The sequence below is a fragment of the Acidobacteriota bacterium genome (assembly GCA_028875575.1).
Lineage (GTDB): Bacteria > Acidobacteriota > Terriglobia > Versatilivoradales > Versatilivoraceae > Versatilivorator.
The window spans coordinates 1-53,549 of the sequence record JAPPDF010000082.1 but is presented as its reverse complement, the minus strand read 5'-3'; the positions used below and the strand labels follow the sequence as shown (position 1 = coordinate 53,549).

Below are 53,549 nucleotides of genomic sequence, written 5' to 3'. Positions count from 1 at the left end.
TCCCCCCTTGAGGGGGAGTCGCAGAAGCCGAGCCGAATGGCGAAGGCTGATGCGGTGGGGGGTCGACGCCGGGCTGCCAGGGCGCGGCGGGCGGTCACCTCAGGGCTCCGCAGCGCTACTGGCCGGATCGCCGAATACCCCGTCGCGAAAGAAACTCCCGATAGCCCGAGAAGGCAGCGTTGACGTCCTCTTGGGTCAGCCCGTAGTTCTTTAGATCGTAGCGATGCCGCCGCTCTTTACGGCGCCGCTCCGCCTGCCGGAACAACCAATCATCCATCGCGTGAATAGCCGACCGCTTGAGCGGCCAGTTGAATCGCTCATAGATTCTGTGGACAACCGCCAGCGGATCTTCCACCAGATCAACGTAGTTCACGTCCATCCAACGGTGCTCCTGTTCGGGGTGAGTCTCCCGGAAAGGCACGGCCTTATCCATCATGCCGCTCATGAAAGCCAGTTGCTCGGCGCCAAGTTCATGGGCCGGACGAGGCTCGGAGTCAATGGAGCGCACCCGCGCGACCAAGCTGTTCCAGGATCCCATGAACTTCTCCGGTTCGCGATGGGTCTGGATGAACAAGGCATCCGGATATGTCTCGATCAGGCTCTCCAATTCCAGAAGATGAAAGGGCATCTTGAACAGCCACTGCCCCCGGAATTCGGGTTGGCGAATACGCCGTTGCCAGGAGAAATGTCGAATGACACGACGATGGAAGGCGTAGGCATTGCCAAATCCACATCCGGCCAACCAACGTCCGAATGCCGGCACATGGAATCGAACGGTTGAGACCCATGCGGCAAAAGCCATCCTGAAGATCGGAAAATCCTCCTCGGGCTCATCGATATTGAAGTCGTGAACTCCCTCGAAGGCCTTCACGATCTCCGATGCCTTCAGCATTTCCTCGGTCCGATCCCGGCGGGGGTCGTTGAGCGTACCTGCCACGGTGGCATATTCAGGCACCGAGAGGACCGGGTCGCCCAGCTCATGGAGTCGCAGCACCCAAAACCGTTTGTCGCGGGACATGAGGCGATGCAGGTAGGTGGTGCCGGTGCGATTGATCCCGACGATAAAGACTGGAGACGTAACCGGCTCCTGTCCGATTTCCGGGTATTGACACCATTCGCGGGCCAAGTCGGCTCTGCTGCGAAGCAACCGGGAAATATCGTAGATGACGGTGCCGAGCTTGTCGTCCAACACTCTTGATTCCGGCGCCTTTATCGCCTGAACCATCTGGCGCAGACCGCTTCGTACCCATTCGGGATAAGCCTCTTCAAAGGCCACGCCCGCGCGCTCGGCGTAGGTCTCAGCCCGGCCGACCAGGCAGTCGAAGTCCAGGCGGCTTTGTGGCACAGGATGCGGCCACTGCTGCCGGTGACGCCGCGTCCAAACGCTGTAGCTCTTGGCCATGGTGATCAGTCCCGGCCATCTGACAGGTGTCGGACAGTCCTCTCGCAGGGCACGGTCGCAGACGGGCAGCGATGTTGTCGACTTGCTGTCGCTGAACCAGTAGGGCGCAAAGTGATCGACCAGGGCCCAGTGTCCCTGCAGCGGCGAGTCCTCGCCACGCCCTTGGCAGGCGCGCTTGAACGACCCGTATGAGACCTCCGGCCAATACAATCCGAAGTCGGCAGGCTCAAGTTCGTGGAGAGACAGCTGAGGGTTGCAGCAGTGGTAGATCGTGAATCGTCGCCGTGGGTTCAACGAAATGGCCGTAACGATTTCACTCAGGGTATCGACGGCCTCATTACTGTGCTGAATCGTGAATCCAGGTGGCATCATTTCGACGTCGACGACCGACGAAAAAATACGCACGGTGATGTCGTTCGCCTGGGCAAATCCCGTACTGGCCTGACCGATTCGCGGCAACCGGAAAATCGCCACCGGCAGGCCTGCACGCTGGGCATGCAGCAGGCTCTGCTCGGCCACGAGCTTGCTCCATGGATAGCCCAGCAGTCCCAACGGGAAAATCCTTTTCATGTCGGCAAGGTCCGGCTGCATCTGGTCCTCGATGCGGCTGCCGGCGAACTCTCTTGCGAAGGCACAGAAGTACTGAGGAAAGACGCCCATGGTCGAAGCGTAGAACAGGTGCTTGGTGCGTGTGCGCAGGCACAATTCCAGGACGCTGCGAACGCCGAAAGTATTGATCTTTCGGATGGCGGCGTAGGGCGAAGCCAGGGTCAGATCGGCGGCAAGATGGTAGACGGCGTCGATCCGATGACACAGGGAATCGAAACCCGCTTCGCTCAGCCCGAATCGCGCTTCTGTCATGTCGCCGATCACCACGCGGATGCGCGGCGCCAGAGACTCTTCCCAGATTTCAGCCTGCTTCAGGGCTTCCCTCAAGCGCTGGAGTCCATGTTCGATGTTGTCGGCCCGGATAAGGCAGTGCACCACCAGATCGGATTTTTGACGCAACAGCTCACGCAGGAAGAAACGGCCAATGAATCCCGTGGCACCGGTCAGCAGGACCTCTCGAAAATGAGCTGGCGAGACAGGATCGGACCGCGATCCCTGGCTGGTCGCTGTATGAACGAATCGACGCAGACCATCGAGATCTCTCTGGCATTGCGGTGGCAGCGCACCGGCCAGCGGAGCCACGGTTCCGCTGTCGGTGGATCTTTCGGGCATGATCTCGTTCCTTCGATCCTGTAGGTAGGGGGCAGTCCTTTACACCGCCGCCGAGTGGGTGAGCTGATTCGACGGGGAGTTCAACGCGATTCGGAACGACTCCAAAGCCGGCTCGATTCCATCGCCGTGATAGCGAAAGTCATCTGGAATCGATTTGCAACGGGCCTGGGCTCGCGCCAATACCTCCTGCCTCCGAGGTCCCGCTGTCTCCACTTCCTGAACCGAACGCGAAACCGTTTCCCTGAACATGTCCAATTCTGCCAACAGAAACGCCTTGAAGTCGTGTATTGCCGTCTGCTGACGGGTGATCTTTTCGAAGTGGAAGCCCAGGGCAGCCAGGCGAATCGCCTCCGGGAGCATGCGGGGATGGTTTCTGGAAACTTTGGCGATGAACTTGGTAAAGGCCGGCACCTGCTGGGAGGAGAGTTGCCGACGTACGGACATGATGGCCAGATAGAGCGTGTTGCTGCCCACCGGCTTCAGCAAGTGCGGAATGGGGCGAAGATGTTCCAGTAACGTCAAGCAGCGCTGGAAGTACTTCTCGAGGGTCGGGTCGTAGATGGTGGTGATGACGCGCCGGTACCCCTCCATCAATGTCTCGACATCCATCTCCGGCTTGAAGTTGAGGGAGACATTGACGCTGGTCAGGTTCAGGACTCCCTCGGTGCTGGTTCCAACGGAATCTTCCAGGAGCCGGTTCTCCCTTTTCAGACGTTCCCACAGATTCGTGTCTTTCAGGGCGGTAAGCAACCCGACCATGGCCATGGGAATGCCGACTTCCTGAATAAAGTCGATCTGGGCATCGAACGCGCCCTCGTCATCATCATCCAGGCCCAGGATGAATCCGCCATCGACTCGCATCCCTTTCTGTTGAATCTTGCGAACGGAACTGAAGAGGTAATTCTCTTCCCGCTTGCTGACGTTCTGGGGTTTCTTCATTTTGCGCAAAGCCTTGGGATTCGGCGTCTCAATACCCAGAAACACGGAATCGAAGCCGGCTTCAACCATGCCGTCCATCAACTCATCCATGCGGGCCAGATTGACACTGGCCTCGGTGAACAGGGAAAACGGATAGCCACGATCCCTTTGCCATGCGGCAATCTCAGGCACCAACTTCATCGCCTCTTGCTTGTTGCCGATGAAGTTGTCGTCAACCAGAAAAACATGGCTCCGCCAGCCCAGTCGATACAGCAATTCAAACTCGTCCAGCATCTGATCGGGTGCCTTGGTGCGGGGCACGCGGCCATAGAGCTTGGTGATGTCACAGAACTCACAGTCGAAGGGGCATCCCCTCGAGAACTGCACGGACATTGAGTAGTATGCGTGCAGGTTGATGAGGTCGAAGCGTGGGACCGGGGTCCGGGTCACATCCGGCTTTCGGGGCTCGCGATAGATGGCTTTGGCGGTGCCGTTTTCAAGGTCGCGCAGAAAATCGTCGAAGGTCTCTTCGACCTCATCCAGTATGAAATGGTCTACGCCTGCGATCTCTTCATGGTAGGTGGTGGGATAGGGGCCTCCGGCCACCACGGGGACACCGGCCCGGTTGCATCGCTCGATAAGGCTCTGCAGGGATTCCCGTTGTACGATCATGGTCGAGGTAAACACCAGATCCGCCCACTCCAGATCCCGCTCTTCCACGGGAGTCACGTTCATGTCCACGACACGGAGGTCGTATTTTGACGGGAACATGGCGGCTACGGTGAGCAGACCCAGCGGTGGAAAGGCCGCCTTGATGCCGAAAATCTCCAGCGCAAAATTCACTCCCCAGTAGGAGGGAGGATACTCGGGATACACCAGAAGCGCGTTCGGCATGGAACCGATCTCCTCGGACAGTGCAAATCCGGGGCGGCATTCTACATTGAGGCCGAGTGGGTGAGTTGGTCCGCCTGAGTATCCACAGCGACTCGGAAGAACTCCAAAGCAGGCTCGATTCCGTCGCCCGGGTAGCGAAAGTCTGCGGGAATCGATTGGTTGCGCGCCTGGACTCGCCCGAACAGTTCCTGCCTCCGGGTTCTGATTTCCACCGCGCCGGGAACGGAATGGGAAACCGTTTCCTTGAAGGTTGCCAACTCGCCCGTCAAATACGCCTTGAAGTCGTGGATCGCCATCTGTTGACGGGTAGCCTTTTCAAAATGGTAGCCCAGGGCGGCCAGGCGAATCGCCTCCGGGAGCATGCGGGGATGGTCCCTGGTGACGTTGGCCATAAACCGCATGTAGGCCGGGACTTGCTCGGTGGAAAGCTGCCGGCGCAAGCCCATCATGTTCGCATAAAGCGCGATCTTGCTCTGCGGTTTATGCAAGTGCGGAACGGGTGTTACCTGTTCGAACAACGTCAGGCAACGCTCGAAGTAATTCTCCAGTGTCGGGTCGTAGACAGTGGCGGTCACGCGCCGGTAACCCTCGATCAACGCCTCGGGATCCATCTCCGGCACGAAGTTGAGGGCCGTCGAAGTCGTCCCGATGGAGACGTCCAATAGCCGGTTTTCCGCCTGCAGCCGCTGATACAGATCCGTTCCCTTCAGGGCCGTCAACAGACCGATCAAGGCCATCGGGATTCCGGCCTCCTGGATGAAATCGATCTGGGCGTCGAACACGCTCTGGTCGTCCTCATCCAGGCCCAGGATGAATCCCCCCATGACCTGCATCCCCTTCTGCTGGATCTTGCGGACGGAATGGAGGAGGTAGTTCTCATCCCGCCGGTTGACGTTCTGTGGCTTCTTCATCTTGACCAGGGCCTTGGGATTAGGCGTTTCAATACCCACGAACACGGAATTGAAGCCGGCTTCGATCATGATGTCCATCAGTCGATCCATGCGGGCCAGGTTCATGCTCGCTTCGGTGAACAGGGAGAAGGGATAGCCACGGGCCTTCTGCCATTTGGCGATCACCGGCAGCAGCTCCATCGCATCTCGCTTGTTGCCGATGAAGTTGTCGTCAACCAGGAAAAGACGGCCTCGCCAGCCCAGTTGATATAACGCCTCAAACTCATCCACCATCTGATCCGGCGACTTGGTGCGGGGCACACGGCCGTAGAGCTTGGTGATGTCACAGAACTCGCAGTCGAACGGACATCCCCGCGAGAACTGGACGCACATTGAGTGGTAGCTCTTCATATCGAGAAGATCGAACCGTGGAACCGGCGTCCGAGTCACATCCGGTTTTTGCGGTTCACGATAGATTGGCTTGGCCCTGCCGTTTTCCAGGTCGCGCAGGAAATCGCCAAAGGTTTCCTCGACCTCATCCAGCACAAAATGATCTACGCCTTCTATCTCGTCGTGAAATGAGGTGGGATAGGGCCCTCCGGCCACCACGGTAATGCCGGCCCGGTTGCTCCGCTCGATGACCGTTCGCAGGGATTCTCTTTGAACAATCATGGTGGAAGTAAACACCAGGTCCGCCCACTCCAGGTCCGACTCTTCCAAGGGAGCCACATTCATATCCACGACGCGCAGTTCGTATTCCGGCGGAAACATCGAGGCGACGGTGAGCAGGCCCAGAGGCGGAAAAGCCGACTTGATGCCCAGCATATCCAGGGCATAATTCGCCCCCCAATAGGAAGGAGGGTTTTCGGGATAAACCAACAGAGCGTTAGGCATGGCGAGGTTCTCCTCTGCCACTCATCCGGCGTGCGTGTCGGCCGAGGCTCGCACAATCCCGGTTTCCAAACGGCGGCCGTTCGGAAAGTGGTCCTCGCGCGCGTTGGCAAAAGCCGACGGCGCCCGGCGAAGGTGCCGCTGGACAGTATGCGTAGCGTCCTCGGTGTCAACCCTGTCCGTTTCGGCCTGGTCCTGCTCAACATCAGCCGTCCCATGGACGATCGCCTGTGCCAGAGACAGCGAGGAAGCTGTCGTCATCAACTCGAGCGCGCTCACCTGGTAGTTGAACTGCGTCTGGATAAACGTCCCAAGTTCGGCAACCGAGATGGAGGTGAGCCCGAAGCTGGACAACGGTTCCTCGACGCCTCCCTCTTCGTGGCCGCAGAGTTCGGCGACCTTTTCGGCGATCTGCGCTACGACGCCCTCGACTGTCAACTGGCTGCTCGCTTCACCCTCGAAGGCATCCTGGTTGTTCATCAAGCGCCCGGCCCTCATATAGTCCGGAGCATTGAAAGTCCACGGCGGCCGGGTGAAGAAGATGGTCATCAGATGGTCCCGGTCGCCGGCCGAACGCAAGGCGTAATCGAGGTTGCCTATGGCGGAATCGCTGCTGACCGGTGGCGTACCGACAGCCCTCATCATTCGCAACAGGTGAAGATTGCGAGCGGCCATTCCGACCTCGGCCACGGCTGCCAGGCTGTAGGACAGACCCGGCAGGCCCTGCAGCTTCCTCCAGGCAACCAGTCCGTCCACGAACGCGTTGGCGGCGCTGTAGTTGATCTGCCCGAAGTTGCCGAAGGTGGAGGAGATCGAAGAGAAAAGGACAAAGTGATCCAGCGGATGGCCGGCGGTGGCCCGGTGCAGATGCAGCGCGCCACGAGCCTTGGGCGCGAATACTCGGGTCACGGATTCACCGGAGGTGTCGGCCAGCAGCCGGTCGTCCAGCATTCCGGCGAGATGAAAGACCCCCTTCAGGGGTTTCTGCAGTTGGGCCACACAGCGCCGAACGTCCGCTTCAACGGCCACGTCGCCCGAAACAATGTCGATTTCGACATCCTGATTCATGTTGATCAGCGTAGTCGACCTGCGAATCCACTCGACGCTCCGGCGTCGCTCAGGATCCCGGTCCATCAAAGTGAGATGGCGAGCTCCCGAGGCTACCAGGTAGGGCAACAATCGAAGCCCGAAGCCACCCAAACCCCCGGTCACCAGATAGGTGGCATCCGGGTCGAGAAACGGCCGCGCGTCGGCAATCGGGAATTCGGGTCCGGAAAGAGATCGGGGGGCCTGAAGGACCAGTTTCCCCTGGTGTTGGCCCGTCGTCATCAAACGCAGGGCCTTGGCGTAGTCCTGGTAAGGAAACACGGTCACCGGCAACGGCGACAACGCTCCTTGATCGAGCAAGTCCAGGCAAGCTTGAGAAAGATGGCGCGAAAGGTCCGGGTCGTCGATCATCATGCGGTCCACATCGATGGCCGCGAAGCGCAGGTTCTTGCGGAAGACACGAAGGCTGAGATCGCTGTCGGCATAGATATCGATCTTGCCGATCTCGCAATGCCACCCCCCCGGGCGCAGGGCCTGCAGACACAACTGAATGTGGTGGCCTGCCAGGGAATTCAGCACGACGTCGACGCCCTCACCGCCGGTCGCCGCCATCAGATCGTCGTACCAGTCGAAGCTGTGGGAGTCAAAAGCCCCTCGCACTCCCATCGCCAGCAAGCGTTCGCGTTTGCTCCGGCTGCCGGCGGTAGCATAGATTTCCGCCCCCACGTGTCTGGCCAAGGCGATCGCAGCCTGCCCGACACCCCCCATAGCCGAATGAACAAGAACGCGCTGACCCTGGCTCAGACGGGCCAGGTGAATCAGGGAATAGTAGGCGGTGACGTATACCGACAACGAGGATGCGGCTTCCTCCATGCTCAGACTGGCAGGCTTGGCGAAAACGTGGTGTTGGTTGACGATGACGCGATTGGCGATGCACCCGCCCTGTATGAACGCGACCTCATCACCCACGCGGCAATGATGCACTTCCGGTCCGACGCGGCGGACGATCCCGCTTCCCTCCATCCCGACTTCACGGCCCATCGCCGAACGCTCATAGGCCAGGGCCGGCAACAACCCCAGCGCAACCATGACGTCGCGGAAGTTGAGCCCGGTGGCCGCCACCTCGATCTCCACATCCGACGGCCCGGGCAGCGGCAACTGGTAGGTCTTCATCTGCAGACCGACAATCTGGCCGGGGTTGTCCAGGGTGAGCCGGTAGGTGGGCTGCGCGCGGCCCGGCACTCCTGAAAAACGTTCACGAATGCTGACGATCCGCGGCACCCACAGGCGGCGCTGCCGGATCGCCAACTCTCGCTCGCGCAAATCGGTCCGAGCAAGCCGGGCCAACGTCTTCAGGTCGCCGGAATCACCCAGGTCCACGAGACGAAAGTCGATTCTTGCTTCCTCACCAACCTCGGCAGCCATACTGCGAACCGCTCCCCACGGCCCACTCCCTCGCGGATCTCCAACGTCGTGCACGGCCCTGTGGGTCACGACCGTCATGCGGCAGGGGCGACTTGCGTGCTCGATCCGGTAGGAAACCAGGGCTTGCACGAACGCGATTAGCCGCCACACGACCTGCTCGCCCGTTTCGTCTTCCGAGTCCGGCTCGCAGAAGAAGTCAATGGCCTGCAGATCGGCTGCCTGCGGCCACCGGTCAAGCGTGTGGAGTCTGCTCGAGGCAAGGGATTCATCGGAGATCCGGTGAATTGGCTGGGACGAATCCAGGAGCGAGACCCACTCTGCGGCCCGGCCTTCCCGGCCTCCCACTACCCACCGTGGACTCGGCAACTCCCCGATGTCATGGCCGTCGTCGTTGGACTGGGGCGCCTGCAGCAGGGTTGTGCGTCGTCCGGAGCGCAAGGTGGCCCAACCGGCGCCAGGAGCGATGACCTCGCCCTCGCCGTGAGAGATCAGCGCCAGGCCGCCGGGCACCGCCAGACGACGGGCCAGTACCCAATTCTCCGGGCCAAGCGCCCTGCCATCCGCATGCAGGAAAAGGATCTCGGCGGCACCCGGGCGCAGCAGGCCCCTATCCAGAACCGGCTCTGAGGCGGGATCGTGATAATCGAATCGAAGGGCGGCGTCGTGGTGGTGAAATGCCTCGTAGTGGCCCCGGGCGATCTCCTCCCGGTCGCTGATGAGCCAGAACTCGGTCTGTGCGTCGCCAGCCGAAAGGTACTCGACACATTGATGGAGGATCGTCCGATCCGCTTCTCGACAACCCGCCAATTCGATCACGTGGCAGTTGTAGCGCTCGCCCCGCTCGGGCTCCTCCAGAGCGGCAATCAACCCGGCCGGCTCGATCTCGCCGTCGGGCAATCGATCTGCCAGCGGTTGTCCCGCGGGAACGAACTTCGGTTGCCAGGACAGTACGTGCTTGTTGTGCGGCAGGTCGTTCCACCTCGGATTGGAGTTGAAGGAGCAGTACTGGCCGATGTGGGCGCAAAGCAACCCGGTCTCTCCATCGTAGAAACTGATACTGCCCAGGGAAATTTCTCCCAGCGGAATCGTAAATTGACCCCTTTCGTCCGTTCCCGACAAGTCGTTGATCCCTCCCGCCACATGACAGGTGATCCGGGGGGATGTCGGGGGACGAACGAAGGTCAGATGCCGGGCTCGCTGCGGAATGGCAAACAAATCGGATTTCCGCATGAGATAGTGCAGAAAGATTTGCAGGCCGCCGTCCATCAAGGCGGGGAACAGGACGAAGCCTTCCTCCTGGCCACTGCTCCACAACTCCTCATCCACCGCCACATCGAACCGGAATACCCTGGCGGCGACGTCCGCCTCGACTCCCTGAATCGTCTGGAAGGCAGGACCATAGTGAAAGGCGTGGCCGAGGATTGCCTCAGCATGCTCGTAGAAGCTCTCCCCACTCATCAGGCGAACGAGATCGCAGTCCGACGTGTCGACATCCGAAAGACGCTCCGCCACGCCAGGCACCCCGGGGTCGCCGGTTCGGTGCACCCTGCCGCGACAGTGGAGCACGTTTTCCGCTTCGACGTCGTAAGCCCGTGAAGAAATGGTGAAAGTATATTCGCCGGGAGCATTGGCCACGGGATGGAGCGCTGTCTGCAAGCGCACAGCCGTTTTGGGAATGGGGCAGGGCTGAAGAAATTCGATCTCTTCGAAATGAGCCGGGACGCCTTTGAGCGCCTGCAGAACCAATTCAATGTAACCGGCTGCCGGCATGATCGGGGCATGATGGACGCGATGGTCCGTCAGCCAGGGGAAGTCCCTCTCTGAAAGCCGTGCTTCAAACAGCAGATGGTCGGAAGGAATCCTGTGTCCGACCAAAGGACCGTGGGAGTACTCGCCCTGCCGGACGAACATCTCGTTGTCGCACATGAGATCCATCGCCGTCTGCTCTTCTCTGGGATGACCGGGAAGCAGGTGAGCTACGGGTTTCGGGCGCGGATACTGAGCGGCGAAATCCAGGCTGACTCCAGCCTCAAAAAGGGCGCCCAGGGCTTCCAGGAAGCCTCGGCAGACATCGGAATTCCGCATGAGCGTCGGAACGCAGACCGGCGCCTGCAACTTGCCCTCCGAGCACTGCACGATGGTGGGTTGCAGGGCACTGTGCGGCGCGATTTCCAGCACTACCTGGGGTCGGAATTCTGTTTGTATGCTTTCCATCGCCGCCCTGAACAGAACCGGCTGGCGAATATTCGACCACCAGTAGGGACTGTCCAACCGATCCATCCTCCCACCTGTCACCGAAGAGACGAACGGCACCTCGGCGTCGAAGGCACACTCGTCGAGGAAGGACATGGCCGCCAGCACCTTGTCCTTGATCGGGTTCATGGCGGTGGAATGGAAGGCGATGTTGCCCGGCAGCAACCGATTCTGCAGGCGGCGGCGGTCCAACTCCTCCATAATGGGCCTCAATGCGGCCTCTTTCCCGCAGATGACCGTGCTGGCCGGAGCGTTCTCGCAGGCGATCTCCACCCGGGTCGGACCTTCTCCCTCGGCCCGAAGCGGAACAGACAAGGCTTCGAGCAGTTCTTCCAGGCCCGGCCGGTCCAGTCCCACCGCCAGCATGCGGCCGGTACCGGCTGTCGCCTGTTGCAGTGTGGCGCGATGGAAGACCAGGCGGGTTGCGTCCTCCAGCGAAAGCGCCCCGCAGGCGTAGGCAGCGGCGACCTCGCCGGAACTGTGGCCGACCACGCAGTACGGATAGACCCCCCAGGTCTTGAGCAGTTCCACCAGTGCGCACTGGATCATGAATATTACGGGCTGAGCCAGTTGGACCTCATTGAGTTCCTCTTGGGTGGCGGAGAAACAGGCCTCGCGCAACGACATGTCCGAGTGTTCCCGCCAGTGGGTGTCGATGGCGTCGATGGCCCGGCGAAAAACGGGATCGGCGTTGTAGAGGCCGCGGCCGCAACCCGCCCACTGAGTTCCCTGTCCGGAAAACACCATGGCCACACGCCGCTCCCCCTCCTCGACCATGGAAACCGATGAGGATTCCGGCGCAAAGGCGTCCAACGCCTCGACCAACTCCCGCCGGCTGCGTACTGCGAAGGCCTTGCGGGCGGCGAAATGAGTGCGGCGACGGCTGAGATTTCCAGCCAGTGTATAGAGATCGACCTCTTGCTCGGACAGCGTTTCCCGGAGCTGCTGAGCGCTCCGAGCCAGTGTGCCCGACGTCCGTGCCGAGAGCGGAATCATGAACCCGGCCTCCGGAGCCAGCGGCACCGACCACCGCCGTGACTGTTCCGGACGGTATTCACGCACGACACAATGTCCGTTGGCGCCCCCGAATCCGAATGAGTTGATTCCCACCGTGACGGGACGTTCCGGAAATGGCTCGCAGTTGGTCTGCACCTGCATGGGACAACTGTCGAAGTCGATTTCCGGATTGGGTGCGACGAAATTCTTGGAGTTGGGAGCGAAGGTGCGCCGCTGCATCATCAGGATGACCTTGAACAGGGCGCAATGGAACGCCGCTGCCTCCATATGCCCCACGTTGCTCTTGACGCTGGCGATTCGCAGCGGAACCTCTCGATCGAACCCGCGGAAGGCTTCGGTGATGGCGTTCCCTTCAATACGGTCACCCACCACCGTGCCGGTCGCATGAGCCTCGATATAGTCGACGTCTCCCATCGACCGACCCGCACGTCCAAAGGCCGTGCGCATCAATTCCACCTGTGCGTGCCGGGTGGGGGCGGTGATATAGCGCCCTTGAGCCAGTCCGTCACTTCCGTCGGCCCCGCCGGCGGCATTTAGAGCGGTCGCCTCCACCACGGCGTAAATGTGGTCGCCGTCCCTTTCGGCTGCTGCCAGGGGCTTGATGGCAAAGACGAACGCCCCTTCCGAGCGCATGTAGCCGTTGGCTTCGGCGTCGAAGGAGTGGCATTTGCCGTCCGGACTGATCACGCCCAGAGCGTTGAAGGCAATGCTTAGCCGGGCTCCGCCCAGATAGTTGACCGAGCCGACCAGGGCCTGTTCGCAATCGCCGCAGCGAATTGCGTTCAGCGCCGAGTGCAAAGCGGTCAGGCTGGCGGAACAGGCGGTGCAATAGGTGGCGGAAGGTCCCATCAAATTGAAGTGGAAGGAAATGCGGTTGGCCAGCATGGCCAGACTGATGCTCGTAACGGAAAACTCATCGACTCCGCGCATCGGTCGCCAGTTCGCCACCGACGGGACCTGCCCGCCAACGAAGACGCCGGTGGCGCTATTGCGCAATGAGTGCAAATCCCAGCCGGTCCGCTCGATGCTCTCCCAGGCGCAGGACATCAGCATCCGCAACTGCGGATCGGTTGCCATCATCTCGTTATGCGACATTCCGAAGAGGCTGCGATCGAAGAGCCTTTCCTCATCCTGGCGGATCAATCCCTCGTAGGGGCTGGCGATCCGCCCGGGGCCAGAGAATCCGCCAATCGGCCGGTAGCCTCGGCCATAACGGTCGGTAACGGGCTCCTGCACGATTTCTCGTTCACTGAGCAGACGCCAGAAATCGTCGTCGGTCCGGATCCCTCCCGGCATCCGGTAGGCATATCCGACGATGGCAACGGCGTTATCGGAATCGGCGGAATTCATGGCTGCGCACGGACCTCCATATTCCATCTCAGGTGCTGCAATCCCCTCCGGTTGATCCCGACAGGTGACAGGTAGCCACCCGCGGTCACCCTGCCCTTTCCCGTCGATACACGGTTATATTACCGCACCAATGACAGACAATCCAATCTGGACGATGGCCTGCTCCAGGGTTCTTTCCGGCGTCAATCTGCAGCTCCCATGCCGGGATTCCGGCCTATCTCTTTTCCGTCAGCCGGCCGGACAGGTACTTGTGGATGACGCTGGACAAAAGTGTCTGATAGGGGATCCCTTCTTCCCTGGCCCTTGAGTGAGCAAGGTTGAAGTCACGCTCAGTTACGCGCAAATTCACTCGCCTGGTTTTATTAAAGGTATTGCGAGCAGACCGGCGGGCTATCTCAATTTCGCGTTCAGCATCGGGAGTGGAGCGCAACTCTCCCCTTTCGAACTGATTCAGAATGTCACGTTCTTCCACACTCATTGGGTCTTTCACTTTGGTTGCCTCCTCCGATAGTCTCTCATCGCCTTCCGGCTGGGAATAATCGTCCTCAGAAAGCGAGTGCCGTCGGTCTGAATCACAAAAGGCACGAGGTAGATGTACTCGTCGATCTCCACAACGTAGATCAACTGTCCCGGGTAGCGGTCCTGGTTGGGATGCTCCACCACGTCCACCAAGCCACCCTGCTCCATGACGGATACGACGATCTCGAATGAGATTCCCCGCTGTTGGATGAGTAGCTGGTTCTTCTCTACGCTCCAGTCAAAGCCGACGTCCATACGTCATTTATTACACATTGTGTGCATTATAGCAACAGACTCCCGAGCCGCTCCAGCAGCCACGGTGTCGAGCGGATTGCCATGCCGGCCTTGAGGTGCTGAACTGATTCAAGCTACGGGGGAGAGCTGTTGCCGGTCCGCACCGCTAGCAGCGCGGTTAGTGTCAGCGCTGGGGACGTTGTTGAATTGCTGGAATAACTTGCAAGGAGCATATTAGGAGAGGTTGTTGAATCAAAGCAATTCAGTAGTGGCTGATCGAAATTATTCCAGTAATTCAACAACGTCCCCTATGCACCAGGAGCTTCTCGGCGAGCACGTTTTCGATGTGGGCTTTATTGAGGGGAATACTCACCGACTACGACCGGAGGATCTTGTCCCGGACCTAGCCCGTGATTGGATCTGAAAGAGGAGCAATCCACACCGGGCAACGCTCGAATAGACAGATAAACTCGCCGGCGATGGAGGGGTTTTGTCAGTTGCCTGCCAGAACTTGTCCCAGTGCTTTATTCACTTCTTCGCCATCCTCTTTCGACAACCTCCCGACCTTGCGAACAATCAGAGCGTCGTCGAGGGTAAAAAGCTTGAAACGGACCTTGCAGGGAACGTTGAGGCCAGCTTCCCGCCATCCCTGGATCGCCACGTCACTGGGCCAGTCGTTCCCGGTCGACGTGATCATGGCCAGGACAAACTGATCATGAGCCCGATTGAAGTTTGACGATGAGACGATCAATGCCGGCCGGCGCTTGCTGGTCCGGCGATCCGTGAATGGGAAAGGGACAACGACCACATCGAGCAAATCAAAGGTCACGCCACGCTTCCTCGTCTTCGGGCGAAATCCATTCGCTCAGAACTTCGGAGAGGCCTTGCAGATACTCGTCCTGCCCCGGCGTCACCTTGCGCACCACCAAGCGATCGCCGTCCATTTCGAAAGAGATCACGTCGCCCTCGACCAGGTTGGCAGCCTCACGGATGTTTTTGGGGATCGTCGTCTGCCCACGTGCGGTGATTTTGGCCAATTCCATATGCTTACTTCACTGAAAATCTGATCTTACAGATAGTAAGATATAACAGAGATGAACGCAATCACACTGGAATTGGCGGAGGCGGTAGGATTCGAACCCACGGTACCCGTCAAGGTACAACGGTTTTCAAGACCGCCGCAATCGACCACTCTGCCACGCCTCCGCGATAGGACACCATTTTAGCCCGCATTCTTGGGGTGGTCGCCGGAAATATCCGGAAAGAGATTGACCTTTAGGGTCTTACCGGCCCTGATTGAGGGGAGCCAAGGGGAGTTGCAGCGGATGGGCAGCGCCGCCGGCCACCAAGACTACTGGCTGTCCAGGAGCTTCTCGGCGAGCACGTTTCTGATCTGGGCGTCGTTGCGGATGACTTCCAGGTAGGCTGTCTTCAGCAGGGTTTCCTTGCGGTTGAAGATGGTCTGGCGAACATCCGCCTGGACCTGCGGTTCGCTCAGTTCATGCTGCCCGCCGCGCTCCTTGGCCAGGAGCTTGACCAGGTGGTAGCCGTAGCCGATGCGGATGGGCCGGGGAAAGACCTGTTCCACCCTGAGGCTCTGGACCGTTTTCTTGAGCTCGGGGCTGACCGTCTCCATCTGCTGCTCGGTGACGAATCCCAGGTCTCCGCCCCGAGGGGCGGACTCGGCGTCCTCGGAGTACTCCACCGCCAGGCGGGCAAAATCCTCGCCGTTCAGCAGGCGCCGCATCAGGATCTGGGCCTTTTTTTGGGCCTCGAGGGGAGTGGTGGCGTCGTCGCCGCGGGTATTGTTGATGCCGGACTCCTTGGCGTCCGTAATCAGAATATGGGCGAGACGCCAACCCTTGGGCAGGTTGTAGTTGGACTTGTTCTCTTCGAAATGCTGCTCGATCTCGGCTTCGGTCACCGAGATCTTGGAGGTGATCTCCTTGTTGTAGAGCTTCTCGATGGTGGCGCCCTTGCGCAGGGTCTGCTTGAACTCCTCCTCGGTGACCCCCTGCTCCTTGAGGAATTCCTGAAACTTTTCCTCGGTGTAGTTCTTCTTGAAGTCGGTAAACCGGGTGCTGACCTCGGCGTCGCTGGCGGTCAGATCGTCGGCGGCAGCCCGCTGCATGAGGATCTCATCGTTGATGAGCTGGCTCAGGATGTTGAGCTTGAAGGTGGGAGCCTCCTCGGGCGACGGCGCCCGGGGGCTCTGCCGGAGTTGAGCGTCGAAGCGCTTGTTGACCTCGGAGATCTTGATTTCCGCTTCGTTGACGATGGCCGCGGTGTCGGAACTCACCTTGGGTCCCGAGCTGCAGCCGCCTCCGATCAGCAATAGCGCCGCCAGAGCCGATGCACCGTTTTGCTTGAAGGCAAACATCATGGGATTTCGGATTACACGGATTGACGGGGCATCGCCGGGGCGGCTCGGCGGGGACTGCGTCATTGGAAACCAGGCACCGGCTCTTCTTGTCCGCCCATTGCCGGCGACCAGCCGCGGAATCGGGCGGCACTTCAACTAGCCTAGCACCCCCTCCAGCCAGTGACAACACTGTTCTTTACGGCTGTGCTCGGCCATAATGGATGGCTGATCCGGCAGGAAGGATCGGGCCTTGCATCTCCTTTCGATCATCCCCGGCGCCATCGGCGACTTCATCCTGACGCTTCCCGCGGTGGCCTGGCTGCAGTCCCACCTGCGCCCGGACCGGATGGAACTGTGGGTGGCCCGCGGCAATCTGCCGCTTGCCCGATCGCTCGGCTACGCCGACACCGCCGAGGCCCTGCAGGACACCGGCATCGAGAGCTATCCGCCCAGGCAGGAGTGCCTGAGGCGCATGCGGACCTTTGACAGGATCATCTCTTGGTGGGGGAGCGGCAATCCGGAATTCGTGGACCGCATCCGGGCCATCCACCCCCGGGTCGACTTTCTCGGGGCGCTGCCCCGCGAGTCCGGCCTCCACATGATCGAATTCAGGCGGGCTCAACTGGAGCGGATCTTCGGCTCCACCCCGGGGTTCTCAGCCACTCCCCGGATCCATTGGACCCGGGAGGAGGATCGATTCGCCCAGCGCTTTTGGGCCGCACGTCCCGGAAACTCCGGAGTCGCAGTCCATCCGGGCGCCAGCGGCCCAGGCAAGCGATGGCCAACCCGTCACTTCGCCGAGGTGGGGCGAAGCCTGTCCCGCGATCCGAGCTGCCGCCTTCTGTTGCTGGAAGGGCCGCTGGACGGTGAGACGGTGAAGGAAGTTCGAGCCGGCCTGGCCGAGCACTCGGCCCGCTGGGAAACGGTGAGCATCGAGAACCTGAGCCGCCTGGCCGCCGTGCTGAGCCGCTGCCGGCTCTTCATCGGCAACGACAGCGGGATCACCCACCTGGCAGCCGCCCTGGGCATCCGCACCATCGCCCTCTTTCTGGATACCGACCCCCGGATCTGGGCTCCCCGGGGCCCTCGGGTCGAGCTCCTGCGCCGGCCCGGCGTCGAGCAGGTGCTGTCGATCATCCGGCATTGAGCCCCGAGGCCCGCCGTGTCCCAACCTCCCGCATCCGGCCGTCTGCCTCCCCTGGCGGTAATTGCCGACGATCTGACCGGCTCCTGCGACACCGCCGCCCAGTTCTGCCGATACGGCATGCGGGTGGCCATGACCGGCCTCTCCGCCCCCGACCTTGGACCCGACCTCGATCTGCTGGTGGTCAATACGGCTTCGCGAGGGCTGCCGGTCGAACGGTCCCGGCAAGTGGCCGCCCGCTCGTGCAGGTCGCTGCTGAGACTCGGCTGCCGCCCGGTCTACAAGAAGATCGACTCAACCCTCAAGGGGCCCTGGTGCCAGGAAGTGGCCGCCGTCATGGCCGTGGTACGGCCCGATCTGGCCATTGTAGCTCCCGCCTTCCCGGCCTGGGGGCGGACCAGCCGCGGAGGAAGGTTGCTGCTGGACAGCCGCCCTCCCCCGCCTCGACCCGCCCGGGGCGCCGGGCCTTCAGGGATCGACAGCGGGGACCTTCTGGGCCGACTGCGGGCCGAGTTCGGCTCTCAGGTCGAACTGCTGCGCCGCGACCTGCTGCGCCGGCCCCCGGCGGTGGTCGAGAAGCACATCCAGACGGCCCGCCGCAAGGGCCATCGGGTGCTGCTGTTCGATATCGAGTCCGACAGCGAACTGGAGCGGCTGGCCCTGGTCGGACGCCGTCTGGACGAAGCCGTCCTGTGGGTGGGCTCGGCCGGATTGGCCCGGTTTCTTCCCCTGAGCTGGGGGCGGTCTCCTGGCCGCATGGCCCCGTCCGGCCCGCAAGTCCAGGGGCCCGTGCTCCTGATTTGCGGCAGCCTCAACCCGGTCAACAAAGCCCAACTGGAACAGCTCGGCCGGCGGGGTCTGGCCACCGTCATCACCCTCTGGGACGAAGATACCAATTCCCCGCTCCGCGCGGATAGCAAGCTGAAACCGGCACTGGAGGCACTGGCGCACAAGCAATCGGCGGCCTTGTGCCTGCGCCTGGGGCAGCGAATCCGCTCCCGCAGCCACCTGCAGCGGTTGCAGCAGGCGCTGCAATCGGCCGCCGGTCGGCTGCTCGACACGGGGGCGCTGGGGGCGACAATCCTGGTGGGAGGAGATACGGCGCTGAAGGTCTACGAGCAGTGCGACGCCAAGGGCATCCGCGTTCAGGGGGACGTGGAACCCGGCATCCCCTGGGGCCGATGGATCGGAGGCCGTCTGGACGGGCTGCCGCTGGTGACCAAGGCCGGAGGCTTCGGAAACCCGGAAACTCTCTGCGACATCGCCCACTTCCTGACCGGGGGGCCTGCCACCGAGGATGTGCTATGATCCTCGGTTCCGCCAGACTACGCCCCGGCAACGGCGGCTCCCCCCCATGCCCATGAACCGGAAGCCCCGCATCGGCATCACCCTGGGCGACGTGGCCGGTATCGGTCCCGAGGTGGCCCTCAAGGCTCTGCTGGACCCGGCGGTGGAACAGCAGTGCATCCCCGTCATCATCGGGGAAGAGTCCATCGTGGCACACTACGCCTCGCGGCTGCTGCCCCGGCGTCGGCTCCACCGAGTGGAGCAAGCGCAGTCGGCCGGTCACGATCCCACGCGCATCCATCTGCTGGATCTCAAGAACATCCGCTTTTCCGAAGTGGAGCTGGGCCGGGTCAGCAAGGAGTGCGGCAAAGCCAGCCTGGAATTCATTCGGGCGGGAGTCTCGGACTGCCTGGACAGGAACATGGATGCCCTGGTAACCGGTCCCATCCACAAGGAGGCCGCCCAGTTGGCGGGTATCGGTGTTCCGGGGCACACCGAGTACCTGGCGGCGCTGTGCCGGGTCCCCGAAGTACGCATGCTGCTGGTGGTGGACCACCTCAGGGCCATCCACGCCACTACCCACCTGGCCCTGCGCCAGGCCCTGGAGAGGATCCGGGCACCGCGCATCCTGGAGACCATCCGGTTCGGCCGCCTGGCCCTGAAACAACTGGGCCTCCAGCGCAGCCGTATCGCCGTGGCCGGACTCAATCCCCACGCCGGGGAGGGCGGACTCTTCGGCACCGAGGAAGCCGACCAGATCCTGCCCGCCATCGAGGCGGCCCGGAGCGAGGGGATCGACGCCGAGGGCCCGGTTTCCCCCGACACCGTTTTCCACCGCATGAACCGAGGCGAGTTCGACCTGGTGGTGGCCCTCTACCACGACCAGGGCCACATCCCCTTGAAGCTGATGGGTTTCGACAGCGGCGTCAACATCACCATCGGCCTGCCCATCATCCGCACCTCGGTGGACCACGGCACCGCCTTCGACATCGCCGGTCAGCTCAAGGCAAACCCTGCCAGCATGGTCAAAGCCATCCACCTCGCCTGCACCATGGCGAGACATAAAGAGTGATGGGCCTGGTTACGCGTAAAGCGGCGACAGCGGGTGATCGTGGTGGGGGCGGCGTTTGTTTGGGGAAGCAGTGCGTTTCCGAGCGGGTGCTTTCTATTCGCCGCATTCGCGGCTGGGTTGGTGCTGACCCATACGACCCCGGGTTGACACCCGGGGCTACCCTGAGCCGCAGCTTCGCAGCTCTATAAGGATGGCCCGTAGGGGGCGTCTCGCCGGGTGACCCACGTCAACCGCAGCATTCGCAGCTCTCCCCAAACCCACAACACGGCAAGAGGAAACGTGCTTTTCTATTTGAAATATGCCCCGGGCCAGAGCCCGGGGGGAGCCATCGGAAAATGTCACACAGGGGAGTAGAGCCGTGGGCGTAACTCCAGGGAATTCTCCTCCCGGGGAGGAGTGCCCGAGCGCCTGAAGCCCCTTCAGCCCTACTTGCCCATGCAGCCGTCGATGGACCAGTCGCCTCCGCCCTTGGCCGCCAGGTAGAGAAAGACGAAGCAGTAGAGGGCGGCCAGCTCGCCCTGATTGAGAATCGGCCAGAAGTCCTTGGTGCCGTGGGCCAGCCAATAGGCGGCGGCCATCAGGCCGGAAAGCACGAAAGCCACCGGACGGGTGTAGAAGCCCACCAGAAGGGCCAGTCCTCCGAAGAATTCCAGTACCCCGGCGACCCCCGGAAGCGAGGCCAGGGGCACGGCCTCCCGTCCCAGGGCTCCGAAGAGCTTCTGGGCGCCATGGGGCATCATCAGGAATCCGGTCATGATGCGCAGCGCATTGAGCGTGATCTCGTCCCAACTCTTGCCGGCAAATGTTTGAGCCATGGTATCTCCTCCTCAGGATTGACGAACTGAAACGTCCACAAGGGACGCCCCTACGGTTTCACCCCAGTCAACGATTCAAACGTCCCACCGCGGGCCGCCGTAGGGGCAACCCTTGTGGTTGCCCGGTATTCCGGTGCGGAGCCTCCAGTTGAGCCCAAGGTGTCAACTCCAGCTCACCCGACCGGAATTGCCGGCGCCTTCGGCCTCAGCCCTTCCTCTGCAGGACTTCCCGGTTCACCAGGTAGGTTGGAACCTCGCCCCGAAGCACCTGGACCACCTGGCGAGCGGCCTTCTCGCGCACCTCCACGTAGGCTTCCTCGGTGTAGGAGGCATAGTGGGGAGTGAGCACCACGTTGTCCAGACCCAGGATCGGGTCCCGCGGGTCGGGCGGTTCCTTTTCCAGGACATCAAGCCCCGCTCCGGCGATCCATCCTTCCTGCAGGGCCCGGGTCAGGGCCTTCTGATCCACCACCGGCCCGCGAGAGGTGTTGACCAGGTAGGCGGTGGGCTTCATCAGGCGCAACTGGGACTCACCGACGATATGACGGGTCTCCGGGGTCAGGGGAGCGTGAATGGACAGCACGTCCGAACGGGTCAGCAGCTCCTCCAGTCCCACCAGCTCCACCGCCTGGCCGGCCAGGGCTTCGGGCTGCACGTAGGGATCGTGAGCCAGGACCCGGAAGCCGAAGGGCACGGCCTTCCGGGCCACCGCTCGGGCGATGCGACCGAAGGCCAGCAGTCCCAGCGTCTGGCCGCGGGCCTTGAAAACGGGCATGGCCAGCTTGCGGTTGTAGACCCCCCGGGAAACCAGGCTGTGCATCCTGACCACCTTGCGGGTCACCGCCAGGATCAGGCTCATGGCCGTATCCGACACCTCGTCATAGCAGAAGTCGGGCACGTTGGTGACATAGATCCCGTGCTCGGTGGCCGCATCCAGGTCCACCGTGTCCACTCCGATGCCGTAGCGGGCGATCACTCTGGCCTGACTCCAGGAGGCCATGACCCGCCGGGTGATGTGGCTGAGGGAGACCAGCAGGCCATGGGCGTCCCGCGTGGCCCGGATGAGATCCTCTTCGCCATGGCAGTCTGCCGTAAAGAGCTCGGCGCCGGCTTCTGCCAAAATCTCCCTCTCCACGGTGGGGACCATACGCACCGAATCCACCGCCACCACCTTGAACATGATCCCTCCCTTTTCTCCCTGGCGAGCCGGCGTCCGGCGACGCCGGTCCAACGACTCAGAACAGGTCTTTCAGATTGCCCTGCGCGTCGAAACCCAGTTCTCCCGGGCACCCCAGAACCTGGAGGTCCCGGTTGGCCTCCACTTCGTCCAGCAGGGCTTCGGAAGCCACGAAACGGTCCAGCTTCAGCGTGTTGCGGATCCAGACCATGCGGCAGTCTTCTCCGCTGGGGGCGCCGCTGGTGGAGATGGCCGTTTCCAGCGCCTCGCGGTCGGAGTCGACCGTCACCGGAATGCGGACGCTCTCCAGGTTGGTGCTGGTGAGGGCATTCACGTAGGTGGGCCGGGTGTCGATCTTGTCCACCAGCCGGCGGGTCACCACATCGGCCATCCCCACGCCGATGGCGTTGCCGTAGGACTCCGGGGTCAGGTCCCGCACCACGATGCGCGAGAAGCGGGGAGCGCCGGCGAAGGGCTTCCCTGAGCTGGCCCGCCTGCCGATGACGTTGGTATCCATGCCGGTCCCACTGACGTTCTTTCCCATCTCGTCCACCAGGAGCAGGTCACCCCGGTCGATGGGGATGCGGGCCAGCCAGGACTTGGCCACCCTCAGCAGCCGCTTCTCGACCTCGAAGAGCTCGGCCGAGGTCATGGCCTCGATGGCCCCGGTCTGATCGTAGCCGTTTTCCACGATCCCCAAACCCAGCAGAATGCTGCAGCGCCGTCTCACCACCTCCGCCACCCCGGTCAATACCCGGTAGTAGCCGTACCGCTTGTTGGCCCGGTGATAGCGGATGGCCCCCTGGTGCTTTCCCAGGCCGATGGCCAGCATCTTGGTCAGACCGCTTTCGATCTCGGCGTCGAAGTCGGTGTGGGGCTTGATGCGGTTGACCACGGCGATGTGGTCGGCTTCCAGCGCATTCCTGTCCAGCACCACCGGGACCCCTTCCGGGCTCTCTCCAATGGGAAGGGTCTCCATGGTGGCCCGGACGGGAACCCCCATGGAGACCTCCGTGATGCCGTAGCGCTCCAGCACGCCTCGCTGTCCCTCGGCGGTCCCGCCCCCGTGACTTCCCATGGCGGGAACGATGAAGGGCCGCGCCCCCCGCTTCTTCAACTCTTCCGCCAGGCTGCGGGTAATGGCGGCGATATTGGCCACGCCCCGGCTGCCGGCGGTGATAGCCACGCTGTCCCCCGGTTTCAGGCGGCCGCTCAGATCGAGTCGGCCGACCTCGCGAGCCACCCTGTCCGGAATGTCCTCCACCCGGGTCGAATGGAATCGCTGCCTGACCCGCACCACTTTGGGGAATGCCATAGCCACTCCTGGAAATGGCGATCAATATAACATGAAATCTTGCGACGTTTCCCATGGGCGCGCTCCGGGCTGATGCCCGGACCGCGCCCGGCTGACACCCACGGCAACCTGTTGTCGCCGCGTTCGCGACTGTCAAGGAAGCTGGCTCATGCAGCGTTTTTGCAGATGAGTAACGTGCTTGCGCTTGAGTTTGGCTTGCCGGTGATTGCTGCCGCCGCGTTCGCGGCTCAACTCCCCTACGCGACGTTACCCGATGGCTCCCCCGGGCTCCGGCCCGGGGCATTCTCTACATGGACAAGCACGTTTCCTCTTGCAGTGTTGTGGGTTCGGGGAGAGCTGCGAATGCTGCGGTTGACGTGGGTTACCCGGCGAGAGGCCACCTGCGGGCCATCCTTATAGAGCAGCGTAGCTGCGGCCCAGGGTAGCCCCGGGCGGCAGCCCGGGGTCGTATGGGTTCCGCGCCAACCCAGCCGCGAATGCGGTGCATAGAAAGCACCCGTCCGGGAACGCATTGCTTCCCCAAAAAAACCCCGCCCCACGTCACACCTACCCGCTGTCGTCGCATCGACGGCGAATGAGAAGCACCCTCCCTGAACGCACAGTTTTTCCAAAACGCAAAAACCACGCACCGTCGACCTGCACTCACGAAACGCCGCGTATACCCCCCAACGGCTCGACCGCGGGCGGAATCTCCTAACTGACGATCTTGCTAATTCCGTCCCCCCCCACCGGTTCGACTGCGGGCGCGCCCTGGTCTCACCGACTCCCCTCCAGGGGGAGTGATTGAGGCATACAACAACCTCCTTGCCCAATGCCCTCCCCTACCAGGCCAACCGCAGGCCGCTAGTGATCATCCTCGGAGGGCCGATGCCCAACACCGAGGTATTCGAGACCGGAATCCGGCGGTCGAGGAGGTTCTCCACGGAGAAGGTCAGCACCAGGTTTCGGTGTACCCTTCTGGACAGGTGAAGGTCGAGCAGGGTGGTCTTGGCCAGCGGCCGGAGGTTGCGGTCGTCGTCAAACTGCAAGCCCACGAAACGGGCCATCAGGAAGGCGTTGAGGACACCGGGGCGCGCATAGCTCAGCGAGGCCGTGAGCCGGTGGCGGGGCACCTGGGGCAACCGATTCGACTCCACCCCGGGGTTCTCCGGAAAGCGGCCGAAGGTGGAATCGGCCAGCAGGTAGCCTCCCCGCAGCCTCCAGTGCCGGTTCAAACGCAACGCCAGGTCGGCGTCCACGCCCCGGGCGTTGACGCGGCCGACGTTCTGCCTCTGGCGGGAGATGAGCGCGGGCGTGGTCTCCAGGGTGATGTTGGAAATGGCTTGGCTCAGGCCGTTCCAATAGGCTGTCAGCCTGCCCCTGACCCTGGGTCCGCCGTACCAGTCCACACCCGCCTCCGCGCCCCGGAGCGTTTCCGGCCGCAAGTTCTCGTTGGGCAGGGTCACCACGTTCCCCACCCGGAATCCGCGGTAGAGCTCGTTGAGGGTCGGCGCCCGGAAGCTGCGGTAGACGGCTCCCCTGAAGGTAAGGGACTCGGTGGCGTGATAGGAGACCCCGCCCCTGGGACTGAGCATGCCGCCTCCGCGCCGGGGAAACTCAAGGACGGTGGAGGTCCCGGAAGGCAGCGGAACCTGATCGCGGACGGCGTCGTGGTTGAACCAGCCGTCCAGCCGGGCTCCCAGCTGCAGTTGCCAGCGCGGCGCCAGCGCCATCAGGTCCTGGAGGTAGACCCCGCCCAGTTGCTGGTGGCCGCCCAACACCTGAAACTGAGCCGGCATCCCCGAGCGGTAGCCGGTCTCCCGGCTGTGGCCCCTCACCCATTGCCAATCCACTCCGGAAGTCACCAGGTGCCGCTGTCCCAGCGGGCCCGTCCACTGCAGGGAGCCGCCGGCACTGCGGGACGGCACTTGCTGCTCGCGGGTCAGGAACTCCGACCGCCGGTGGGAAGGAACGGCGGTGAAGCTGCTGTCGAAGGTCTGGGTCAGGCCGTAGGCGCCGAACCGCCATTCCCTGCCCCGGTCGTCTTTGCGGCGGAAGAGGGCTCGAACCCGGGTTACGTCGGTGGCGTTCTCCCTCAGCCGGGTGCCGTTTCCCCGATCTTCGCCGAAATGCTCCAGGCGCAGGGTCCCCTGCGCCCCCTGGCGAGGCTGGTAGAACGCCGCCGCACGGACCGAGAAGGCGCGGGATCTGGCCGGCAGGTCCACCGGGCCGCGGTCATCGTGAGCCACCACGTGATACCCGTTGGTGTGAAAGAAGGAGCTGGAAACCAGGCCGCTCCAGCGTTCCCCTCCTACCGAGCCCAGCAGGTCGGCGCGGGCAGTGCCCAGGGAGCCGCCCCTCAGGTCGAGTTCCAACCTTGGGGGACGGGGTGCCTTGGAAAAGGCCTGAATCACGCCTCCGAGAGCGGAGCTTCCGTAGAGGCTGGAGCCTCCCCCGGGAACCACCTCGATGCGCTCCAGGCTGGACTTGTCCAACTGGCTCCAATAGACCCAACCTCCGAAGGGATCGTTGAGCGGTGTCCCGTCCCACAACACCAGCGTGCGGCTCACACCGCTGGGTCCGATCCCTCGCAGGGACACGCCCTGGCTGGTGGGGTGAGCCACCAAGCTGCTGCTGCGCCGAAAGAGGCTGAAGGAAGGAATCTGGCGCAAGGCGTCGTCCACGGTGATTGCCGGGGACTGACCCAATTCCGGTTCCCGCAGCACCGAGACTGCCGAGGGAATGTTTCTCCAGGTGCGCGGGGTGCGGGTGGCGGTGACCGTCAACGACTGCTCCACCCGCAGGGGAACCAGCGTGTAGGCGGTCTTCCAGCCGCTTAGGGGTTGAACCAGCTCCTCGAAATCCGGATGACTCAATCTGAGGCTATGGGCCTGCGGAGGGACCGTCTTGAACCGGAAGCCGCCCTGCGGGCCGCTGGCGGTCTGGGCCAGGACACGCTCCCGCTCCGAAACCAGCATTGCCCGGACTCCGGCGATGGCCCTGAGGTCGGAATCCACCACCTGCGCGCGCAGGGGCGCCGGGCCGTCCACCTCCTCGGCCGAGTCGGCCCGGTCTTGCGCCAGGGCATCCACCGGAAACAGGCATGAAACCAGGAACAGAGCTGAGACGAGGCTGCGGAAGGTGGACAATGCTGGTGTCCGTTAGGGTCTTGCCGGAACAACCGGCTCCCGGGGCGGGTGGCGGGACGGCGAGAGGACAGCCTTACTTCAATACCGACAACTGCCTGTCGATGGCCGCCAGAGACGTTCCCAGCAGGTCTCTGTAGCGGTCGTTGGCAGTGGCATCCATTTCATTCAGGATGCGTGTCTTGGCCAACAGAAGGGAGCGGCGCTCTCGAGAGATTTCTCCAGCGGCGGTTCTTGGGGCTGCCTTGCCCATCCGGAATGCCTCAGCGGCCTCCTCCATCTGCGCCTCGACCGCCTTGCTTTCCCATCCCCTGGCCATCATTTCCCTCTGTAGCCGAACGACCCCTGGATTCCCGACCAGGCCACCCCGGTGGCCACCTCATGCAGCGCCGGAAATTTCTCCTTCAGCGCCGCAATGCCGATCTCCCGCGCCAGGAGGCCCCCCTTGGCGTCATGCACCGTATATTTGGGAGAGCGGTCTCCGCCATACACGGTGATGCGATGACCGCGTGTCCTCAGAACCAGAATCAGCCGTTCCTCATGGGCCCTTGGGCCGGATTCGGCCACAGCCGTCTTGGAAGGAGCCTTGGCGTTAAAGGAGATCGACGGCGCCTCGGTTCCGGCGGAATCGACCGGACGGGCCTGTTCCGACGCCGACCCGACCACCATCAGGAGCGGCAACCCCAACAGGAGTAGCATCTTCTTTGCTTTCACCATTATATTGACCTCCCCGTCAATGAAATCCGGCTGGTGTCCTTGGGACCATTATACCGCAGCCGCTCCGGGGCATTGTGATAATGTTCTACGGGTTTGGAGCAGATGGCGGAGGAGCGGACAGGCCATGCGCGACTATCTGGCAGTTGCCGTGGAAGCAGCCAGGCTGGGCGGAGACATCCTGAAGGAACATTACCGGCGGGTGAAGACGGTCGAGTTCAAGGGCGAAGCCGACCTGGTCACCGAGGTCGACAGGAGATCGGAAAAGGAGATCGTCGATCTGCTCACTTCCCGTTTCCCCCACCACTCCATCCTGGCCGAGGAAGGAACCGCCACCGAGAAGAGCTCGGAGTTCAAGTGGGTGATCGATCCCCTGGACGGTACCACCAACTACGCCCACGGATACCCGGTCTTCTGCACTTCGGTTGCCCTGGAGCAGAACGAAGAAATCCTGGTCGGGGCCGCCTATCAGCCCATGACCGACGAACTGTTCGTGGCCGAACGGGGGGGAGGAGCCTTTCGTAACGGGAGAAGAATTGGAGTCTCGGGGGTGGATGAACTGGAGCGGGCCCTGCTGGCCACCGGTTTCCCGCCCCAGGTGCGGCAGAGCCCGGAGGAGGCCCTGCGACATTTTTCCGCCTTCGTGCGCCAAGCCCAATCCATCCGGCGCGACGGCTCGGCGGCCCTCAACCTGTGTTACGTGGCCTCGGGGCTGTTCGACGGCTTTTGGGAAACCTACCTGAAGCCCTGGGACACTGCGGCCGGCCTCCTGGTGGTTCGGGAAGCCGGCGGCCTGGTGAGCCGCTTCAGCGGCCGTGACTATTCCATCTACCAGCCGCAGACGCTGGCCACCAACGGCCTGATTCATGAACAGATGCAGCAGGTTTTGGGGAAGACCCGGCAGGTCGGTTAGTGGAGAGTGGTGAGTGAAGAGTGGTGAGTGGCTAGCCGAGGGTTTCGGGAACAGGCAAGCACCTGATGACCTGGTTGCAGCTTTTGAAGGACGGCGCCGAGATCGAGACGATGCTTAACGCATGGATTCAATCACTCCCCACTCTCAACTCCCCACTCTCCACTCTCAGATGGATAAGCCGGCTCGGCCTCGCCGGCGCCATCATTCTCATAGCCGCGCACCCGTCCCGGGCCCACACCACCGGAGTCAGCTACTCCGACATCCGCATCGAGGGAAAGACGGCTCAACTGCGATTGCGGATCAACCTGAGGGACCTGGACTTCGTGGGCCAACTGGACCTCGACCGGGACCGCCTGATCTCTCAGGATGAGGTCAGCCGAGCGCTTCCCCGCCATCTTCCGCGCCTGATGGACAACTATCGGATCCGGTCCGCTGAAGACGACGGCCGTTCCGAGCTGGTCTACTGGCGCCAGGGTCCGGGCCCGGGCGAACTGGAATACCTGGTCCGCTACCGCTTCGGGGACGCCATCGAGCGGCTGGAGTTTACGGTAACCTTGCCGAGCCTCACCGATTCGGGTCACTGGAACCTGGCCAGGGTGCGCCATCCCGGCGGTCAAGCCGATCTCAACTTCAACCTGGAGAATCCGACCGCCAGCCTGGAGGTGGGCCGGGGATGGAGGCTGCGGGCCGGCAGGATGGTTCGAGGCCTGGCCCTGGGCGCCGGGCAGGCGGCCACCTCACCAGTCCCCATCGGGTTCCTGCTGGGGCTGCTGTTGACGGTCCCCGGCCGCGGCGGCGCCGTACGGGTGGCGGGAGCCTTTCTGGCCGCCCAGGGATTGATGGCGCTGCTGGCCACCCTGGGACCGATCCGGCTCCCCGAATCCTTTCTGGCTTCGGCCACTGCCCTCAGCCTGGCCTACATCGCGGCCGAGAACCTGCTGGTGAAGGAGACCGCCAACCGCTGGGCCGTCGGCGGCTGTTTCGGACTGCTGTTCGGGATCGACCTCTCCTCGGGGCTGCTTGCCCGGGCATCCCAGGTTTCGGCCCTGGGGTATTTCGGCTGGATCCTGGGGCTCTCTTGCACCCTTGCCCTGGGGGCGGCGCTGATTTTCCTGCTCAACCGAACCTGCCGGAGACTCTCCTGGCATCCCTGGCATGTCCGGCTGGTCTCGGTGCTGCTGCTGGGCGCGGGTTTGGCCGGCTTCTTCCGCCGGGTTCTCTGAAGCCCCGGGAGTACGGAAGGCCCGACCGGCGACGGCAACGGCAATGACGTCCCGGAAGTGAACCCACCTTCCGGAACACTGAACTGGAGGCCCCCATGAACACTCTTCGCTTGCCATCGCGGACACCCATCGCCACTTTTTGTTCCAGACGCAGCCGATCCGGTGCCTGGAAACTTCTGATCCCCCTTGCCTTCGGCCTGCAACTGGCCTGCTCGGGCCGCGGGGGACCGGAGGAAAAGACCGACGACTCCTCCGATCGGGGAAAGGGAGGGGTGGTCCTGAAACAGGGCGACCGGCAGGTCGACATCCTGATCGACGGCAAGCCCTTCACCTCCTACCATTTCCATGGCTACAACAAGCCTATCTTCTTCCCGCTGCGCTCGGCCACGGGGACGGTGGTCACCCGCGGCTATCCCATGATCGAAGACATTCCCGGAGAGAGCCAGGACCACCGCCACCACACCGGTGTCTGGTTCACCCACGGAGATGTCAACGGCGTGGATTTCTGGAGCGAGACGCCGGAGTGCGGAACCATCCGGCACCAGGAATTCGAGCGCATTGAAAGTGGGGCGGAGATGGGCGTGCTCAGGTCCCGCAACCACTGGTTGACTCGCGGCGGCGAGCTGCTCCTCACCGAGACCCGGGAGGTCCGGATCTACAACCGGCCCGAGTCGCGGGTCATGGACCTGGAGGTGCAGCTCACCGCTGCCGGCGGACCCGTGAAGTTCGGCGACACCAAGGAGGGATCCTTCGGCATGCGGCTGGCCGAACCCTTCACCGAAAAGGAAGGGTTGCTGATCCGGAACTCGGAAGGAGCCCGGGGCGAGGCCGGATGCTGGGGGAAGCCGGCCCGCTGGGTGGACTACACCAGCCGGGTGGGTTCCGAGACCCTGGGCGTGGCCATTCTGGACCACCCCGGCAGCTTTCGCCATCCCACCCACTGGCACGCCCGGGGCTACGCCCTGTTTGCCGCCAATCCCTTCGGACTGCACGATTTCTACGGCGACGAGACCAAGGACGGCAGCTACCTGCTGCCCGCGGGAGAGACCGTGCGATTCCACTACCGCGTCTACATCCACTCCGGCGACGCCGACCAGGCGGGTGTCGAGCAGGAATTCCAGGCCTTCGCGCAGAGGAGGAGGGAGGAGTAGCCGCGAGTCGACCCAAGCCCCCGGTATTAGTTCTCGCTTGGAGGAGGGGAAATCACCCCTCACCGGTTCGACTGCGAGCTCTTTCCTTGTCTCGGCGACTCCCCCTCAATGAGGGAGTGATCTTGAGGCCTACACAAGACTCCTTGCCCCCTCCCGCCGCTGGAAGCATCATCTCCCGCCAGCAGTTTGAGTCCGACGACCGGCCTGAGCGCCTCCCCTGCCCTGCGATGGGCATTGAGCACCATCCTGTCTCCCACGACAGATTCCCCCTTCGATCCTCTCCGACTTCCCAACTGCCGCAGGACCTTCGCGCGAGCTCCGGATCCTCGCCCCGTTTCTATCGACCTTCCTATTCTGTCAGGGATGCCTCCGCGAGCGCCGTGCGAATCACCCCGGAGACACGGTCCCGGCCCGGCCGCTTCTCCCGGGTCGGCACAGGCGATCAGGGTACCGTTGTGTTCCATGGGTAGGGGGCGGTCGATCTCAAAATCGGGATGGATACCCCACTTCACCCGGCACATCCGCAGGAAACGCCACCGTCTGGAGGAAGGAATCGGGAAGGGGGCACGGCGATCTCTTTAGGGTTGCCGAAGGCCTCGTCACTACTCTCAATTCACAATATAAGCACAATAGCAGCATTGAAATACATGCAAATGTCACGTTAAGTCTAGTATTATCAACAATATTCGTGAGTGTACCCTTTTGTTGACGAGGGTTCGCCGGTATCAACCAAAGCAGATGTTGCTACTGACCCCGGAACTACGGGAGTCGGTCCCGAATGGGCACTTGGCAACCCGACTAGCAGGAGGTCTCATGCAATTGAGCGCCCGGGGGCGGCGCAAGGTCCAGGATCGGAGGGTCCTGGTCACGAAGTGAGCGAGGCCTTCTTCAACATGTTCTACGGCGTGTTGAGCATCAGCGCTATCGTGCTGGAACTGATTCTGATCCGGCTGATCTTCCAGAGGCTGGAGGATGTGCGAGACGAACTGCGAGGCCTGCGCAACGACCTCCTCGGACCGCCCAGGGAGTGACGACACCATGAGATCCGCTATGGTCTTGAAAACAAGCTACTTCAGCCTCACGTTCATCCCCAGCCAGGCTCCACATGCTCCAGGAGTCTACTCCATCTACAGGAACACTCCGATCAACGACGAGGTACAGATCTACGTGGGCGAAGCCGAAGACATCGCCAGCGCCCTTCTGGACCACTACTATGGAAAAACCGCCCAAGCCTCATGTATCTGGGAGGACCACCCGACTCACTTCGGCTACCACGTAGTCTGGGGAGGAGAACAGGCAAGGAGGGAGAAAGCAAGCAGGTTACGCGAACTGCTCGATCCCATTTGCAACCGAACACGCTGAAAGCAACCAGGGAAACTCAAGTGACGAGCCAAGTCGCGACGTTCGTGCAGATCAATGCAACTGCAGGGCGACTTGAACAGGCATTCAAGCTGCCGCCGACGAAATGCAGCCTGTCGGTGCCTGTTTGGCTCCTTGAATCCTTCTAACTCTTTGTTTACAAGCGTGTTATCAGATTCCGAGAACCGCTGCGGCCGACCATTCGCCAGAAATGCGAGATAGGTCGGGCGGAGACTGGCATGCACTGAGACGCCCATGACGACCCCAAAGAAATCACGCTCCCGGCTGGTCGTCTTGACTCTTATCGGTCTTGGAATCGGGCAGTAAGGCCTCAGCGGAGACGACTGAGCGACCACCTCACGGCCGTGGCCGCAGGCATCTATCCATGAAGGTCTTGGCGTCCCGTCGAATAGCCCGTCCTCATCCCTCCAGCGCCAAACCGACCAGGCTCAGGAGGCACAGGGTGGTATTGTAGGCCAGGTGCAGCAGGAAGGCCGGAAGAAGGGCGCCGGTCAGGGCCCGAACCAGCGACAGCACCAGCCCGACCAGCAGGATCAGGCCCACGGCCATCCAGCTTCCCCAGAGCTGGGTGACGTGCAGCGAGGTAAACATCAGCGCCGTCAGCAGCACCGCGGCCACCGATCCCCACCGGCGTTCCACTACCGGATAGATGAATCCGCGGAAGACGACCTCCTCCACCAGGGGAGCCACCGCAATGGCCGTCACACCCAGGAACACGGCCGTCTGGGCATGCCGCAACAGCCCGGAGACGGGAAGATCCTCGATGCCGGGGATGCGGCTGGAAAGGGCCCCCATGACCAACGCCAGCAAGGCTCCCAACACCAGGAAGAGGCCGGCCGGAGCCGCCGTCGGCCCCCTCCATTTGAGCGAAGACCAAAAGGGAGACCGGTATCTCACGGTGATGGTGCGATAGATGAAGAACAGCACCAGCCCGTTCAGCAGGTTGGTCATCAGGATCTGAGCCATGCCCAGGTAGACCGGATCGGCGGCCAGAGCCGGCCGGCCCAGGTAAATGGTGAGCAAGGAGCCGACCGCCTGGGCCGCCAGCATCAGCATAACCAGGCCCAGGCAGAAGAAACCGGCCAACTCCAGCAGGTCGCGTCCGCTCCAGACGGGAAAGGACACCGGAGCAGGCGCAGGCGACCGGTCAAGTTCACCCGGGGTTGGGAATGGATTCTTGGAACTGGTGTCGGTCATAGGGCAGGAACCGGGGAAAGGAGGACTCACCCGATTTTGCTCGGTGGAAACGCGGTCAAGGAGGGTCTATTCCTGGTCGCGCTCAACCAGGGCCGCCGCCAGCAGCGGGATCATCAACTCGTGGTGGCCGGTAAGGGCGATTCCCCTCCCTGACCCCACGGTGGGTCGCTGCACCACGTTTCGGGTGGGCCGGTAGTGCTGCAGAAAGTCCAGGTTGAGGGTGGTGAATGCGTCCAGGGGATGCCCCAGGTTGCGCACCAGGTTGACCGCCTTGAGAAAGACCTCGGGCAGGATGACCGCGGAGCCGCAATTGAGGTAGACACCCCCGTCGTGCAAGTCGCGAACGACGGAAGCCAGCAGGCGAAAGTCCTGCAACGTGCCCCGACCCAGAGCCTCCCCGTCCGCGGAAGGGTGGTAGTGAGTGGTGTCGGTCCCCAGGGCCACATGCACAGTCACCGGAACCCTCCGTCGCAGGGCGCGGGCCAGCAGGCTGTAATCGGTATGGGGGTAGTCGCCCGGACGTTCCAGGATCCATTCCCCCAGGGCCTGTCCGATGCCCTTGCCCTCCCGGACTCCGCGGTCCACGGCCGCGTTCATCTCCCGTCCGGTCTCCTCGCTCACCCCGAAGTCCCCTTCAGCCAGGTCCTTCTCCACCTCTTCGGAGGTAGCGCCCGCCAGGGCGATTTCGAAATCATGGATGGCGGTGGCCCCGTTCAAGGCCAGAGCCGAGACGTAGCCCCGTTCCATCAGATCGATGATGACGGCATTGAGGCCGCACTTCACCACGTGGCCTCCCAGTCCCCAGACCATGGCGCGCTCCTTGCGCCTGGCCCGCTCCAGGGACTCCACCGCCTCCCGGAAATCGGTTCCGGCCAGGATCCCGGGCAGAGACCGCATCCATCCCTGCAGACCCTCGCCCTTGCGGTAGGGACGGGCGAAAGCCGACAGGTCCACCTTGCTGGACCGCCCCTTGATGGATCGGGTACGCAGTGAGTCGGTTTCCAGGGGACGGTATGGGTAGACGGACATGGCAGGCATTATCCGAAGCGCCCGTCCCGATTGCAACTCATTTCCCAATGGCTGCGTTGCTCTTTGCTCACGCCCGGTTTCCAATGGCTCGTACCCGGCCACGGCCCGGCCCGAGCCCGGCTGACACCCACAGCTAATTGTTGTCGCCGCATTCGCGGCTCTACTTCTCCAGGCGACGTTTCCCAATGGCTCCCCCCGGGCTCTGCCCCGGGGCATTATTGCAAATGGAAAAGCACGTTTCCCCTTGCAGCATTGCGAGTTCGGGGAGAGCTGCGAATGCTGCGGTTGACGTGGGTTACCCGGCAAGACGCCGCCTTCGGGCCATCCTTATAGAGCTGCGTAGCTGCGGCTCAGGGTAGCCCCGGGCGGCAGCCCGGGGTCGTATGGGTTCTGCGCCAACCCAGCCGCGAATGGGGCGCATAGCAAGCACCCGTTCGGGAACACATTGCTTCTCCAATCAAACGTCCCCTCACGCCACCATCACCCGCTGCCGCCACCTACGCAGCGCCGCGTTTACCCCTCACCACCCCCTCCAAGACCCCCACCAACCGCCCCCGGCGCGCTTTTGACTTTTGGCCGGGGAGTAGGCTAATATCCTCGCCTTCGATCGGGAGGCCGCTCCAATGGCCTGGTTCAAGAAGCAAAAGGCGCCCATCGTACCCATCCGCGACCGGACGGTGCGCACCGAGGGGCTGTGGCAGAAATGCGAACAATGCAAGCAGACCCTCTGGAAGAAGGACCTGGAGCCCACCTTTCACGTCTGTCCCCAGTGCAATTTCCACTTCCGGGTCAGCGCCGGCAAGCGGCTGGAGCGCTTTTTCGATGAAGGCCGCTACAAGGAGTATGACCGCGACCTGGTATCGGACGATCCGCTTCAGTTCGTGGACAAGAAGGCCTACCGCCAGCGCCTGAGCGACATGCAGGCGGCTTCCGGAATGAAGGATGCGCTGTTGGCGGCAGAGGGAAAGGTCGGCGGCAAGACCGTTTGTGTCTGCGCCATGGAGCCCTCCTTCATCAGCGGTTCCATGGGGGTGGTGGTGGGAGAAAAGATCACCCGTGCCATCGAGCGCTGCCTGGAGAAAAAGCACCCCCTGATCATCATCTCCTGCTCCGGAGGGGCTCGCATGCAGGAGGGAGCGCTCAGCCTCATGCAAATGGCCAAGATCACCGGCGCCCTGGCCCGCATGGACCACGAGCGCCTGCCTTACATCTCGGTGATGACCAATCCAACCACGGGAGGGGTCACAGCCAGCTATGCCATGCTGGGAGACCTGAACATCGCGGAACCGGGTGCGCTCATTGGATTTGCAGGCCCCAGGGTGATCGAGCAGACCATCCGCCAAAAGCTGCCTCCCGGTTTCCAACGGAGCGAGTTTCTGCTGCAGCACGGCATGCTGGACGCCATCGTCCAGCGCAAGGACCTGAAGGACTACTGCGTCAAGGCGCTGGAGTTCTTTGGATTCTAGCCCGCCTGTCTTTCCGGCCCGCGCTTGCCCGCCGGGTTGCCCGGCGCAGGCGGCGCCTTTGAACCGGGGCACTCCCGGTCCCTTACGGCCACCGGCTTCCGACCATGAATTACCCCCAAGCGGTAACCTATCTCTATTCGCTCGGCAACGAAGTGGCTACCGCCAAGCTGGGCCTGGAAAACATCCGGTGCCTGTTGAGCTTCCTGGGCGATCCCCAGGACCGCTTTCCCTCGGTGCTCATCGCCGGCACCAACGGGAAGGGCTCGGTGGCCGCTTTCTGCGAGTCGGTTCTGCGCACGCAGGGATACAGGACCGGCCTCTATACCTCCCCCCACCTGATCCGCATCCAGGAGCGCATGCGGATCTGCGGCCGCGAGATCCTTCCGGCAGACCTGGCTCGCCTGACGGTCACCGTCAAGGAGGCGGTCGGGCAACTTCTGGCCGGGACCGTCCGAAACGGCCGCCGCCTGAAGCTGGAGCGCCACCCCACCTACTTCGAGATGGTGACGGCCATGGCCTTTCTTTACTTCGCGGAAAAGGAGGTCGAGATCGCCATTCTGGAGGTGGGACTGGGAGGACGCCTGGACGCCACCAACGTGGTCGATCCCATCGTTTCGGTCATTACTCCCGTAGGCTACGATCATCAGGCCAGCCTCGGCAGCGACCTGAAAGCCATCGCCAGGGAGAAGGCCGGGATCGTCAAGCCGCGGCGGTCCGACGGACCGGAGAAGGAGCGTCAGCTTGCCGTGGTTTGCGGCAGCCAGAAGGAAGAGGTTCTGGACGTCATTCGAAAGCAGTGCCGGACTGCCGGGGCTCGCCGGCTTCCGGCCCTTGAGCACCTGGAATGGCGGTTGGTCCGCCACCGGCTGGAAGGGTCGGCACTGGACCTTCACGCGGTGCTGGGAACCCGGCTGAAACTGAGGGTCCCTCTTCCTGGAAGCCACCAGGTCGACAACGCTCTGACCGCGGTCCGCACCCTGGAGGTGCTGCACGGCTGCGGCTTTCCGCTGCGGCCGGAGGCCATCGAGCGCGGGATCGCCCGAACCCGCTGGCCGGGCCGGCTGGAAGTGCTGCCCGGGCGGCCCCGGGTGGTGCTGGACGGCGCCCATAACCCGGCGGCAGCCCAGTCCCTCGCCCGGCACATCGGGACCTTTCTGGCCCCCGAGCAGGTCCTCCTCATCTACGGCTCACTGAGGGACAAGGACATCCCCGGTGTATTCTCCCACCTGAGTCCCCTGGCCCGAGAGGCGATCCTGACCCGCCCCGATTCCGAACGCGGGGAGGCGCCCCGGGACATCGTCCGCAACGGTTGGACGGGAGGCCGCGCGGTCCGATGCAGAGCCCGGCTGGAGGACGCCTGGGCATTGGCCCGCAGCCTGGCTCGACCGGAAGACACGCTGCTGGTTGCCGGTTCGCTCTACCTGGTGGGAGATTTCAAACGCCATATGGCCGGGTTCCACCGGCCCCGCACCGCGGCGGAAACCAGCGGCACGGGCGAAGCCGTTCCCCATTCCGACCGAAAGCGACGAACCCCGGCCCTGGCCGCCGATAGTGCCGGCGACCAATCCCCCAGCGACAACACCTGGACCGCCCACTGATCCATCGAGGCAAGCCCCTTGGCCCTATTCAGACCCGCTACCGATCCCACGCCCAATCCCGGGGAGCTCAGTCCCGAGGTAAATTCCGCCAATGTCACCCATCCCGAGGAGTCTCTCCGGCGCAAGGATCGAACCACCATCGCCTCGCTCTCGGGAGCCCACTTCGTCAACGATACCTACGCCAACTTCCTGGGCCCGCTGCTGCCTCTGATCGTGGGCAAGCTGAGCCTGACCATCGCCCAGGCGGGCTGGCTGGGAGCTGTTCTGACGGTCTCCTCCTGCTTCATGCAACCCGTCTACGGCTACCTTTCGGACCGCTACCTGGTGCGCTTCTTTGCCGTCTTCAGCCCGTTGATCACCACCGTATTCATGTCCTTCATCGGGATAGCCCCCAATTTCACGGTGCTGGCCCTGCTGCTGGCGGCCGCCGGCGTCGGGATAGCCTCCTTCCATCCCCAGGGCGCCGCCATGATCGGCGCGGCCAGCCGGGACCGGAGCGGCCTGGGCATGTCCATCTTCATCGGCTCCGGAACCCTGGGCTTTGCCCTGGCCCCGATCATCGCCCCCTACACGGTGGAACTGTTCAGCCTGGAACGGTCCTATTTCATCATGTTTCCGGGGGTGCTGGCCTTTGCCTTGCTCTACTTTCTCATCCCGAACGACCCTCCCCAACCCGTCGCCACCCAATCCAGGACAGACCTGAAGGACTTGCTGCTACCGATGTGGCGTCCGCTGCTGATCCTCTACCTGTTGGTGGTGATCCGTTCGGCGGTCCAGATCGGGTTTGTCCACTTCCTGCCGCTCTACTTCTTCCAACAGGGGAACGACCTGGTCGCCAGCGGCCGCCTGGCCTCCCTGTTTACGCTCTTCGGCGCCATGGGCGGATTCGCCGGAGGTCTGCTCTCCGACAAGGTGGGCGGCCGCAGGGTGATCGTCTATTCCACGCTGCTGGCCCCGCCGTTTCTGGCCGCCTTCTTTCTGACCGAGGGCGTGGTCTCGTCCGCCTGCCTGGCCTCGGGAGCCGCCCTGCTGCTCTCCACCCTGCCTGTCAACGTGGTGATGGCCCAGAAGATGCTGCCGCAGCGGACCAGCATCGCCTCGTCCCTGATGATGGGGTTCGCCTGGGGAATGGCCGGACTGGCCATCCCGGTGGTGGGCGCGCTGGCCGACCGGATCGGTCTGGGCTCGGCCCTGCTGCTGGTGGTCGGCCTGGCGGCGTTCGGCTTCCTGCTCTCCCTGTTCCTGCCCAAGGACTCCGCACCGGACGGTGGAACCGGACAGATCGCGTGTCATTAGAACCGGTCACTTCACTGGCTACCGACACTACCGGCAACCGGCACTGGTCGGTTTCTCAAAGCACCGGCGATCTGCTAGACTGAAACCTCGGCTCCGGCCCTGCCGGCCACTGCCGTCCCGCCAACCCATGCGCCCGTAGCTCAGCTGGATAGAGCGACAGCCTCCGGAGCTGTAGGCCGCAGGTTCGAATCCTGCCGGGCGTACCACATCCCACGGATAATTTGATCGCGGTCCGCGGTGAAAAGCAGCGGTTGGCTATTGACCGGAATGCGGTGAGAATGCGACAATTCCTTGGCAGAAAAACCGTACGTTAGAGCATCGGGCGAAAGGATCGAATGGTGGAGCACCAGTGGGTTCAGTGGGTCCCCTTGTTCGGGTTCGGATCGGTTGTGACCATCGTCATTGCGATCTTCGGCGTCGGGATCGGCCTGTGGCGCAATGCCAGCATCGCCCATAGAAACATCAGCGACAATATCAACCGGGTTGAATCCCGACTCGAATCCAAACTGCATTCCGATCTCGGAAGCCTGGAATCCAGACTGGGAGGGAGGCTGGACTCCGATCTCGGAAGCCTGGAATCCAGACTGGGAAACAGGCTGGACTCTGAACTCGGAAGCCTGGAATCCAGACTGGGAAACAGGCTGGACTCTGAACTCGGAAGCCTGGAATCCAGACTGGGAAACAGGCTGGACTCTGAACTCGGAAGCCTGGAATCCAGACTGGGAGACAGGCTGGACTCTGAACTCGGAAGCCTGGAATCCAGATTGGGAGACAGGATTGACAAACTGACAGGCGAGGTGGGCAAGCTACGAGGCGACGTGCGCGAACTGTCGACCGACGTTTCCGCCATCACGGTCGACCTGGCCGTGACCAAAACCGATCTCAAGTGGATCAGGAATCAATTGGGTGGCCCGGCAGGATAAGGAACGACCCGGGCATTTCAATCTTCAACGAAGGAATCCGCGAAGGACCACCAAGAACGACGAAGTCACACCAAGCAAGACTCCCTCAAATAATCTGGCGGATGGGTCCGGCCCCTTCGACTCCTACCAGCTTCTGGTCGAGGCCGCTGTAGAAATAGGTGAGGCGGTCCGGGTCCATGCCCATCTGGTGCAGGATGGTGGCGTGCAGGTGCCGGACGTGGAAGGGATCTTCGACGGCGGCGCTGCCCAGCTCGTCGGTCCGGCCCACGCTCACGCCGCCCTTGATGCCGCCACCTGCCAGCCAGACGGTAAAGCCGTAGGCGTTGTGGTCGCGGCCGGTGCCCTTTTCGTATTCGGCGGTGGGCTGGCGGCCGAACTCACCGCCCCAGACCACCAGGGTCTCCTCCAACAGGCCTCGCTGCTTCAGGTCCTTCAGCAGGCCGGCGATGGGCTTGTCGGTTTCCATCGCATGCAGGTCGTGGTTGGACTTGAGGTCTCCGTGGGCGTCCCAGTTGGCGTCCCCGTGGTTGCCCCCCGAATAGATCTGAACGAAGCGGACTCCCCGCTCCACCAGTCTCCTGGCCAGCAGGCACTGCCTCCCGAATACTTCCGTCTCCTTGCGGTCCATCCCGTAAAGGGCCAGCGTCCGAGGGTCCTCCCGGGAGAGGTCGACCGCCTCGGGGGCGTGGCGCTGCATCCTGAAGGCCAGCTCGTAGCTGGCGATTCGCGCCGCCAGTTCGGAGTTGTCCCCGCGGGCCCGGAAGTGCTCCCGGTTGTAAGCGCCCAGGCTGTCGAGCATTTCCCGCTGCATTTCGGGGCTGACGCCCTCCGGAGGCGCCAGGTCCAGAATGGGTTTGCCGCGAGAACGCATGACCGTGGCCTGATAGGTGGCCGGCATGTAGCCGCTGCTCCAGTTCTTGGCTCCGCTGATGGGACCGCCCCTCGGGTCGAGCATGACCACGAAGCCCGGCAGATTCTCGTTGGGAGTGCCCAGGCCGTAGTTGATCCAGGAGCCCAGGCAGGGGCTGCCGCTGAGGATTCGCCCCGAGTTCATCATCAGCATGGCCGACCCGTGGATGGGCGAGTCGGCCGTCATGGAGTGGAGGAAGGCGATGTCGTCCACGCAGGCGCCCAGGTGGGGGAACAGGTCGGAAACCCACTTGCCGCACTGTCCGTACTGCTTGAAGTTCCAGCGGGGTTCCACGATTCGCCCGCTCTGCCTGTGGCCGGCGCGGCCGAAGGTCTTGACCTGGACCGTCCTGTTGTCCATCCCCTTCATGGCGGGCTTGTAGTCGAAGGTGTCGATCTGGCTGGGTCCGCCGTACATGAAGAGAAAAATGACCGACTTGGCCCGGGCCGGGAGATGGGAAGGCCTGGACCGCAACGGATTGCGGAAGGCGGTGAGGCCGTCGGCCGCCAGCGTCTGCCGCTGCAGGAACCCGTCGTCCCCCAGGGCGGCCGCCAGGGCGACCCCGGTGAATCCGCCTCCCGCCTGCCACAGAAACTCGCGCCGCGTGCGGCCGCAGAAGTTGCCCCCCCGCTTGCGGAATTTCCTGGTCTCCATTACTGCCTCCTCCACCGACAATGAATTCCTGAATTCCGATTGATAATTGAGAGTGGGACCCTTAATTGTGCCCCAGATCCACCATTTCCAATAGATTTAATCCAGATAGATAAACTCGTTCAAATTCAGCGCCACCAGGCAGAACAGCTCCAGAGCCTTGTCCTGGCCGGTCCGATGGTCTTGCCGCAGCGACTCCATCAACTCCAGCCCGCGGGTCACCTCCCCGCCGGTCGGCGGCCGCTGCAGCACCCGGTTGAGGGCCACCCGGACCTGGGCGGCCGGGGCGCTCCCCCCCTCTTCCCTGACGAAGCCGGCCAGCACCCGGGCCTGCCGATTCATGAACTCGCCGTTAAGGGTGTGCAGTGCCTGGGTGGGCTGAGTGGTGGAGAAACGCACCGGGCAAGTGGCGTCGGGGTCGGCGCCGTCGAAGGCCGCGATGAGCGGCACGATCAGGGAACGCTTGGTGTGAATGTAGATGCTCCTGCGGGTCAGGTCCTGCGGCGTGGAGTTCCCCCAGTTCTGACCCGGTACCGATTGGCCGGCCAGAACCTCATCGGGAATGACCGGATAGATGCTGGGGCCGGTCATGGTCAGGTTGAGGCTGCCGTTGACCGCCAGCACCGAGTCTCGAATCTCCTCGGCCGCCAGGCGCCGCATATCGAACTGCCACAACAGTCGGTTCTCGGGGTCGCGGGCCAGTGCCTTCTCCCGAGAATTGGACGCCATTCGATAGGCGCTGGACAACAAAATCATCCGGTGGATCGGCTTCAGGTGCCAGCCGCCCTGGACCCATTCCACCGCCAGCCAGTCCAGCAGCCCTGGATGGGTGGGGGCAGCTCCCCGAAAACCGAAGTCGTTGGGCGTCCGCACCAGGCCCCGACCGAAATGGAATTGCCAGACCCGGTTGATCATGACCCGAGCCGTGAGGGGATTGTCGGGACTGGCAATCCAGCGGGCCAGCGCCAGGCGCCGCCCCGAGGTCTTTCCGTTGCCGGGGGCCGGTTCGAGCTGTGGCCGAGGAGGCGAGAGGACCGAAGGGAAGCCCGGCTCCACCCGCTCTCCCCTGCCCCGATAGCTGCCTCGGGCCAGAACGAAGGTTTCCCGGGGCGCGGGACCCACCTCGGTCACGCACAGGGCCTGCAAATCCTGCTTGGCTGCGGCCTTCCTCATCCACTCCAGGCGTTTTCCGTATTCGGCATACCGCTCGAGCTGAACATCGCTCACCAGCCTGGGCACGCGCCTGGCCAGGATGCCCGCCCGGTTTGCTTCTTCGCGGAAGGCTTCCTTCTCCTCGTCGGTCAGGTCCTCGGCGACCAGCTTCTCGATCTTCTCCAGCTCGCGCAGGAGAGGGGCTGACTGTTGCCGGAATTGCTGCCCTCTCCACCTGGATTCCAGGCGCCTGCGAGGTTTGCGCGGTGGGCCGATGTCGCAAAGCGAGGCCTCGGCCACCGTCTCGGGCTTGCGCACCCCGTAGCGCTTCATTCCGTGAAAAAACGCCAGAAAGCGATAGTAGTCGCGCTGGGGAAGCGGGTCCAGCTTGTGGTCGTGGCAGCGGGCGCAATTGAGCGTCAGGCCCAGGAACACCTGGCTGGTGGTGGTGACGACATCGTCCAGGTCCTCGTAGAGCTCCTGCACCGGGTCCACCGGCTCGTCCTGCCAGAGTCCCAGGCGATAGAAGCCGGTGGCGATGATGTTTTCGGGGGCGGCCGGTTCCAGCTCGTCGCCCGCCAACTGTTCCAGGATGAATCGGTCGTAGGGCTTGTCCTCGCTGAAGGCTCGGATGACGTAGTCGCGGTAGCGCCACACCAGCGGCTTGGGACCGTCCCGCTCGTAGCTGTTGGACTCGGCATAGCGGACCAGGTCGAGCCAGTGCCTGGCCCAGCGCTCGCCGTACTGCGGTGAGGCCAGCAGCCGTTCCACCACCCTGGCGAAGGCACCCGGGGAGGAGTCGGACAGGAAGGCCTCCACCTCGTCCGGAGTGGGCGGCAAGCCGGTCAGGTCGTAGTAGGCGCGGCGCAACAGCACCCGCTTGCCGGCAGGTGGAGCCGGTTCCAAGCCGGCGGCTTCCAACCTGGCCAGCACGAAGGCGTCGATGGGAGTCCGGACCCAGTCCTCCCGCTCCACCTGAGGGATCTCGGGGCGCCGGGGCGGCCGGAAGGACCAGAAATTCCGGCCCTCTTCCACCCGGGGCGATCTGCCGTTCTCCTCGAGTCCCGAGGGGGCCGGCCTCTCTTCCTGTCCGGCAAACTCCGGCGGCTGCCGCCGCTCTTCCGGCCAGGGCGCTCCCTGTTCCACCCACCGGGTCAGCACGGCCACCTGCTCCGGCGGCAAGGGCCCGCCGGGCGGCATCTTGGGACCGGCATACTGGATGGCCCGAATCAGCAGGCTGGAGGCCGGATTCTCGGGATCGACGGCGGGGCCCCGCCGGCCACCCTGCAGAATGGCGTCCCGGCTGGTCAGGCGCAGTCCCGCCTGGACGGTAGGCTGACCGCCGTGACAGCCGAAACATCGGGTCTCCAGGATGGGCCTGACCTGTTGTTGAAAGAAGGCCGCTGGCTCTTCCCGCGGCTGCTCAGCCCGACTCCACTGGGACCCGGCCGGCACCAGCAGCGCCAGCAGCCCCAAGGCCCGGCAAAGGAGCAAGGTCGGCACGGCGGGTCTCATCGAATTTCCGCTGTATCTTCGGTGGGGATCCTGGGATAGGATACACCTCTCTACCGCAAAAGGAAACCGCCGGGCGGTGGCAGCCGCGTCCGCCAGCCCGGCCCGCAATTCACCCTCGCAGGAGCGGCCATGAACACCCGACGGCGCCCCTTTCACACCAGGCGGCAAGTGTTGACCGCCGGCGCCCTGGGCCTGGCGGGCATGAGCCAGGCCTCCCTCTCCAGCGGCCGGCCCGCCCCGGAGGGAGCTTCCACCACCCCACCTTCCGGAATCCGTTCAGGCGCCGCCCCCGTTCTGCGACCCGGAGAGGCGGCCGCGGTGGGAATGTCGGCGTCGCGCCTCCGACGGATCGCAGCCCGCCTGCGGGAGGAGACCTCCCGGGGCGGCGTGGGATCGGCCTCCATCCTGGTGGCCCGCCACGGCAGGGTGGTCCTCCACCAGGGATTCGGAAGGCTGAACCGGGACCCCGGGGCTCCCGCCACCCAGCCGGATACGGTCTACATTGTGGCCTCCATCAGCAAGCCGGTGAGCGTCTGCGGGCTTATGCTGCTGGTGGACGAGGGCGAGGTGGCGCTCGCCGACCGGGTGCAGCGTTACCTGCCCGAGTTTCAAGGCAGACTCAAGGAAGGGGTCCTGGTCGGCCACCTGCTCTCCCACACCTCCGGCCTGCCCGACATGGTGCCGGAAAACACCCAACTGCGCCGGGCGCATGCGCCGCTCAGCCAATTCGTGGCAGCGGCTTTGCGCACACCGCTGCTGTTCGAACCAGGCACCCGGTTTTCCTACCAGAGCATGGGAACCCTGCTGGCCGCCGAGATCGCCGAGCGGGTCTCGGGCATGCGCCTGAGAGACCTGCTGCGGTCCAGGATCTTCCAGCCGCTGGGCATGCGGCATACCATGCTGGGCCTGGAGGGCCTGAGGGTCGAAGAGACGGCCATCTTCCAGGAAGACCGGGACAGCGAAGATTCCAGGCGCTGGGGGCCCAACTCCCCCTACTGGCGGGCCATGGGCCACCCCTGGGGCGGCCTCCACGCAAGTACCGGCGACCTGGGAGCCCTGCTGCAGACCCTTCTGAACGGCGGCCGCTACGGAGAGGCGCGCATCTTCTCGCCGGCCACCTCCGCGGCCATGACCCGCGACCAGAACGGCGACCTGGGGGCTCCCTGGGGATACGGATGGGCGCTGCGGGACTCTCCGGTGTGGAACTACTTCGGAGACCTGGGAACCGCCGGCACCTTCGGGCATGTGGGCATCACCGGCACCGTGGCCTGGGCCGACCCCGGGCGCCAACTGATCTGCGTCCTGCTGAGCACCCGCACGGCCGCCCATGAGGAGGGCTTCCTGCTCAAGAGCGTCTCCAACATGGTGCATGCGGCGGTTATTGGGAGGTGAGGCACGTGTCGAGAGGTCGAGTTGGAAAAGAGTTATCCACGAAGTTGCACGAAGGGTGACGAAGACACACTAAGAACGACCAGAATGTACGCAAAGGGGAGTAGGGGACGTTGTTGAATTACTGGAATAGCTGGTTGAGAGCGCGTAGGGAGAGTTATTGAATTAATGGAATTCGGGAGCAGCCGATCCAAGTTATTCCAGTAATTCAACAACGTCCCCTGCGCTGCCCGCTTTCTTGTGGAGGCATGCTTCGCGGGACGGGTGCTTCCTATTCGCCGCATTCGCGGCTAGGTTGGCGCGGAACCCAGACGACCCCGGGCTGCCGCCTCCGCAGCCCAGAGGACGCCGCCTTCGCTGCCAAACGCGACTCATCCCAGGCGCCTCCTGGCTCGCCCAGCAGGCGACCCTGAGCCGCAGCTTCGCAGCTCTATAAGGATGGCCTGTAGCCGGCGTTTGCGTGGCCAACCCACGTCAACCGCAGCTGCGCAGCTCCCCTCTAACCCACAACACTGCAAGGGGAAACGTGCTTGTCTATTGGAATAATTCTCCGGAAGGCAGTCCGGAGATTCCAGTCGAACCGGAGGGGGTAAACGCGGCGCCCCGAGAGTGATGTCATGTCCCTTCGTAGATAACTCGTTTATCCGTGCTCTTCATGGAGATACCAGAATGATCGCAATGGACCGGAGGGGATTTCTCAAGCTGGCCGGGTCGGCGGTGGCGGCTGCCGCGGCGCCCTGGCCGCTGCCGGCAAGGGCCTCGGCGCCCGGGAAAATCGCCGCCCTGGCGACAACCTACCACGTCCGCTCCCACGCCGACAACTTCATCACCCGTTTCCTGGAAGGCTACTGGATCAACGACCGCTACTACCCCCCTCCCTGCCGGGTGGCCTCGCTCTACGTGGAGCAGGAGCACCCCGCCGACATCGGCAACCGCCTGGCCCGAAGCTGGGGGATGGCCCGCTACCCGACCATCCGGGAGGCACTCACTCTTGGCGGCGACACGCTGGCCGTGGACGGCGTCCTGCTGATCGCCGAGCACGGCGACTACCCCACCAACGTCAAGAACCAGAAGCTCTACCCCCGCTACCAATACATGGAGGAGATCGTGAAGGTCTTCCGCCACTCGGGCCGTGCCGTCCCGGTCTTCAACGACAAGCAGCTCTCCTACGACTGGGACCAGTCCAGGCAGATGTACGACTGGTCCAGGGAGCTGGGATTTCCGTTCATGGCGGGCTCCTCGGTATCGGTCACCTTCCGCCGGCCCGAACTGGACTTTCCTTTGGAGACCCCATTGGAGGAGGCCATGGCCGTGGGCGGGGGCTGGGTGGCCGACGGCGGGCTGTTCCACCTGCTGGAGACCCTGCAGTGCTTTGCCGAACGCCGCAAGGGCGGAGAGACGGGGGTGAAGGCGGTGCAGTTGCTGGCCGACGATGCCGTGTGGAAGGCGGCCGACGAAGGACGGTTCAGCCGGGGCCTGCTTGAGGCCGCACTCTCGCGCGGAGCCAGGGTGATGCCGGGTTCGGTGGAGGCGACGGCCCCACAACCGGTGGCCTGCCTGGTGGAGTACAATGACGGCTTTCGCGGCAGCGCCCTGGCCCTGGGCGGCAAGGCAGCGGAGTACCTGGCCGCGGTCCGGATCGAGGGTCAGGTGGAACCCCGGTCCACCCTGTGCTACATCCCTATCGAGAACTCCAACAACTTCAGTCCGCTGGTGGATTCGATCGGGCGCATGTTCACCCGGGGAACCCTGGATTACCCGGTGGAGCGCACCCTGCTGACCAGCGGGGCCCTCTCCTTCCTGATGGAGTCCTGGCACCGCGGCCAGGCCCGCATCGAGACGCCGATGCTGAACATCGCCTACCGAGCACCGGAGGCCTCCTACTATGCCCGCGGCCGGGGGTCCTGAGATGAGAGCTCCGGGAATCTACGCCAACCACACCCAACTCTTCGACCTGGTGGGGCGCAGAGCCCCCATCCTGAAAGTGGCGGGCGGTTTCGGGCGGCTGACCGGGCCGCTCTTCAGCCGCATCGGCTATCTGCTGTTTAGCGATACCCGCGGCGGCAGGATCTGCCTGTGGATCAATCCTCCCCCCTGGTCAGAGGGATCCGTGAGCGGCAGGCTCACCACCTATCGTGTCTGCTCCGGTGAGCCCCAGGGGATCACCTTCGACCACCAGGGAAGACTACTGATGTGCGAAAGGAACCCAGGCAGGGTGGTTCGCCTGGAAAAGGACGGAAGCACTACCGTGTTGGCCGAATACTCCCGCGGCCGTCCCTTGGGCGCTCCCGACGACCTGGTCTACAACATCGACGGCAGCATCTACTTCAGCGCCACCCCCGCTCCCGAGAGCTTCCGCGTCCGCCCCCCGGGAGACCGGCAGGAGGTTGACTCCATGCCCCGGCCGGCCGTCTACCGCATCCCCCGATCCCAGATCCCCGGCCCCATCCGGCTGGAACGGGCCTCCGGGGAATGCGGCCGGCCCACCGGCGTGGCCCTGGGGCCCAAGCAGAACCGGCTCTACGTGGCCGATGCCCGCCAGCGGAACATTCGAGCCCATCCCATCCGGGACGACGGAACCCTGGACCAGGGCCAGGTCTTCGCCGAGTTTCCCTCGAAGGACCCCGGAACCCCGGGCGGCCTCAAGACCGACGAGCAGGGCCACCTCTACGCCTGCGGTCCGGGCGGTCTGTGGGTCTTCTCCCCCGATGGCTCCCACCTGGGCACCATCGTCACCCCCGAGCCCCCAACCAACTGCGGTTGGGGCCCAGGCTTCCGGGGGCTCTACATCACCACCGGGACGTCTCTCTATTTCGTGGGAACCAGGGTATCGGGGACCCGAACCTATTGAGGGGCGGTGCTCACTTCCAGTAGAGGCGGGAGGCGTTTCCACCCATGATGGCCCACACCTCTTCACCGGAAAGAAAGGGAGCCAGGCGCTCCAGCCACTTCAAGGCCCTGAGGTAGCCGGACTTCAGCAGCACGTGGGGAAAATCGCTCCCCCAGATCAGCCGGCCCGGACCGAACTGATCGTAGAGAACCCGCAGCAGCTCGGCGCAGTCCCGGTGGGGATAGGGCTGGCGCGAGCAGTAGTAGGCCCCTGAAACCTTCACCCGGACGTTAGGGAGATCGGCCAGGCTGAGCAGCGGTCGATAGACAGCCGTCCTGGGGCCTGCCCCGACCGGCGGGTGGGCCATGTGGTCGATGATGACCCGCACGTGCGGAAACCGCCGGGCCATGGCCGCCACCGCGGGCAGGTGGGTGAAGCCCGTCAGCAGGTTCACCACCACCCCCAGCCGTCCGGCAGCCTTCCACAGTTCAAAGGTGGAGGGATGCCCGAAGACCTCGCCCTCCTCGGGCACCTCGGGGCGAAGCCTCAGCCCCTTGCACCCCCTCTCGCCGGCCCAGTACTCCAGCCGATCGGCCGCATCCGGCTTGCGGGGATCCACCACGCACACCGCCTTGTACCGGTCGGGCTGGCCCGCGGCGGCGTCGGCCACGTAGCTGTTGTCCTCACCGGGATAGAGCGGCTGCACCAGCACTCCCCGGTTCACCCCGTACTCATCCATGTACTGGGCAAACAGTTCCAGGGGCACGTCGCACTGGGGGCTGACGGTGGTGGCCCCCGGGTCGGGAAAGTCGGGCGCCGGCTTCCATACGTGCAGGTGAGCATCCACGATCATGCCGGCCTCCGGTTCGACTCATCGAGTGGGGAAGAAAATTCTATGGGACATCGTTGGCGGAGGCAAGTGAGATAAGGCGACAAAACCGCTAATTTGGGATAGGAGCGCCCCATGGGCTGACGCCCACGGCTACCTATTGTCGCCACATTCACGGCTGTCAAGGAATTCGGCTCATGCAGCGTATTTGCAGATGAGTAACGGGCTTGCGTTCGAGTTGGGTTTGCCGGTGTTTGCTGCTGCCGCATTCGCGGCTCTACTCCCGTAGGGGACGCCCGCGTTTCCCCTATGTGACGTTTTCCAATGGCTCCCCCCGGGCTCCTGCCCGGGGCATCATTCCAAATAGAAAAGCACGTTTCCTCTTGCAGTGTTGTGGGCTCGGGGAGAGCTGCGAATGCTGCGGTTGACGTGGGTTACCCGGCGAGACGCACCTACGGGCCATCCTTATAGAGCTGCGTAGCTGCGGCTCAGGGTCGCCTGCGGGGTGAGCCAGGAGGAGCCCGGGAGGCGTCGAGCTTGGCAGCGACGGCGGAGTCCTCTGGGCAACGGAGGCGGCAGCCCGGGGTCGTATGGGTTCAGCACCAACCCAGCCGCGAATGCGGCGCATGGAAAGCACCCGTTCGGGAACGCACTACTTCCCCAAACAAACGACGCCCCACGTCACACCTACCCGCAGTCGTCGCATCGACGGCGAATGAGAAGCACCCTCCCGGTACGCACAGCGTTTCCAAAACGACGCCCCACGCACCGTTGACCTCCATCACGCAGCGCCGCATCAACCCCCTCCGGTTCGACTGCGGGCGGAAACTCCTATCTGACGATCTCGCCGACTCCGTCCCCCCCACCGGTTCGACTGCGGGCGGGGCCCTTGTCTCACCGACTCCCCCTCAAGGGGGGAGTGATTGAGTTCTACTGGGAACCTTATGCAGGCCTCAAGTATCACTTCCTGTTGACGCTCCTCGGGCGGCTTCCTTAAGATGGGTGGCTTCGCCCCGGCCGGAGACCTGCCGGGGCCGCCAGCTTCCATGCGCATCGGCATCGACATCGGCGGGACCTTCACCGACATCGTGTGCGTCACGCCCGACGGGTCCCTGCTGGTGCGCAAGGTTCCCTCCACCCCCGACGATTACAGCCGATCGGTGCTGGAATGCCTGCCCGGCCTCTTCGCGGAGGCGGGGTCGGGACCGGGCCAGGTCCAGGAAGTCATCCACGGGACCACCGTGGCCACCAACGCCCTGCTGCAGGGCAGCGGAGCCCGTACCGCCCTGATCACCACCCAGGGGTTTCGGGACGTGCTGGAACTGCGGCGCATCCGCATGCCCGAGCTCTACAACTGGGACTGGGACAAGCCGCCCGACCTGGTCCCCCGGCGCCTGCGCCGGGAAGTCCCCGAACGGGTGGACGCCCGGGGCACGGTCAACCATCCCCTGGATTGCCGCCAGGCCGAGCAGGTGATCGACGAGATCGCCGCCGCCGGCATCGAGTCGCTGGCCGTCTGCCTGATCAACTCCTACGCCAATCCAGAGCACGAGGAAAAGCTGGCCGACCTGATCCGGCGAAAACATCCCGACCTGCCGCTCAGTCTTTCCAGCCGAATCCTGCGGGAGGTCCGGGAGTACGAGCGCACCGCCACCACGGTGGTCAACGCATACGTGCTTCCGATCGTGCAGCGCTATGTTCAGTCCCTGCAAGCGGCCTTCGCCAGGCTGGGCATGGGGGCTCCCCTGCTCATCATGCAGTCCAACGGAGGCGTGATGACGGCGGAGGCCTGCCGGCGGCAACCCGTCTACATCATCGAGTCGGGACCGGCGGCCGGGGTGATCGCCTCCCAGGAGTTGGCCAGGCGCATGAACCTGGGCAACGTCATCACCTTCGACATGGGGGGCACCACCGCCAAGGCCTCCATCATCGAAGAGGGAGCCTTGCAGATCGCCGCCGAGTACGAGGTAGGCTCTTCGCTCTCCAGCGTCAGCCGCCTGATCAAGGGCGGCGGGCACCTGATCCGGATTCCGGCCATCGACGTGGCCGAAGTGGGCGCCGGGGGAGGCAGCATTGCCTGGTTGGACGCCGGCGGAGCCCTCAACATCGGGCCGCGCAGCGCCGGGTCGTCACCGGGGCCGGTCTGCTACGACCAGGGGGGAAGCGAGGCCACCATCACCGACGCCAACCTGCTGCTGGGCTACATCAACCCCGAGGGGCTGGTGGGCGGCGGCCTTCCCCTCAACCGCCACAAGGCCGAGCAGGCCCTGTCGGAACAGATTGCCCGGCCCCTGGGCCTGGATCTGATCCAGGCCGCCTACGGGGTGCACCTGTTGGCCAACTCCACCATGATTCGGGCGGTGCGAGCCGTTTCCACCGAGCGCGGCCGCGACCTGAGGGAGGCCGTCCTGTTCGCCTTCGGCGGCAGCGGTCCCATCCACGCCTGCGGCATGGCGGGGTCGCTGGAGATGAGCCAGGCGGTGGTCCCCCTTCACCCCGGACTCTTCAGCGCCTTCGGGCTGCTGTCGGCCGACATCGAGCACCATCGAGTCCAAACCTGCTATCAGGACTCCCGCACCGCCGACCTGGAACGGCTCAACCGGCTCATGGAGCGCATGGAGTCCGAAGTGAGGCGGCTACTGGAGGAAGAGGGCTTCGCTCCCGGCGAGATCCGAATCCTGCGCAAAGCCGACCTGCGCTATTCCGGCCAGTCCTTCGAGCTGTCCCTGCCCCTTCCCGAGGGCCCCCTGGACGCCGGCGCCATCCGCCACCTGGAACAGGCCTTCGACGAGGAGCACCAGAGGACCTACGGGCATCGAGCCCGTCCGGGGGAGGCCTATACGCTGGTCAACCTGCGCCTGATCGGACAGGTGGCTCAGCGGCGCAGCCTGCTGGGCGACGGGACGCCCGCCGGCGCAGCCCGCGCCGCCCACTCCTCCCGCAGGGCCTACTTCGGTCCCGACCAGGGGTGGATGGAGTGCCCGCTGCTGGCCAGAGCCGACCTGGAGAACCCACGCCAGGGCCCCCTGCTGCTCGACGAGTTCGACACCACCATCGTGGTCCCTCCCGGCTGGCGGGCCCGGACCGACGGCGCCGGCAACCTGTCGCTAAGGCTGTCCGAACCCTCCAGCGAGGGGAACCGACCCGGAAAGGCCATCCCATGACCGCTCAATGCGATTCCAGGGTCGACCCCATCACCCTGGGCCTGATCCGAAACTATCTCAGCAGCGTCGCCGACGAAATGGCCAACACTGTCATCCGGACGGCCTACTCCACCGTGATCCGAGACTGCATGGACTTCTCCACCGCCCTGTGTGACCGCGAGGGGAGGATGATCTCCCAGGGGGTCACCATCCCCTTCCAGTTGGGATCCATTCCCTTTGCCCTGGAGTCAACTCTGAACAAGTACCGGGGCCGGGTCCGACCCGGGGACGTGTTCATCATGAACGATCCCTTCGACGGCGGCATCCACCTGCCCGACATTTTCATTTTTCAACCCGTCTTCCAGCGGGAGGCCCTGGTGGGATTCTCGGCGGTGGTGGCCCACCACCTGGACGTCGGCGGGCGGGTGCCGGGCAGCGCCGCCTGCGACAACACCGAGATCTTTCAGGAAGGCCTGCGCCTGCCGCCTCTGAAGCTCTACGAGGAAGGCCGCCCCTCGGAAAGCATCTTTCAGATCCTGGAGAAGAACGTGCGGGTCCCCGTAATGACCCTGGGAGACATCCGGGCCAAGCTGTCGGCCTGCAAAACCGGCGAAAAGGGCCTGCTCAAGCTGGTGGAGCGTTACGGGTCCGAGGTACTGGACCGCTACTACGAAGAGCTGCTGGACCTGACCGAGAGGGTGGTGCGGGCCGAGATCCGTTCCTGGCCGGACGGGGAGTACAGGTTCGAGGACTACCTGGACAACGACGGGGTGGACGCCGGCACCATCCCGCTCAAGGTGAAGCTCAGCGTGCGAGGGGACTCCCTGGAAATCGACTTCACCGGAAGCAGCCCCCAGGTAAAGGGCGGCATCAACTCGCCCTTCCCCTTCACCGTCTCCTGCTGCGGGTATGCGGTGCGCTCCATGATGCGGGCCGACATCCCCAACACCTCGGGCTTCTTCCGCCCCCTGGAGGTCATCGCCCCGGAGGCTTCCATCCTGAACCCGGTCATGCCGGCCGCCTCCAGCATGCGGGGCGTAGTGGGCTTCCGCCTGTCGGACGCCCTGTTCGGCGCCCTGGCCCAGGTGCTGCCCGACCGGGTGCCGGCCGCGGGCGAGGGGGCCCACTCCCTCATCCTGATCGGCGGTTATCAAAAGGGGCGGGACCCCTTCGTCATGTTCGACCTGGTGGCCGGAACCTGGGGCGCCCGCCCCGACAAGGACGCCAACGACGGCTTGACCAACCCCGGAGCCGTCATCTCCAACATCCCGGCCGAGCTGATGGAGCTGGAATACCCGGTGCGGCTGGAACAGTACGCGCTGGCGACCGACAGCGGAGGGGCCGGCCGCTACCGGGGTGGCCTGGCCGTGGTCCGGGACTGGCGCTACATGGGGGATGAACCGGCCAACCTGACCATACGCTCCGACCGCAGGGAGCATCTGCCCTATGGCCTCTACGGAGGGCAACCCGGAACGGGATCCATGAGCATCCTGAATCCGGGGCGGGAGGACCAGCGCACCCTGCCTACCATGGTGACCGAGACCATGCAGCCGGGCGAGCTCATCCGCCACATCCAGCCCGGAGGCGGCGGCTGGGGAGACCCCATGACCCGGGACCCGGAAGCCGTCCGCCGGGACGTCCTGGACGGCAAGGTGTCCGCGGAGGCGGCCCGGGAGTCCTATGGGGTGGTTCTGCGTCCCGAAAGCCTGGAGGTTGATTGGGAGGCGACGAGGCAGCGGCGGGGGGGATAAAGAGAGTTATCAACGGAACGTCGCGTCCACCCCCCTCCGCATCAGCCTTCGCCTAGCGGTCGCAGCTTTGCGGCGCCGCGTATGCCCCCCTCCGCATCAGCCTTCGCCTGCGGCTCGGCTTCTGCGACTCC

Annotated in this window: 37 protein-coding genes and 2 tRNA genes; 18 read left to right on the top strand and 21 right to left on the bottom strand. The window is 63.7% G+C overall.

All coding sequences use genetic code 11. From position 1 onward, the window contains the following. Positions 1-115: 115 nt before the first annotated feature. The 10 genes from OXI69_12975 to OXI69_12930 all read right to left on the bottom strand — a co-directional run bounded on the left by OXI69_12975 (position 116) and on the right by OXI69_12930 (position 16,444). On the bottom strand, positions 116-2,623 hold the full coding sequence (locus OXI69_12975; protein ID MDE2667054.1) for an SDR family oxidoreductase: 2,508 nt from the start codon (positions 2,621-2,623) through the stop codon (positions 116-118). A 39-nt stretch (positions 2,624-2,662) separates the two neighbouring features. Beyond that, on the bottom strand, positions 2,663-4,435 hold the full coding sequence (locus OXI69_12970; GenBank protein ID MDE2667053.1) for a B12-binding domain-containing radical SAM protein: 1,773 nt from the start codon (positions 4,433-4,435) through the stop codon (positions 2,663-2,665). 41 nt (positions 4,436-4,476) lie between these two features. Next, positions 4,477-6,219, bottom strand: a complete 1,743-nt coding sequence (locus OXI69_12965; protein ID MDE2667052.1) for a B12-binding domain-containing radical SAM protein — start codon at positions 6,217-6,219, stop codon at positions 4,477-4,479. A 21-nt stretch (positions 6,220-6,240) separates the two neighbouring features. Further along, positions 6,241-13,308 (bottom strand): SDR family NAD(P)-dependent oxidoreductase, encoded by a 7,068-nt coding sequence (locus OXI69_12960; protein ID MDE2667051.1) that lies wholly within the window; start codon positions 13,306-13,308, stop codon positions 6,241-6,243. A 214-nt stretch (positions 13,309-13,522) separates the two neighbouring features. Then, positions 13,523-13,798 carry a hypothetical protein gene (locus OXI69_12955; protein MDE2667050.1) on the bottom strand — a complete coding sequence of 92 codons (276 nt, stop codon included), beginning with the start codon at positions 13,796-13,798 and terminating at the stop codon, positions 13,523-13,525. Then, a complete protein-coding gene (locus OXI69_12950) occupies positions 13,795-14,082 on the bottom strand; it encodes a BrnT family toxin (protein ID MDE2667049.1) in 288 nt (95 codons plus the stop codon). Before OXI69_12950 ends, OXI69_12955 begins: the two co-directional genes overlap by 4 nt. A gap of 472 nt (positions 14,083-14,554) precedes the next feature. Then, the gene (locus OXI69_12945; protein ID MDE2667048.1) at positions 14,555-14,890 is read right to left on the bottom strand and encodes a type II toxin-antitoxin system PemK/MazF family toxin; all 336 of its coding nucleotides are present in this window, start codon (positions 14,888-14,890) and stop codon (positions 14,555-14,557) included. Continuing rightward, positions 14,880-15,104 carry an AbrB/MazE/SpoVT family DNA-binding domain-containing protein gene (locus tag OXI69_12940; protein ID MDE2667047.1) on the bottom strand — a complete coding sequence of 75 codons (225 nt, stop codon included), beginning with the start codon at positions 15,102-15,104 and terminating at the stop codon, positions 14,880-14,882. Before OXI69_12940 ends, OXI69_12945 begins: the two co-directional genes overlap by 11 nt. Before the next feature lie 73 nt (positions 15,105-15,177). Further along, positions 15,178-15,267 (bottom strand) — tRNA-Ser (locus OXI69_12935). Positions 15,268-15,412: 145 nt separating this feature from the next. Continuing rightward, positions 15,413-16,444 carry a peptidylprolyl isomerase gene (locus OXI69_12930; protein ID MDE2667046.1) on the bottom strand — a complete coding sequence of 344 codons (1,032 nt, stop codon included), beginning with the start codon at positions 16,442-16,444 and terminating at the stop codon, positions 15,413-15,415. A 229-nt stretch (positions 16,445-16,673) separates the two neighbouring features. On the opposite strand from OXI69_12930, the gene OXI69_12925 reads away from it, so the two are divergent. The 3 genes from OXI69_12925 to pdxA are packed head-to-tail and all read left to right on the top strand — an operon-like array spanning position 16,674 to position 19,926. Continuing rightward, the gene (locus OXI69_12925; GenBank protein MDE2667045.1) at positions 16,674-17,570 is read left to right on the top strand and encodes a glycosyltransferase family 9 protein; all 897 of its coding nucleotides are present in this window, start codon (positions 16,674-16,676) and stop codon (positions 17,568-17,570) included. 15 nt (positions 17,571-17,585) lie between these two features. Further along, on the top strand, positions 17,586-18,875 hold the full coding sequence (locus OXI69_12920; GenBank protein ID MDE2667044.1) for a hypothetical protein: 1,290 nt from the start codon (positions 17,586-17,588) through the stop codon (positions 18,873-18,875). Between the two features lie 46 nt (positions 18,876-18,921). Then, complete coding sequence (gene pdxA, locus OXI69_12915) at positions 18,922-19,926, top strand: 4-hydroxythreonine-4-phosphate dehydrogenase PdxA (GenBank protein MDE2667043.1); 1,005 nt, start codon at positions 18,922-18,924, stop codon at positions 19,924-19,926. Between the two features lie 425 nt (positions 19,927-20,351). Here pdxA and OXI69_12910 read toward each other — a convergent pair whose 3' ends face one another. From OXI69_12910 to OXI69_12885, 6 genes are all read right to left on the bottom strand, one after another. Next, positions 20,352-20,741 (bottom strand): DoxX family protein, encoded by a 390-nt coding sequence (locus OXI69_12910; GenBank protein ID MDE2667042.1) that lies wholly within the window; start codon positions 20,739-20,741, stop codon positions 20,352-20,354. Between the two features lie 205 nt (positions 20,742-20,946). Then, entirely contained in the window at positions 20,947-21,921 is a 975-nt protein-coding gene (locus OXI69_12905) for a C-terminal binding protein (GenBank protein ID MDE2667041.1), read from the bottom strand. Positions 21,922-21,976: 55 nt separating this feature from the next. Continuing rightward, on the bottom strand, positions 21,977-23,233 hold the full coding sequence (locus OXI69_12900; protein MDE2667040.1) for a lactate racemase domain-containing protein: 1,257 nt from the start codon (positions 23,231-23,233) through the stop codon (positions 21,977-21,979). A gap of 821 nt (positions 23,234-24,054) precedes the next feature. Then, the gene (locus OXI69_12895) at positions 24,055-26,361 is read right to left on the bottom strand and encodes a TonB-dependent receptor (protein MDE2667039.1); all 2,307 of its coding nucleotides are present in this window, start codon (positions 26,359-26,361) and stop codon (positions 24,055-24,057) included. Between the two features lie 73 nt (positions 26,362-26,434). Continuing rightward, positions 26,435-26,677 (bottom strand): hypothetical protein, encoded by a 243-nt coding sequence (locus OXI69_12890; GenBank protein MDE2667038.1) that lies wholly within the window; start codon positions 26,675-26,677, stop codon positions 26,435-26,437. Further along, complete coding sequence (locus OXI69_12885; GenBank protein MDE2667037.1) at positions 26,677-27,075, bottom strand: hypothetical protein; 399 nt, start codon at positions 27,073-27,075, stop codon at positions 26,677-26,679. The genes OXI69_12890 and OXI69_12885 overlap by 1 nt, the downstream gene beginning before the upstream one ends. Positions 27,076-27,199: 124 nt before the next feature. On the opposite strand from OXI69_12885, the gene OXI69_12880 reads away from it, so the two are divergent. From OXI69_12880 to OXI69_12860, 5 genes are all read left to right on the top strand, one after another. Continuing rightward, complete coding sequence (locus tag OXI69_12880; GenBank protein ID MDE2667036.1) at positions 27,200-27,985, top strand: inositol monophosphatase family protein; 786 nt, start codon at positions 27,200-27,202, stop codon at positions 27,983-27,985. 65 nt (positions 27,986-28,050) lie between these two features. Further along, positions 28,051-29,208, top strand: a complete 1,158-nt coding sequence (locus OXI69_12875; protein ID MDE2667035.1) for a HupE/UreJ family protein — start codon at positions 28,051-28,053, stop codon at positions 29,206-29,208. A 95-nt stretch (positions 29,209-29,303) separates the two neighbouring features. Then, positions 29,304-30,359 (top strand): PmoA family protein, encoded by a 1,056-nt coding sequence (locus OXI69_12870; GenBank protein MDE2667034.1) that lies wholly within the window; start codon positions 29,304-29,306, stop codon positions 30,357-30,359. 872 nt (positions 30,360-31,231) lie between these two features. Then, positions 31,232-31,390 carry a hypothetical protein gene (locus tag OXI69_12865; protein ID MDE2667033.1) on the top strand — a complete coding sequence of 53 codons (159 nt, stop codon included), beginning with the start codon at positions 31,232-31,234 and terminating at the stop codon, positions 31,388-31,390. 7 nt (positions 31,391-31,397) lie between these two features. After that, positions 31,398-31,721, top strand: coding sequence for a hypothetical protein (locus tag OXI69_12860; GenBank protein MDE2667032.1), 324 nt, complete (start codon positions 31,398-31,400; stop codon positions 31,719-31,721). Positions 31,722-32,138: 417 nt separating this feature from the next. Here OXI69_12860 and OXI69_12855 read toward each other — a convergent pair whose 3' ends face one another. Together OXI69_12855 and OXI69_12850 are read right to left on the bottom strand one after the other, a co-directional pair. Beyond that, complete coding sequence (locus OXI69_12855) at positions 32,139-32,864, bottom strand: CPBP family intramembrane metalloprotease (GenBank protein ID MDE2667031.1); 726 nt, start codon at positions 32,862-32,864, stop codon at positions 32,139-32,141. A gap of 138 nt (positions 32,865-33,002) precedes the next feature. Next, positions 33,003-33,965, bottom strand: a complete 963-nt coding sequence (locus OXI69_12850) for a deoxyhypusine synthase family protein (GenBank protein MDE2667030.1) — start codon at positions 33,963-33,965, stop codon at positions 33,003-33,005. Between the two features lie 623 nt (positions 33,966-34,588). Here OXI69_12850 and accD point away from each other — a divergent pair. From accD to OXI69_12825, 5 genes are all read left to right on the top strand, one after another. Further along, positions 34,589-35,431 carry an acetyl-CoA carboxylase, carboxyltransferase subunit beta gene (gene accD / locus OXI69_12845; protein ID MDE2667029.1) on the top strand — a complete coding sequence of 281 codons (843 nt, stop codon included), beginning with the start codon at positions 34,589-34,591 and terminating at the stop codon, positions 35,429-35,431. 104 nt (positions 35,432-35,535) lie between these two features. After that, positions 35,536-37,029, top strand: coding sequence for a bifunctional folylpolyglutamate synthase/dihydrofolate synthase (locus OXI69_12840; protein MDE2667028.1), 1,494 nt, complete (start codon positions 35,536-35,538; stop codon positions 37,027-37,029). An 18-nt stretch (positions 37,030-37,047) separates the two neighbouring features. Then, positions 37,048-38,325 carry an MFS transporter gene (locus tag OXI69_12835; GenBank protein ID MDE2667027.1) on the top strand — a complete coding sequence of 426 codons (1,278 nt, stop codon included), beginning with the start codon at positions 37,048-37,050 and terminating at the stop codon, positions 38,323-38,325. Positions 38,326-38,454: 129 nt separating this feature from the next. Further along, positions 38,455-38,531, top strand: a tRNA-Arg gene (locus tag OXI69_12830). Between the two features lie 129 nt (positions 38,532-38,660). Beyond that, a complete protein-coding gene (locus tag OXI69_12825) occupies positions 38,661-39,248 on the top strand; it encodes a hypothetical protein (GenBank protein ID MDE2667026.1) in 588 nt (195 codons plus the stop codon). Between the two features lie 85 nt (positions 39,249-39,333). On the opposite strand, the gene OXI69_12820 is transcribed toward OXI69_12825, so the two are convergent. Together OXI69_12820 and OXI69_12815 are read right to left on the bottom strand one after the other, a co-directional pair. Next, positions 39,334-40,812 carry a DUF1501 domain-containing protein gene (locus tag OXI69_12820; GenBank protein ID MDE2667025.1) on the bottom strand — a complete coding sequence of 493 codons (1,479 nt, stop codon included), beginning with the start codon at positions 40,810-40,812 and terminating at the stop codon, positions 39,334-39,336. Positions 40,813-40,908: 96 nt separating this feature from the next. After that, positions 40,909-43,476, bottom strand: a complete 2,568-nt coding sequence (locus tag OXI69_12815) for a PSD1 and planctomycete cytochrome C domain-containing protein (GenBank protein MDE2667024.1) — start codon at positions 43,474-43,476, stop codon at positions 40,909-40,911. 129 nt (positions 43,477-43,605) lie between these two features. Here OXI69_12815 and OXI69_12810 point away from each other — a divergent pair, with 129 nt between their 5' ends. The 3 genes from OXI69_12810 to OXI69_12800 all read left to right on the top strand — a co-directional run bounded on the left by OXI69_12810 (position 43,606) and on the right by OXI69_12800 (position 47,716). Beyond that, a complete protein-coding gene (locus tag OXI69_12810; protein ID MDE2667023.1) occupies positions 43,606-44,868 on the top strand; it encodes a serine hydrolase in 1,263 nt (420 codons plus the stop codon). A gap of 666 nt (positions 44,869-45,534) precedes the next feature. Further along, positions 45,535-46,773, top strand: coding sequence for a twin-arginine translocation signal domain-containing protein (locus OXI69_12805; GenBank protein ID MDE2667022.1), 1,239 nt, complete (start codon positions 45,535-45,537; stop codon positions 46,771-46,773). A 1-nt stretch (position 46,774) separates the two neighbouring features. Beyond that, positions 46,775-47,716, top strand: coding sequence for an SMP-30/gluconolactonase/LRE family protein (locus OXI69_12800; protein MDE2667021.1), 942 nt, complete (start codon positions 46,775-46,777; stop codon positions 47,714-47,716). 10 nt (positions 47,717-47,726) lie between these two features. On the opposite strand, the gene OXI69_12795 is transcribed toward OXI69_12800, so the two are convergent. Then, complete coding sequence (locus tag OXI69_12795; protein MDE2667020.1) at positions 47,727-48,548, bottom strand: amidohydrolase family protein; 822 nt, start codon at positions 48,546-48,548, stop codon at positions 47,727-47,729. Between the two features lie 974 nt (positions 48,549-49,522). On the opposite strand from OXI69_12795, the gene OXI69_12790 reads away from it, so the two are divergent. Both OXI69_12790 and OXI69_12785 read left to right on the top strand, forming a co-directional pair. Further along, positions 49,523-51,688 (top strand): hydantoinase/oxoprolinase family protein, encoded by a 2,166-nt coding sequence (locus OXI69_12790; GenBank protein ID MDE2667019.1) that lies wholly within the window; start codon positions 49,523-49,525, stop codon positions 51,686-51,688. Beyond that, positions 51,685-53,418, top strand: a complete 1,734-nt coding sequence (locus OXI69_12785) for a hydantoinase B/oxoprolinase family protein (GenBank protein ID MDE2667018.1) — start codon at positions 51,685-51,687, stop codon at positions 53,416-53,418. Before OXI69_12790 ends, OXI69_12785 begins: the two co-directional genes overlap by 4 nt. Positions 53,419-53,549 lie beyond the last annotated feature (131 nt).

Excerpts from the sequence above, each read along its gene's own strand:
- OXI69_12975 (MDE2667054.1), bottom strand. The coding sequence starts at position 2,623 with ATGCCCGAAAGATCCACCGACAGCGGAACCGTGGCTCCGCTGGCCGGT.
- OXI69_12970 (MDE2667053.1), bottom strand. The coding sequence starts at position 4,435 with ATGCCGAACGCGCTTCTGGTGTATCCCGAGTATCCTCCCTCCTACTGG.
- OXI69_12965 (MDE2667052.1), bottom strand. The coding sequence starts at position 6,219 with ATGCCTAACGCTCTGTTGGTTTATCCCGAAAACCCTCCTTCCTATTGG.
- OXI69_12960 (MDE2667051.1), bottom strand. The coding sequence starts at position 13,308 with ATGAATTCCGCCGATTCCGATAACGCCGTTGCCATCGTCGGATATGCC.
- OXI69_12950 (MDE2667049.1), bottom strand. The coding sequence starts at position 14,082 with ATGGACGTCGGCTTTGACTGGAGCGTAGAGAAGAACCAGCTACTCATC.
- OXI69_12940 (MDE2667047.1), bottom strand. The coding sequence starts at position 15,104 with ATGGAATTGGCCAAAATCACCGCACGTGGGCAGACGACGATCCCCAAA.
- OXI69_12930 (MDE2667046.1), bottom strand. The coding sequence starts at position 16,444 with ATGATGTTTGCCTTCAAGCAAAACGGTGCATCGGCTCTGGCGGCGCTA.
- pdxA (MDE2667043.1), top strand. The coding sequence starts at position 18,922 with ATGCCCATGAACCGGAAGCCCCGCATCGGCATCACCCTGGGCGACGTG.
- OXI69_12910 (MDE2667042.1), bottom strand. The coding sequence starts at position 20,741 with ATGGCTCAAACATTTGCCGGCAAGAGTTGGGACGAGATCACGCTCAAT.
- OXI69_12905 (MDE2667041.1), bottom strand. The coding sequence starts at position 21,921 with ATGTTCAAGGTGGTGGCGGTGGATTCGGTGCGTATGGTCCCCACCGTG.
- OXI69_12900 (MDE2667040.1), bottom strand. The coding sequence starts at position 23,233 with ATGGCATTCCCCAAAGTGGTGCGGGTCAGGCAGCGATTCCATTCGACC.
- OXI69_12890 (MDE2667038.1), bottom strand. The coding sequence starts at position 26,677 with ATGGCCAGGGGATGGGAAAGCAAGGCGGTCGAGGCGCAGATGGAGGAG.
- OXI69_12885 (MDE2667037.1), bottom strand. The coding sequence starts at position 27,075 with ATGGTGAAAGCAAAGAAGATGCTACTCCTGTTGGGGTTGCCGCTCCTG.
- OXI69_12880 (MDE2667036.1), top strand. The coding sequence starts at position 27,200 with ATGCGCGACTATCTGGCAGTTGCCGTGGAAGCAGCCAGGCTGGGCGGA.
- OXI69_12875 (MDE2667035.1), top strand. The coding sequence starts at position 28,051 with ATGACCTGGTTGCAGCTTTTGAAGGACGGCGCCGAGATCGAGACGATG.
- OXI69_12870 (MDE2667034.1), top strand. The coding sequence starts at position 29,304 with ATGAACACTCTTCGCTTGCCATCGCGGACACCCATCGCCACTTTTTGT.
- OXI69_12860 (MDE2667032.1), top strand. The coding sequence starts at position 31,398 with ATGAGATCCGCTATGGTCTTGAAAACAAGCTACTTCAGCCTCACGTTC.
- OXI69_12850 (MDE2667030.1), bottom strand. The coding sequence starts at position 33,965 with ATGTCCGTCTACCCATACCGTCCCCTGGAAACCGACTCACTGCGTACC.
- accD (MDE2667029.1), top strand. The coding sequence starts at position 34,589 with ATGGCCTGGTTCAAGAAGCAAAAGGCGCCCATCGTACCCATCCGCGAC.
- OXI69_12840 (MDE2667028.1), top strand. The coding sequence starts at position 35,536 with ATGAATTACCCCCAAGCGGTAACCTATCTCTATTCGCTCGGCAACGAA.
- OXI69_12825 (MDE2667026.1), top strand. The coding sequence starts at position 38,661 with ATGGTGGAGCACCAGTGGGTTCAGTGGGTCCCCTTGTTCGGGTTCGGA.
- OXI69_12820 (MDE2667025.1), bottom strand. The coding sequence starts at position 40,812 with ATGGAGACCAGGAAATTCCGCAAGCGGGGGGGCAACTTCTGCGGCCGC.
- OXI69_12815 (MDE2667024.1), bottom strand. The coding sequence starts at position 43,476 with ATGAGACCCGCCGTGCCGACCTTGCTCCTTTGCCGGGCCTTGGGGCTG.
- OXI69_12810 (MDE2667023.1), top strand. The coding sequence starts at position 43,606 with ATGAACACCCGACGGCGCCCCTTTCACACCAGGCGGCAAGTGTTGACC.
- OXI69_12805 (MDE2667022.1), top strand. The coding sequence starts at position 45,535 with ATGATCGCAATGGACCGGAGGGGATTTCTCAAGCTGGCCGGGTCGGCG.
- OXI69_12800 (MDE2667021.1), top strand. The coding sequence starts at position 46,775 with ATGAGAGCTCCGGGAATCTACGCCAACCACACCCAACTCTTCGACCTG.
- OXI69_12795 (MDE2667020.1), bottom strand. The coding sequence starts at position 48,548 with ATGATCGTGGATGCTCACCTGCACGTATGGAAGCCGGCGCCCGACTTT.
- OXI69_12790 (MDE2667019.1), top strand. The coding sequence starts at position 49,523 with ATGGGTGGCTTCGCCCCGGCCGGAGACCTGCCGGGGCCGCCAGCTTCC.
- OXI69_12785 (MDE2667018.1), top strand. The coding sequence starts at position 51,685 with ATGACCGCTCAATGCGATTCCAGGGTCGACCCCATCACCCTGGGCCTG.